This window comes from Micromonospora sp. HK10 (genome assembly GCF_000982955.1).
In the GTDB taxonomy this organism is placed as follows: Bacteria; Actinomycetota; Actinomycetes; order Mycobacteriales; family Micromonosporaceae; genus Micromonospora.
This window is the reverse complement of sequence record NZ_KQ058869.1, coordinates 24,128-74,872: the sequence shown is the minus strand read 5'-3', so window position 1 is coordinate 74,872 and position 50,745 is coordinate 24,128. Positions and strand designations below refer to the sequence as shown.

The window sequence follows — 50,745 nt, the reverse complement described above, 5'->3', positions numbered from 1 at the left end:
GTGCGCGGTCCGGGGTGCCGGCCGGGCGCGGCCGCTGGCGGCGTGCCGGGACGGCTGGTCGGGCCGGCGGCCGCCGGATGGGCGCCGGGACCGGCCGGCGCCCCAGGCAGCGGCGTGGACCGGCCCGGGGACGTGGCGGGCCCGGCGTCGGGCCCGGTCGCGCCGCCGCCCGGCAACCCGCCCAGCACCGGACCGAGCACGCTGCGGACCAGGTGGACGGTCACCGTGACCGGGGTCGGAGGCGGCCGCTCGGCGGCGTGCGCGGGGGTCGAGGTGGCCATCTCGTGACCGGCCCAGGCGGCGACGACCCCGCCGAGCAGGAGCCCCAGGCGCAGCGCGACCCGGGTCGGACCCCTGCTCCGTCGTGTCATTCCGGACCCCCTCCGGCCGTCCGCCGGCGACCGTACTCTACCGAAAGCGGCGTCCCGATCACAGAGCGCTCTGATCCGATTCGGCCGTGTCGTCGCGCGGACAGGCGTGAGCGATCCGGCGGTGGGGTACCAGCCGGGCCATGAGCACACCCACCGTCGACCGCCCGGCCACCGCCGCCCCCGCCCGTCCGGCCGGCGTCGTCGCGGTCGTGGCGCACCGGAAGAAGACGTTCGGCGGCGGCCTCGACGAGCTGCGGGCCAGCCTGGTCGCCGCCGGGGTCGGCACGCTCCTGTGGTACGAGGTGCCGAAGAGCCGCAAGGCCCCGAAGAAGGTGCGCAAGGCGCTCGACCGGGGCGCCGAGCTGATCCTGGTCTGGGGCGGCGACGGGATGGTGCAGCGCTGCGCCGACACGCTGGCCGGATCGGACGTGCCGATGGGCATCCTCCCGGCCGGCACCGCCAACCTCTTCGCCACCAACCTCGGCATCCCCGCCGACCTGCCCGAGGCGGTCCGGATCGCCCTGCACGGCCGGCGGCGCCGGCTGGACCTGGGCCGGCTCAACGGGGAGCACTTCGCGGTGATGGCTGGCGCCGGCTTCGACGGGGACCTGATCCGCGAGGCCGACCGCAAGCTCAAGGGCCGGCTCGGCCGGGTCGCGTACGTCTGGACCGGGCTGCGCCACGTCCGGGGCGAGTGCGTCCGGACCCGGATCCGGGTCGACGGCGCCGACTGGTTCGACGGCGAGGCGAGCTGCGTGCTCTTCGGCAACGTCGGCACGATCACCGGCGGCATCCCGGCGTTCGACGACGCCCGACCCGACGACGGGGCCCTCGAGATCGGGGTCTCCACCGCCAGCGGCGCCGTCGACTGGGCCCGCACGCTGAGCCGGATGGCCGCCGGCCGGTCCGACGAGTCGCCGTTCGTCCGGATCACCCGCGGCCGCAAGGTGACCGTCCGGTTCGCCGAACCCAAGACGTACGAGCTGGACGGCGGGGCGCGCACGACGGCCCGCCGGCTCAAGGTGAAGGCGGTGCCCGCCGCGCTCACCGTCTGCTGCCCCGAACCGGCCGGCTGACCCGCGGCGGTGCGCCCGGCGGCCGGACGGCAGGATGGCCGGCATGGACGAGCGGCTGCGCGACTACCTGACCGAGCTGGTCGCCCGGGGCCGGGCGGTGCTCGGCGACAACCTGGTCGGGGCGTACGCGGCCGGCTCGGTGGGGCTGGGCGCGTACCAGCCGGGGCGCAGCGACGTGGACGTGGCGCTGGTGGTCGCCGGCCCGGTGGACGCGGCGGCGAAGCGTGCCCTGGTCGACCGGTTGCGGCACGAGGCGCTGCCCTGCCCGGCGCGCGGCCTCGAGCTGGTCGGCTACCGGCGGGACGTGGCGGCCAGCGGCACCGCCGAGCCCGGCTTCGAGGTCGAGCTGAACACCGGCGCCACCATGCCGTTCCGGGCCACCTACGACCCGGCCGACCGGCCGGTGGCCGACGGGCGGTTCTGGTACGCCCTGGACCGCAGCATCCTGCGCCAGTCCGGCCTGGCCCTGCTCGGCCCGCCCGCCGCGGAGGTGTTCGCCGATCCCGATCCGGCCGCGCTGCGCCGGCTGATCCGCACCGCGCAGGACTGGTGGCTGGCCCTGCCCGCCCCGGACGGGCCGGCCCCGGGGAGCGAGGACGCGGTGCTGGGCGCCTGCCGGGCACTGGCCCGGGTCCGCTCCGGCACCTGGTTGTCGAAGGTGGACGCCGGCCGGTGGGTGATCGGGCAGGGCTGGCACGCCGACCTGGTGGCGCGGGCGATCGCGGCCCGGCACGGCGGGCCGCCGCCGACCGGCCGGGAGGCCCGCGCGTTCCAGCGTTGGGTCCGGGCGCAGGTCGCCGGCATGCATTGACGCCGGTCAGCATCAGACTGTAAACAAGGCGTACTGATTGATCGGGAGGTCATCATGCGTCGCTCCCTGGCCCTGGCCGCCGCACTCCTGCTCACCCTCGCCACCGCCGCCCCGGCCGCCGCCGCGCCACCGCCCGGCCCGGCCCCGACGGCCGCCACCCCGATCCAGGTCTACGGCGCCTGGCACTGCGGCAACGACTTCTGCACCTGGAGCACCCCGCGCAGCGTCGCGGAGTTCGACAGCCAGAACCACTGGATCATCGACCGGGGCGACGGCCGGCCCTCGGTCAACCTGGTGGTGCTGAGCTTCGTCAACCCGCTCGACCTGCTGCACCAGAGCACCGACGCGGCCACCCTCGACGGCGTGCCGCGCGGGATGACCCCCGAGATCGTGCAGTACTTCACCGCGCGCGGCGTGCGGGTGATGCTATCCATCGGCGGCATCACCTACACCGACGACTGGGACGCCGCCCTCGCCGAGAACGCCGCCCTGCTCGGCCAGCGGGCCGCCGCCGTGGCCACCCGGCTCGGCGTCGGCATCGAGATCGACTACGAGCAGAACACCGACCCGAACCTCGCCGGCCTGCAGGCCTTCATCGACGCCTACCGGGCGGTCCACCCGTACGACGCCACCGGCACCCGACCGCAGGCCCGGCTCACCATCGACGTGGCCGCCGGCGACCGCTGGCTGATCGCCCTCAACCGCAAGGCCACCGCCGACTGGCTGCGCACCGACAGCCCGGTCCTGGACTACGCCAACGCCATGGTGTCGGCGCGGCCCGCCTCGGCCAGCACCGCGCAGGCGAACTGGCAGGAGCACATCGACGGCAAAGCGCAGTTCAGCCCGCCGGTGCCGCCGCTGGCCCCGGCCAAGTTCACCGGCGGCATCTATCTCGCCTACGGCGGCAAGCCGCTGCCGGAATGCGTCGACTACGCCACCTCGGTGCAGAAGGCCGCCGCCCCGTACGTGCAGAGTGTCGCGCCGCACGGCGCGGGCACCAGCGCCGGCCTGCTCGGCTTCATGTTCTGGGCCGCCGAACGTCCCGCCACCCGGGGCATCGGCACGGTGCCGCCGAACACCTGCGAGAGGGGCGCCGGCGCCGGGGCGACCGCGCTGGCCGTCCCGGTCCCGATGCCGGCGCTGCGGCAGAGCTGACCGGCCACCGTCGCCGGCCCGCGGCGGGCTCCGAGGGAGCGGATGACGCGCCTGCCCAGGGGGTCCCGCCGGGCTGGTGTCCGCACTACGGGAGGTTCCCGAGCAGGGCGACTATGGGCCGGTGTCGCGGGGCAAGGTGTCGGCGTGGAAGAGGTACGCGATCAGATGGGATCCGTGCCCGGGCCGGGTCGCGCGCAGCCGGCGGCGGTGCGCGTCGCGGTGGTCGCGGAGCCGGGACTGCTGCGGACCGCCGTGGTGGCGGTGCTGGCCGCCACGGCGGACTTCGAGGTGGTCGGCCAGACCGAGCCGGGTGGGAACGTGCCGGAGCTGCTGGCCGCCTGCCGTCCGGCACTGCTGCTGGTGGACCTCGACGCGGTGGACGACCCGGCCGTGGTCAGCGGCCCGGATGTCGACGGTTGCGCCGTCGTCGTGCTGACCGCCCGCCGGACCGCCCGAGCGCTGCGCCGGGCTCTCGGCGCGCGGGTGCGCGGGGTGGTCGCCACGGACGTGCCGCCGGAGGAACTGGTCGAGCTGTTGCGGACGATCGCCGGCGGGCAGCGGATGATCGATCCGCTGACGGCACTGGCCGCCCTCGACGCGGCGGTGAACCCGCTGAGCGAGCGGGAGCGCGAGGTGGCCGCGGCGGCGGCGAAGGGGCTGCCGACCGGGGAGATCGCCAAGTTGCTCCACCTCGCTCCGGGTACGGTGCGCAACCACGTGTCCAGCCTGTTGCGCAAGACCGGCGCGCGGAACCGCTGGGAGGCCGTCGAGCGGGCCCGGGAGGCGTGCTGGATCTGACGACACGCAGGACAGGGGTGTCGCGCAGCGGTCATCTTCGATTAGGTTCGTGACGGTCCGTCATCAGACGCCGACGTCTGGTCAGAATCGGGGGGGTCGTGTCTGGGAGTCGCCATGATACGAACGCTGCTCGCGCTCAAGGGTCGACTGGTCCGGGAGGCCCTCGCCCAGCTGCTGGCCGCCGAGGGCGACATCGACATCATCGGTGGGGCGGCCACCGCTCACGCGTTGCGGGACGCGCTGCGGGATGACCGCCCGGACGTCGCGGTCGTCGACGCCGACCTGGTGCCCCTGCACCAGTTGGCCCGGATCACCGCCGCCCGACCCGCCGGCGGCGGCCGGCTGCTGATCCTGGTCGAGCAGCGCCGCGCCGCCCGGGTCGGTCCGGTGCTCGCCGAGCACGGACGCCGGGTCGGTTTCCTCAGCCGCGACGTGCCGCCACAGCGGATCGCCGAGGGCGTACGGCTGCTCGCCGACGGGCAGTTGGTGCTCGACCCGGAGCTGGTGGTCGCGGCGCTGGAGGTCGCCGAAAGCCCGCTGACCCATCGCGAGCGGGACGTGCTCGACGTGGCGGCCGAGGGGCATCCCGTGCGCGAGATCGCCGAGAAGCTGGCGGTCTCGCCGGGCACGGTGCGCAACCACCTGTCCCGGATCATGGCGAAGTGCGGCGCGCGGACCCGGTTGGAAGCGGTGCGGATCGCCCGCGAGTCGGGCTGGATCTGACCGGCTCCGCCCCGCCCGCCCAGTAGCCGACGAGCTCGCGGTACGCCGCCGAACGGGCCAGCAGCCCGGAATGGCTGTCGAGCAGCGCGCGGTGGCCGTCCAGCAGCAGCACCCGGCGGGCGCGCAGCGCGGAGCTGACCCGGTGCGCGATCACCACGAGGGTGCCGGCACGCTCGGCGAACGCGGTCTCCAGCCGCGCCTCGGTGGCCGGGTCGAGGTGACAGGTGGCCTCGTCGAGGATCACCAGGGCGGCCGGCGAGAGCCAGGCGCGCAGCAGGGCCAGCTGCTGACGCTCCCCGGCGGACAGACCGGCCGGCCGCAGCGTCGCGCCTAGCCCGCCGAGCCGGTCCACCAGTTCGGACAGACCCAGCCGGGCCGCCGCCCTCACGATCTCCGGGTCCGCCACGTCGGGCCGCAGATAGCGCAGGTTGTCCCGGACGCTGCCGGTGAAGACGTAGGCCTCCTGCGGGATCAGCACCCGGTGCCGGGCCAGCTCGGCGGGCACCGCCTCGGCCACCGGCAGCCCGGCCACCTCGACCGTGCCGGACTGCGGGCGCAGCACCCCGGCGATCAACGCGGCCAGGGTCGATTTGCCGATCCCGCTGGCGCCCACCACCACCAGGTGGTCGCCGTCGGGCACGTCGAGGTCGAAGCCGTCGAGCACCGGGTCGGCGTGCGGCCCGTACCGGAAGGTCACGCCCCGCAGGCACAGCGCGGCCCGGCCCGGTCGCCCGGCCCGCCTCGCCCGGGCCGGGGCGGCGGCCGGTACGCAGCTGCCCAGCAACCGGTCCAGCGTGACGGTGAACCGCAGCCCGCCGGCGGCCACCCCCTGGACGAGGGTGTGCAGGGCCGGCTGCACGCCGCGGACGACGTAGACCAGGGCGCCCAGCACCGCGCCCGGCCCGAGGCCCTGCCGGACCAGCCAGGGGGTCGCCAGCAGCACCACCGGCACCGGCAGCCAGCCGCCGACGGCCAGGCTCAACCCACGGGTGACGGCCATCGTGGCCAGTCGCCGCTCCACCCGGGCCTGAGCGTCCACCTGCCGGCCCAACCATCGGGTCACCTGGTCGCCGGTGCCGCCGGCCGCGACGTCGCGGTGGCCGGTGATCGCGGTGACCGCGGCCCGGGTGAGGCGTTCGTCGGTGTGCACGTACTCCCGTTGGCGGGCGATCATCGCCGGCACGGCCAGCGCGAACAGGCCGAGACCGGCCAGCACCGGCACGGCGACGAGCAGGGCGACCGGGGCGGCGAGGGAGCACAGCCCGACGATCGCGGCGCAGGCGGCGAAGAGGAAGCCGCGGACCACCGTGAGCAGCCCGGCCCAGGTGTCCCGGACGATCTCCACCTGGTGGGTCAGGCGGCCCACCGCGGCGTCGTCGACCCGGCCGTCGGCCGCGCCGGCCAGCGCGCCGGCCACCACCCGGCGCAGCAGGTCGTCGCGGAACGGCTCGACCACGTCGCCGAGGCAGGCGTACGCCCGGTTGGTGCCGACCGCGCCGACCAGCACGGCGGCGCCGAGCAGGCCCAGCCAAAGCAGCCCGACCGTCGGGCGGCCGGCCAGGAAGCCGGCGTCCACGGCCCGCGCGGTCAGCAGTCCGGTCAGCGCCGCGGGCAGCGCCTCGGCCGCGGACCAGGCCGCCAGCCGCGCCAGCCCTGCCCGCCGCTCCCACAGCGTGGCCCGCAGCAGCGCAGCGACCGTGGTCACGACCGGAACACCGCCCGGTAGCCGGGGTCGTCCCAGAGCACGGCGTGCGGTCCGACCGCGCGGATCCGCCCGCCGGCCACCCAGGCCACCACGTCGGCCCGGGCCGCCGTGCCGATCCGATGGCTCACCACCACCCGGGTACGCCCGTCCGACCGGTCGGTCAGCGCCCGGCTGACCCGGTACTCGGTCACGGTGTCCAGGCTGGACGTCGCGTCGTCGAGGACGAGCAGCCGCTCGGCCCGCAGCGCCCGGGCCAGGCCGAGTCGCTGCCGCTCCCCGCCCGACATGGCGACCTCGGTCAACGGCGTGCCGTACCGGTCGGGCAGCCGCTCGACGAAGTCGTCGATGGCCGCGGCCCGGGCCAGCGGCACGGGGTCGGCTCCGCCGCCCACCGCCGCCCCCACCGTCTCGCCGACCAGCACCGGCCGTTCGAATCCGTAGCCGACCGCCGCGTGCAGCGCTGCCGCGGTCAGCTCGGGCAGCGGGACACCGTCCAGGAGCACCTGCCCGGCGTCCGGGTCACGCAGCCGGCCGGCGACGGCGGCGAGCAGCGACTTGCCGGCGCCGGACGGGCCGACCACGGCGAGCAGGGCGCCGCCGGGCACCCGCAGGTCCACCCCGTCGAGCAGCGTCCGGCCGTCGTCGGCCAGCACGCTCACCCCGCGCAGCTCCAGGCAGCCGGGACCGGGCGGCAGGGTGCGGTCGCCGTAGCGGCGGGCCGGTTCGGTGAGCACCTCGGCGGCGCGGCGGCAGCCGGCGCGCACCCGGACGGCCTTGTTGAGGGCGCTCACCACGGTGCCCAGGCCCGCGCCGAGCGCGGCGTACTGGAGAGCGGCCAGCAGGTCTCCCGGCGTCAGCCGTCCGGCGGCCAGGGAGAGGCCGCCGACCGCGGCGACCGCCAGTTGCAGCATCGGGCTGAGCACCGCGCCCCGGGTCGCCGCCCCGGCCAGCACGGTCCACGTGCGGGTGCCGTGGTGCCGCAGCTCACCGACCGGGGTCAGGACCCGGTCGACCTCCTGCGAGATGGTGCCGGCGGCGGCGATGGTCCGGGCGCCGGCTAGCGCCTCGACCAGCAGCCCGGCAAGGTGCCCCTGAGCCCGCTGGTAGCCGGCGACCGCCGCGGACGCGTCGGCGACGAACCCGCGCAGCAGCACGCCGAGCAGCACCAACCCGACCACGAAGGTCGCGCCGAGCCACGGATCGATCATGGTGAGGGCCACCAGGCTGCCCACCGGGGGCAGCAGCACGGTGCCCGCCAGGACGATGGTCGGGGCCGCCTGCCCGGCGTCGGCCACCTGGCCGACCAGTCGACCGACCAGGTCGCCCACCGGGTGGCGGGCCGCGGCCCGGGGATCGAGGGCGAGGATGTGGCGGGTCAGCGTGTGGCGTAGGTCGGCGACGGACCGGGCGCTCGCCGCGCCGGTGCCGTAGTCCCGCACCGCGCCGGCGCAGACCAGCAGGACGACCAGTCCACCAACGGCGGCCAGCCAACGGGTGGCGGACTCCCCGGCGGTGGTGCCGACGGCGGCGTCGACCGCCCGGCCCAGCGCCGCGGGCAGCGCCAGTTCGGCCGCCGCCACGGCCACGGTGGCCACGGCCAGCATCGGGGTCCACCAGCCGGCGGACCCGACGGCCCGCCAGAGGAGCCGGTCGGCCGGGGTCATCGCACCTCCACGCAGGGCGCGGTCCCGGACCGGCGCGAGCCGGCCCGGGACCAGGCGAACCGAGGTCAGTTGCAGGTGGTGATGCTCAGCGAGCTGTCGCCGCAGAGCAGCAGGCTGGCCTGGCTGCCCCCGCCGTTGCGCTCGATGGCCGGCAGTTCCATGCCCTGGAGGTCGAGCAGTGCCATGATGTTCCCCTTTTCTCTCGTGTCGACTGCTGGTCGGATCTGGTGGCGCGGCCATCCGGTCGATGGCCACCGGGTCAGTTGCAGGTGGTGATGCTCAGCGAGCTGTCGCCGCAGAGCAGCAGGCTCGCCTGGCTGCCCCCGCCGTGGCGCTCGGCAACCGGCAGCTCCATCCCCTGGAGGTCGAGCAGGGCCATGTCGTTCACCTCCTTCCGTACGCGTCGGGTCGGATCGCCCCGGAGTGACCCCCGGGGAGCTGGGTGGGCCGGTCAACCGCCGGCCGGTGGGGTCGGCCCGGCCGGCGTGGCGCCGGGCAGGGGCGACAGGAACGGCAGGCCGGTGCCCGCCGGCTGGGTGCTCGCGACGGCATGCAGCACGCCGGCGGTGCCGGTGGCCAGGTCCATGGAGAGCCGCAGCAACTGGTCACCGGGGAAGGCGATCACCCCCCGGAACGGCAGCGCGTGCCAGCTGAGCAGCCGAGCCTGCCGGCGCGCCGCCTCGACCTCGTCTCGTGCCGCCAGATAGGTCACCATGCCGGCGCGGCCGGCGTAGAGCCCGGACTGGGCGTAGAACGGGAAGTCGGCGCAGCGGCGGATCGCCTCGGCCGCGGCACGCAGGTCCTCGTCGTCGCGGTGGCGCAGGTACTGGTCGAGCGCCAGGCCGATGCCCACGCTGCCCTCGCCGAGGTAGGGCATGGTCCGCCAGCCCTCGTTGACCTCCAGGTGGCCGGCGTCGCGCCGGACGCACCGGCGCAGGTCCTGCCGCAGCGCGGTCGCCGCGTGCTCGAGCAGACTCGGGTCCTGGTCGAGCTCGTACATCCGCAGCAGCATCAGCGCCACGCCCGCACCGCCCCGGAACAGCCCCGCGTACGGGTGCCGGCCGCCGCTGATCTCGGCCACCGACTCGACGTCGCCGAGCCGGCCGACGACGAGGTCGACCGCCCGCCGCGCCGCGTCGGCGTACCGCCCGTCGCCGGTGCGGCCGGCGAAGTGGGCCAGGTTGAGCGCGACGCCGGACAGCCCGCTCATCAGGTCGTCGCCGAGTTCGGTCCACGGCTCGTCGAGGCAGCGGTCCAGCAGCCGTACCGCCTCGGTGCGGTGCCCGAGCAGGTCCAGTACGTACGCGACGCCGTGCAGCCCGTCGTAGAAGCCGAGCCGGCTGCCGGAGGCCGGTTCCCGTACCCGGTCGAGCAACCACTGCTCGTGTCGGGGGTCGGTGCCGGCGCCGCTGGCGTGCAGTGCCCAGAGCACCCCGGCCGCGCCGTGGGCCAGGTTGAGCCCGCCGTCGGCCCCGGCGAACTGCCGGATGTCGCCGGGGAAGAGGCGGTCGTCGCGGTGCGGGGTGGCGCTCGCGGTGATCGCGGTGGCCAGCCGGTCGCGCAGCGCCGGCCAGTCGTCCGGGTCGATCCTCGGCCGGTCCGGGCAGCGGTCGACGGCCCGGGCTTCCGTTCCGGTCCGGGTCTCGGTCCCGGCCGGGGTCCCGACCTCGGTCGCGGTCCGGCCGAGGATCACGGCGACCGCCTCGTCGAGCAGGTCCGGGGGCACCGGGAAGTGCTCCGCCACCACCTCGGCGAGGTGGGCCGCCTTCTCCGGCGCCAGCCGCAGCATCGCGGTCAGCGGCAGGAAGAGGGCCAGCCGCAGGCACGCCAGGGCGTACCGGTCCACCTCGAAGCCGGTCCGGTCGCGGGGCGCGGCGAATGCCTGGTTGCGCAGCGCCGGCCGGGTGGCCGCCGCGGCGGGGGTCGCCACCTCGAAGTCGATCAGCGTGACGTCCCCGTCGTCGCCGACCATGATGTTGAACATGTGCAGGTCGCCGTAGACCACGCCGTGGGCATGGATCGCCTCGACCGCCTCGGCGACCTGCCGGTGCACCTCGAGGGCCCACCGGGTGTACGCGTCCGGGTCGGCGTCGAGGTGGACCAGCGGGTAGCGCTCCACCACGAGTTGGTTCAGCGGGCGGCCCGCGACGAACGCCAGCGCCAGGAACTCGTGCCCACCGAAGCTGAACTCGTCGTGCACCCGCACCAGGTGCGGCACGTCGGCGAGCCGGCGCAGCGTCTCGGCCTCCCGGCGCAGGCGGGTGACCGCGTCCGCGCCGGTGGCGTCCAGCCCGGCGTGCGGGCGGGCCTCCTTCAGCACCACCCGGTCCCCGGTGCGGGTGTCCCGGGCCTCGTAGAGGCCGCCGCCGTTGGAGAAGTGGATGACCTTGTCGATCCGGTAGGGCAGGTCGGTGGTGGTGGCGGCGTTCCGGGCGGCCAGGTGGGGGGCGAGGAAGTCCGGGAGGGTCACCCAGTCGGGCACGTGGAAGACGGGGTCGCGTCGGTCGGGCACCAGGGTGCCGGTGGCGTCCTCGATCGCCGGCACGACCTGGCCCTCCGGGGAGAGGCAGTACCGGGCGGCGAACCCGCCGTAGCGCAGGTAGACCGGGCCGTCGCCGTAGCGGAGGTCGCTCAGGATGTACGGTCCGGTCTCCCCGTCGAGCAGCGCGGCGAGCTCCTTGGCGGTCAGCTCCAGCTCCGCGTCGTCGCGGGGGTAGACGGTGATGAACTTGCCGCTGGCCGCCCGGCGGGCGTACTTGCTGTTGCGCATGAGCAGCATCCGCGGGCCGCGCAGGTGCTTGAACGGGATGCCGCGGGGCTGGCAGTAGTCCATCACCCGGGCCAGCACCCGCTCCGCGTTGTCCAACCGGGCCGACACGTGGATCTTCCACCCCTGGGGCGGGAGGGAGCCGCCGATCGGCGCGTGGATCAGCCAGTCATCCTTGCTCTCGCGCTCCCAACCGGGCGCCGGCCGGCGGTCCGTCAGGTAGCCGGGGGCCTCGGCGGCGGAGCTGGCGAGCGAGTCGTAGAACAGCGGATCGACCGCGCAGTACGAGTCGTACCGTTCGTCCATGTCGTCTGCCTCCACCGGCTGATCGGGTGAGGTCAATCCTGCGGACGGCGGAGGACGGAGCAAAGTGTGATCGGTCATGACCGGTGTGTGATGTTCGCACCCCGAATTCGTGACAATGGCGGAGTTTAAAATCGCGAACGCCGTATCAGCAGTGCGCCGGGGTCCGTCCTGGACACGCGAAGACCCGCACCGGCGCGGGGCTGGTGCGGGTCTCGCGGGCCGGCCGATCGCCGGCGGTGGACTCAGTAGACGGTCACGCCGTACGCGCTGGCCGCCTCGGTGACCGGCTGGAAGAACGTGGTGCCGCCGCGCTTGCAGTCACCGCTGCCGCCCGAGGTGATGCCGAGCGCCTTGGTGCCGTCGTAGAGCGCCCCACCGGAGTCGCCGGGCTCGGCGCAGACAGTGGTCTGGATCATGCCCTTGACGGTGCCGCTGCCCTGGTAGCGGACGGTCACGTTGAGCGCGGTCACGGTGCCGCTGTGGGTGCCCGTGGTGGAGCCGGTCCGCTTGACCGCCTCACCCACGAACGCGTTGGCGGCGGTGTAGCCGCCGGGGTGGCTCAGGCCGGCGTTGTCGTAGCGGACCAGGGCGTAGTCGTTGCCCGGGAAGCTGGAGCCGACGGTCGGGCCGATCAGCGTGGACTGGCTGGAGTTGGTGTACCAGGTGTTGGCGACGTTGCCGCAGTGCCCGGCGGTGAGGAAGTAGTACACCCCACCCTTGACCACGTTGAAGCCGAGCGAGCAGCGGTAGCCGCCGCCGTAGATGGCGTTCCCGGCGGAGAGCAGCGGGCGGAACGTGCCCCGGGCCCGGTCCACCCGGATCGCGCCGGACGCGGCGCCGGCGCTCTTCTTGAGCCTGGCCAGCTCGGCGGCGGAGACGCTCTCGTCGGCGGTCACCACCACCCGGTTGGCGGCGGCGTCCACCCGCCAGGCGAGGCCGTCGACACCGGAGGCCGCGACGGCGGCGTCGACCTGGGCGAGCTGGCCGGCGGTGTAGCTGGGCGCGGCCGAGGCCGGCCCGGTGAAGGCGCCGGCGGCCACCAGGCCGACGGTCGCGGCGAGCAGGGAGGTCAGTCGGCTTCGGCGGATACTCACGGTCTTCTCCTCGGACGGTGAAGGCCGCCGGTTGCGTCGGCGTCCATGCCGGGTCGCCGGGATCCGTTCGGGGTGTGACCTCGGCGAACGCTGTGCGGCGAGTATCCACCCGGGTCGATGCCGGGACAAGGGGCGAACGGCGTGTCGGCCGGGCGCTGACTAGGGTGGCAGCGGGGGAGGTGCGGCGACATGGTGGAGCTGAGCGGGCCGGCCCGGGCCGGACTGGAGGCGGCGGTGCCGGGCGGGGTGGCGACCCGGGCCGCGGACCGGCTGCGGCTGGCCCACGACGCCTCGCACTACCTGCTGCACCCGAGCGCGGTGGTCACCCCCGCCGACGCCGGGCAGGTGGCCGCGCTGCTGCGGCACAGCCACCGCACCGGCACCCCGCTGACCTTCCGCTCCGGCGGCACCAGCCTCAGCGGGCAGGCCGTCACCGACCAGCTCCTGGTCGACACCCGCCGGCACTTCCGCGACCTCGAGGTGCTCGACGAGGGCCGGCGCGTACGGGTGCAGCCGGGAGTGGTGCTGCGGCAGGTCAACGCCCGGCTCGCCCGGTACGGCCGCCGGCTCGGCCCGGACCCGGCCAGCGAGTCCGCCTGCACGGTCGGCGGCGTGGTGGCCAACAACTCCAGCGGGATGACCTGCGGCACCGAGTTCAACACCTACCGCACCCTGGAGTCGGTGCTGCTGGTGCTGCCCAGCGGCACCCTGCTGGACACCGGCGCCCCGGACGCCGACGACCGGCTGCGCGCCACCGAGCCGCAGCTGCACGCCGGGCTGCTGCGGCTGCGCGACCGGGTCCGCGGCAACCCGGACTCGGTGCGCCGGATCCGCGCCCAGTACGCCATGAAGAACACCATGGGGTACGGGGTGAACGCCTTCCTCGACCACGACACCCCCGCCGACCTGCTCACCCGCCTCGTGGTGGGCAGCGAGGGCACCCTCGCCTTCGTGGCGGCGGCGACGTTGCGTACCGTGCCGGTGCACCGGCACGCCGCGACCGGACTGCTGGTCTTCGACACCCTGGGCGCGGCGATGGCCGCGATGCCGGCCCTGGTGGCCGCCGGGCCGGCGGCGATCGAGCTGCTCGACGCCGCGGCACTGCGGGTCGCGCAGACCGATCCGAAGGCCGACGCCGCGCTGCGCGGCCTGGCGGTGCGCGAGCACGCCGCGCTGCTGGTCGAGTGGCAGGAGTCCGACCCGGAGGCGCTCGCCGCGCGGGTGGCGGCGGCCCGGCCGGTGCTGGCCGACCTGCCGCTGACCACGCCGGCCCGGCTCAGCGGGGAACCGGCCGCGCGAGCCGCGCTATGGCACATCCGCAAGGGTTTGTACGCCGCCGTGGCCGGTGCCCGGCCGTCCGGCACCACCGCGCTGCTGGAGGACATCGCCGTCCCGGTGGGCGCGCTCGCCGACACCTGCGCGGCGCTCGCCGACCTGTTCGCCCGGCACCGGTACGAGCAGAGCGTCATCTTCGGCCACGCCAAGGACGGCAACCTGCACTTCATGCTCAACGAGCGGTTCTCCCACGGCGCGGCGCCGGCCCGGTACGCCGACTTCACCGAGGAGATGGTCGACCTGGTGCTCGGCCACGGCGGCACGCTCAAGGCCGAGCACGGCACCGGCCGGGTGATGGCCCCGTACGTCCGGCGCCAGTTCGGCGACGAGCTCTATGCCGTGATGCGCGACCTCAAGGCCCTCTGCGATCCGGCCGGCGTGCTCAACCCGGGCGTGCTGCTCAGCGACGACCCGGAGATCCACATGCGGCACCTGAAGACCGTGCCGACCGTGGAGGAGGAGGTGGACCGCTGCGTCGAGTGTGGCTACTGCGAGCCGGTCTGCCCCAGCCGCGATCTCACCACCACGCCCCGGCAGCGGATCGTGCTGCGCCGGGAGATCGCCGCCGCCCGCGCCGACGGCGACCTGGCCCTGGCCCGTGAGCTGGAGCGGGCGTACGACTACGACGCGGTGCAGACCTGCGCGGTCGACGGGATGTGCGCCACCGCCTGCCCGGTGCTGATCAACACCGGTGACCTGGTGAAGCGGCTGCGTGCCGAGGCCAACGGCGCGCTGACGCAGGCCGGCTGGCGGGGCGCGGCCCGGCGCTGGGGCGCGGCGACCCGGGGCATGGCCCGCGGCCTCGACCTGGCCGGCGCGCTGCCTCCCGCGCTGCCCGAGACGGCGACCCGGGTCGCCCGCGCGGTGCTCGGCGCGGACCGGGTGCCGCAGTGGCGCCGCGACCTGCCGGGCGGCGGCGCGGCCCGGCGTCCGCACCTGGTCGACGACCCGGACGCGGTGTTCGTGCCGTCCTGCCTGGGCACGCTCTTCGGGCCCGCCGAGGGCGGCTCCGGGGTGGCGGCCGCGTTGCTGACCCTCGCCGAGCGGGCCGGGGTGCGGTTGCTCGTGCCGGCCGGCATCGCCGCCACCTGTTGCGGCACCCCCTGGTCGTCCAAGGGCCTCACCGCCGGCTACCGGGCCGTCCAGGACCGGGTCGCGCCGGCGCTGCGGGCGGCCAGCCGGGACGGGGCGCTGCCCCTGGTCAGCGACGCCGCCTCGTGCACCGAGGGGTTCGCCCGGCTGCTGGCCGACGCCGGCGACCTGCGGGTGGTCGATGCCGTCGGGTACGCCGCCACCGACCTGCTGCCCCGACTCACGGTCCGCCGCCGGCTGGGTTCGCTCGCCCTGCACCCGACCTGCTCGTCCACCCGCCTCGGGCTGGACGAGGCGCTGCTCGCCGTGGCCGGGGCGATCGCCGACGAGGTGGTGGTGCCGGACGGTTGGCAGTGCTGCGGCTTCGCCGGCGACCGGGGCCTGCTGCACCCGGAGCTGACCGCCTCGGCCACCCGGGCGGAGGCCACCGCCGTCGCCGGACGCCCCTTCGACGGGTACGCCTCGGTGAACCGCACCTGCGAGATCGGCCTGGCCCGGGCCACCGGGCAGCCGTACCGGCACCTGCTGGAGCTGCTGGCCGACGCGACCGCCTGACGGGCGGCGCCGGCGGGTAGCATTCGCCGGCGTGTGGCGTAGCTGGTGGTTCGCGGGTCTGCTGGTGGCGTGCGGCCTGTTCGTCGCGGCCGCCCAGGACGATCGGCGGGTCGGCGTCGTCGAGCTGCTCGTCTTCCTGGCACTGGCCGTGCTGCTGTCGCCGCTGGTGTTCCCCCGCTCGCTGACCGCCGCGCAGGCGCAGGAACGCAGCGCCCGGGACGGTCGGCCGGTCGTCTACTGGCGGCCCGGCTGCCGGTACTGTCTGCGCCTGCGCCGCCGGCTCGGCCGCCGGGCCGGCCAGGTGTACTGGGTGAACATCTGGCGCGATCCGGCCGGGGCGGCGGCGGTCCGGGCCGTCACGGGCGGGGACGAGACGGTGCCGACGGTGGTCGCCCGCGGCGAGGCCGTGGTGAATCCGGAGCCGGCCTGGCTGCTGGGCCGGCTCACCCCCTGACGCACCCGGCGTCCGCCACCGGTCCGGTGGGCCGCGCGGCCGGGCCGGGTCCCGGGACGTTGGGCCCTGCCGCCCCGGCCGCACCTCGGGTTCGATGAACTCGACGGTTCGGGGGCGTGGACGCTGGAGGTCGCGATGAGAAGCTGGCCGTACTCGGACGACGACCTGCGCCGGATGTACGCGGGCGGGCGGGCCGACGCCACCGCGCGGCGCTTCGCGCGGGTGTGGGCGGTGGTGCTCGGCGCCGGGCTGCTGCCCCGGCGCTGGGTGACGCTCGAGGTCCCTGGTCGCCGCACCGGGCGGCGGACCCGCTTCCCGCTGGGGATGGCCGACTGGCAGGGGGAGTGGTATCTGGTCCCGATGCTGGGCGGGGACTGCAACTGGGTCCGCAACGTCCGGGCGGCCGGGGGCCGTGCCACGATCCGGCACGGCCGGGCCCGGGCCTGCCGGCTGGTCGAGGTCCCCGTCGCGGAGCGGGCGCCGATCCTCAAGCGCTACCTGCAGAAGGTGCCCGGGGCGCGACCGCACATGCCCGTCGATCGGCACGCGCCGCTGGCCGAGTTCGCCGCGATCGCACCGCGCTACCCCGCCTTCCGGGTGGTCCTCGATCCGGGGGCCGGCGCGCCGGCCCGTCGCGGGGGAGCCGCCTGACGGGGGTACGGGCAGTACGCACGCGGATCGGTCAGGGGCCGGGCAGACAAGCGGCGTTCCGCGAAGGCTGGTTCGCCTGCTCGAGCCCGCGCAGCGAAATCCTGTAGCGGGGTCTCCCGGCGGTCGAGGAGGATCCTCGTCATGGCGGATCCCGGGCAGACACCGGACGGCACCCCACCCGCTCCGTCCGGCAGGTCCCGGCCGACAGCACTCGTCACGGGGGTCGGTCGCACCATCGGCATCGGCGCCGGCATCGCAAGCGAGTTGGCGGCCTCGGGCTGGGATATCGCCTTCACCTTCTGGACCGGGTACGACGAGCGCATGAACTGGGGCGTCGAAGCCGGGGCCACCGACACCATCGCGCAGGCACTCACCGCGCGCGGCGCAGCCGTCGCCGCCATAGAAGCGGACCTCACCGACCCCACGGCGCCCGCTGCGGTCTATGACGAGGCGGAGCGCCAACTCGGCCCGGTCACCGCCCTGGTGATGTGCCACTGCGAGTCGGTCGACTCCGGGCTACTGGACACCACCGTCGAGAGCTTCGACCGGCACTTCGCCGTCAACGCACGGGCGACCTGGTTGCTGATCCGCGAGCACGGGCGACGCTTCCGCGGGCGGCCCGGCGACGGTCGCATCATCGCCCTCACCAGCGATCACACGGTGGGAAATCTGCCGTACGGCGCGAGCAAGGGCGCACTCGACCGCATCACCCTGGCCGCGGCCCACGAGTTGGCCCACCTCGGCATCAGCTCGAACGTCATCAATCCCGGCCCGGTGGACACCGGGTGGATGACAGCGGCGGGACGAGCCGACTGCATTCGGCAGACACCACTCGGCCGCCTCGGCACCCCACAGGACACCGCGAATCTGGTCAGCTTCCTGTGTTCGCCGCAAGGCCAGTGGATCAACGGCCAACTGCTGTTCAGCAACGGCGGATTTTCCTGACCGGCGCCAGGGGACCGCTCCACACCGCACGATGACGTCCGCAACTGCCGAACAGCGGATGCCCGGACGCGGGTCTACGGCGCATGCACGACAGGCTGCTCTCCGCCCCACATCTCCACCACGGCTCCACCGACTCCCTCGTGGATGAGGCTCAAGACGACGGAGACAACCTCGGCCGGAGGTATCAGCGGGCGAGATGCGGCACGTTCGTCGGCACTCATGCGCTCCCATTGGGCCTGGGCTCGGCTCAGCCCGATCCGGTCCGGCGCGACGCACATCATCCGGACCGCGTGGCTACGTTCCAAGCTGGCCAGACTGGCGGTGAAGCGAATCAGACCAGCCTTCGCGGCCCCGTACTCCGGCGAACCGTAGGACTCGAAGCCGATGCCGCCGCTGGAGGCCATGTTGACAATCGCGCCACCACCTTGTTCCCGCATGGGGTCCAGAACGAGCTGGCTGAGCAGCATCGGTGCGGTGAGGTTCAGGTTGATCGTCCCAGCCCATCGCCGGCGCCGGTGCCTCCGACTCCCGCGTCCGGTCCAGGGCACTCCCGTCATGAGCCAGTGCGGGCGGGGACCGTCGGGATGGCGGCCGAGACCTCGGTAATCAGGTCGTGGACCTCGTCGCCCCAGTGCGAGGCGATGACCAGGTCCCGGGCGGGGTCGATCCAGAGCAGGTGACGGCCGCCATTGCCGCGGGCGCATCGTCCGCTGGCCGGCGCGCCGGGCTGTACCCGCTGCGAGTCGTTGTGCCACCAGAGGTAGCCGTAGTCGGGGTTCAGGTCGCAGGGACTCCAGGCGCGGTCGATCCACTCGTCGCTGAGCAGCCGCCGGCCCTGCCACTCGCCCCGGCACCGGTACAGCTCACCGAGCAGAGCCAGATCCCGCGCGGAGATCCACAGACCGCCGCCCCAGTGTGCCCCGCCGCTGACGACCGGCGTGGGCATCCCGTCGATGTCGATGACCGAGTCGGTGTAGCCGTGCCAGGACCAGGACGAGGAGGCGCCGAGTGGTTCGAGCACGTCCTCGCGGAGCACGTCGGGCAGCGGTCGGCCGAACAGCACCGTCAGGGCAAGGCAGAGCAGATTCACCCGTACGTCGTTGTAGGCCCACCCGGTGCCGGGCGCTCCTTCGCGCTCGAAGCCCTCCCGGCGGCTCTGCGCGTCCACCTCCGTCGGCTTCCCCCACAGCTCACCGTTCCATCCGCTGGTCTGCTGCAACAGGTGCTGCCAGGTGATGCCCTCGATGGCGAGGCGATCGACGAGCGGATGCCGGATCGTCGCCGACACCAGCGCGTCCGGGGCGAGCAGTCCTCGGTCGAAGGCCAACCCCGCTACGGTGGCGACGACGCTCTTGGTGCCGCTGAACAGCATCTCCGGGATCTCCGCGTCGCCCCATTCGGCGACCACCCGACCTCGGTGCCGCACCACACCGCTCGCGCCGGTGCCCGCCAGCAGGGGACCGGTCACCTCCCGATGCGACTCATCCGCCACCTGCTGGGACAGGTAGGCCGCCATGTCCCCGATGCCGGAGGTCGCCCGCTGGGCCTGCCGTCGGACAGCTTCCCGGATTGCCGTCAGCTCGCGGGTTGGTTCGCGGCTGTCGCCTCCGCTCCCGGAGCCGGGCGGTAGAACCTGACCGGAGGAGTCCTCGTTGACGCTCACGCTCCGACCCTAGGGCTGGCGACCTCATCGTGTGCTCTCGCCGACTGCGATGTGGATCACGCGACCTGGCACAAGGTGACGGCGATCTATTTCGCCGGGGACTTGGGCAGGTCCCACAGTTGGGAGATGTAGTCCTGAAGCTGGCCGGCCAGAAAGTTCATGCAGGGCGCGTTCCCGAACCAGTCTTCCTCGGCCAGCATCTGGAGCATCCTTTCGAGGGTGACGGTGTGCCAGCCGAGAGCCGGCAGCTCGCTGAACTTGTATTCCCGCTCCTCGCTGAGGAGTACGGTGCACGTCGGGTCCGTCAACGCCAGTTCCTGCAATTGCTCAAATATCCGCAACGCCGCCTGGTACCGAAGGATGAGCCTCAGTTCGGTGTCCTTCTGCGCTTCGCGGGCGATCGCTCGCCGACCCTTCACGACGATCGTTTCGACGTCCCGAGGGACCTGAACGTTCTTAATCCCCGGGTTCAGGAAACTACCCGAATCGTTCTCTCCGAGATCGCGAAGATATCCGGAGATCATTAGCAACAGGTTGAGGGCGGCGACGGATGGGCGGTATCGCACCGGCTGCATGTGCGTCTCCCAACGAAGAAGGATCGAGACGGCCACCTGACAATTTCACAGCAGGTCCTACACCGATCGGCAGTGGCGGATAGCTGACAAGATTTGGTCAGGTGGGCAAGATCCAAGAACGGGCGTATCGGCAAGGTGATTGCGGAACGAATCCCCGAGCCGGCTACAGAAACGCCGCAACACGACAAGGTCAGACGCACACATCTGCTGCGGTTAGTGAGCCGCGATCATGCCGATAGCCCACTGTCTAGACGGGGGCGAGGGGCGTGTGGGGGAGGTCGGGAAGGATCACCGTGATCGGTTGGCCCGGCACGACCTCGCCGCCGCGTTCGACGACCGCCATCACGCCGGCCTTGCGGATGACCGGCGTGGTCGCGCACTCCGGCGACGCGGTGGACGGCGCCGGCTGGTCGGTCGGCGTCCCGTCCGCGCGGGACAGCACCACCTTGAGCAGCCCGGGCCGAAAGGCGTTGATCTGCGCGCAGGGGTTGCGCAGGCCGGTCAGTCGCACGGCTGGACCGCCGAAGTCGAGCAGCGTCCCGGTCGGCAGCCCCAGCAGGTCGAGGTCGGCGGTGAGGACGTTCTCCCCGAGATCACCCGGCGCCAGTTCATAGCCCATGGCCCGGGCGTCGTTGAAGACCTCGGCGTGGATGAGGTGGACCTGGCGCAGGTTGGGCTGGTTCGGGTCACGGCGCACCCGCGACCGATGCTGGACCAGGGTCCCGGCGTGGGCGTCGCCGAGCACGCCGAGCCCGGCCACGAGGGTGATCGACGTGGCCGGCACCTTGCTGAACCGATGGGTCTCGTCCCGGCAGACGGCGACGACGCGGGGGGTCGGCATACGGTCATCCTCTCGCGTCGCCCGCGGGAGAGGCCAGCGACGAACTCGTTCGGCCAGCGCGCGGCGCAGCCCGGCCGCAGCGGTGTGCAGGTGGCCCTGGGCATCACCAGCGGCCAGCGGCATCCGAACTCGATCAAGCTGCGCAACCGAAGCATAGGAGGCGGGCGGCACCGTGCCCAGCGACATCCGCACGACGTGTGGATGTGCCGCGCGGTCGTGGCGGCAGCTGAGTGGCATCACCCCTCTTGCGGATGGCATCACAGTGATGCCATCATGGCGTCATGGAACTTCGTACCTACGTCGACGCGATCCGCCAGCAGCTCGCGGTGGCCGCCGCGGCCGGCGGTGACGACGCCCGGGACCTGGCCGAACGGCTCACCGCGCCGCTGGAGTCCGCGGTCCGGCTCGCCCTGCTGGACGCGCTCTCCGAGGCGGCCACGGAGATCACCCGTGATCTCGCGCCCGGCTCGGTCGACCTGCGGCTGCGGGACCGGGAGCCCAGCTTCGTGGTGACGCCACCGCCGACCGAGCAGTGGACCGACGAGACGGAGGCGGCACCACCGAGCCCGGCGCCACCGCCCCCCGCCGACGGCGAGGACGAGGCGACCGTGCGGATCAGCCTGCGCCTGCCGGAGAACCTCAAGGCGCGCGTCGAGCACGCCGCCGCCCGCGCCGGCGTCTCGATCAACACCTGGCTGATCCGCGCCGCGACCGCCGCCGTCGACACCGACAACCAGCCTCACCGCCCCGACACCCCGCGCCGATCCGGCCCCGCCACCGGCGGCCAGCGCTTCACCGGCTGGGTGCGCTAACCCCACCGACCTCCCGAAAGGGGACAACAATGCCATCCTTCGACACCCCCACCCCGATCTCCGCAACGGTCGAACTCGTCGCCGGCGAGGTACGGATCACCGCCGCTGCGCGAACCGACACCGTCGTGCGGGTCCGCCCCGCCGACAGCGCCGCCGAGCGGGACGTGCGCGCCGCCGAACAGACCCGGGTCGAGTACGCGTCCGGCCGGCTCGTGATCCGCGGCCCCAAGCAGCCCGGCTTCGGCGTCTTCGGCAAGACCGGCTCCGTCGAGGTGACCATCGAGCTGCCCGCCGGCTCCGGCGTGGACGGCAAGCTGGGCGTCGGTGCCGTCACCTGTTCCGGCCCGCTGGCCGACTGCCGGCTCAAGACCGGCGCCGGCGACCTGCAGGTCGAGGACGCCGCCAGCCTCACCCTGCACACCGGCTTCGGTGCCGCCATCGCGGAGAAGGTGACCGGCGACGCCGAGGTCACCACCGGTTCCGGCAAGCTCAGCCTGCGCGCCGTCGGCGGGCACGCCGTGCTGAAGAACGGCAACGGCGAGACGTGGATCGGCGAGGCGGGTGGCGAGCTGCGGATCAACGCCGCGAACGGCGACGTCGCCGCCGAGCACGCCGCCGCCTCCGTCGCGGCCACCACCGCCAACGGCAGCATCCGCATCGGCGAGCTGGTGCGCGGCCACGCGAGCCTGCGCACCGCGGCGGGCCGCATCCAGCTCGGCATCCGGCGCGGCACCGCGGCCCGGCTCGACCTGCACACCCAGTTCGGCAAGGTGCGCAACGACCTGGATGCCGCCGCCGGACCCGCCGAAAACGACGAGCAGGCCGAGGTGCGGGCCCGCACCGCGTTCGGCGACATCCTGATCCACCGCTCCTGACCTCGCCCGGTCGATGACCGGTCGGGTGCGTCGCGCCCGGCTCCGGGCACCCGACGTCGGGTACCGGAGCCGGGCGTTCGCGGCGGTCAGGTGTCGCGCGCCACCAGGCCGCCCATCCGGACCGCGGTGAAGACGGCGGCGGCCAACGCGACGTCGGAGAGCAGCATGAGGCCGATCGCGTAGGAGCCCTGCGACCCGTAGACCCAGCCCATCACCAGCGGCGGGACGAATCCGCCGAGGCCACCGGCGGCGCCCACCAGGCCGGTGACGGCACCCACCTGGTCGGCCGGGGCGACCTTGCCGACCAGCGCGAACACCGCACCGCTGGCCGCGCCGAGCAGGACCGCCATGCCGAGCAGCGCGACCGTCGCCACCGGCACCAGGGTGGGCTGGAACGCCTGGACCACCGCGAACGCGGCGACCCCGCCGAAGCACCACACCAGCACCGGCACCGGGTGCAGCCGGTCGGAGAGCCAACCACCCAGCGGCCGGGCGGCCACCGCGAGGACCACGAAGCCGGCGGTACGCAACGCGCCGTCGGCGGCGTCGAGACCGTAGGCGGTGCGCAGGTAGGCGGGCAGGTACACGCTGAACGCCACGAAACCGCCGAAGCCCACCGCGTACAGGAAACAGAGCTGCCAGGTGACGGTCAGCCGGCCGACCGCGCTGAGGCGCCGCCAGGCCGACCCGGTCGGGCGGGCCCGCTCCGGCGCGTCGCGCAGCAGCAGGAACGACAGCACCGCGTAACCCGCGAGGATCGCCGCGACGAGCAGGAACGGCGCCCGCTGGCCGTAGGCGTCGGCGAGCCGGACGGTGGTGAAGTTGGCGATCGCGGTGCCGCCCATGCCGACGCCGAACACGCCGATGGCGAAGCCCCGCCGGGCCGGCGGGTACCAGCCGGACACCAGGGGCACGCCGACGGCGAAGGCGGTGCCGCCGATGCCGAGGAAGAAGCCGGTGATGATCAGCGCGGGGTAGCTGGAGACCACGCTCAAGGTCAGCACCGGCCCGATGGTGGCGACCGTGACCAGCGGGAACACCACGCGCGCCCCGTACCGGTCGGTGAGCGCGCCGACCGGGATGCGCCCCAGCGAGCCGACCACCACCGGCACGGCCACCAGCAGGGACTGGGCGGCGAAGCTGAGGTCGAGGCGCTCCTTGATGCCCGGGCCGAGCGGGCCCAGCAGGGCCCACGCCCAGAAGTTGACCAGGAAGCCGAGCGTGGCCAGGACGAGTTGAAGCGTCGCTGTCGAGCTGCCCGGCCTGGCCGCGCCGGCGCGGGCCTCGACGGGGGCAGGCGTGGTGTCGGGTGCCTGGCTGTCACGGGCGATACTCATCGCTGCTCTCCGTGGGTCGTGGTGGTGGTCAGCGGCGGGAACGACCGCGATCGCCGCGGGGGGCGGGCAGCCGGGGCGGGCCCTCCCAGCCGGGCCGGGTCGGCCGCAGCCCGGGCCGGTCGTCCCGGCTGCGGTAGACGACGTACGGGCGGGTGGCGTAGCCGACCGGGGCGCTGAACGCGTGCACGAGCCGGGTGAACGGCCAGAACGCGAAGAGCGCGAAGGCGGCCAGGACGTGGATCTGGAAGCCGACCGGCACGCCGGCCATGACCTCCGGGTCGGGGCTGAGGTAGAACAGCGACCGGAACCAGGGGGACACCGTCTCCCGGTAGTCGTAGCCGTCGCCGACCACGTTGGCCCGCACCGTGGCCAGCAGCCCCAGCACGATGACCCCGGCGAGCACCACGTACATCGCCTTGTCGTTGCGGGTGGTGGCGGCGAAGACCGGGCCGGTGAGGCGCCGGCGGGCGATCAGGATGGCCAGTCCGATCAGCGTGCAGAGCCCGGCCACCGTGCCGATGAACACGGCCATCAGGTGGTACGTGTGCTCGGTGACGCCGACCGCCTCGGTCCAGGACTTCGGCACCAGCAGGCCGCCGACGTGGCCGACCAGCACCATCAGCACGCCGAAGTGGAACAGCGGGCTGCCCCAGCGCAGGATGCTGCTCTCGTAGAGCTGGGACGAGCGGGTCGTCCAGCCGAACTTGTCGTACCGGTGCCGCCAGATCAGGCCGCCGACCAGCACGGCCAGGGCCAGGTACGGGTACACGACCCAGAGCAGGATGTTCATCGACGGCCTCCCGAGGTGTCCACGAGCCCGAACGGTTCCAGGCCGACCTGCTCCGCCGGTGGTCCGGTGCGGGCCAGCCGGGCCGCGGCGGCCAGGTCGGCGGGCTGGGCCGGCGGCAGCATCTCGCGTACCGCGGCCACCGCGTGCCGGTAGGCCGACCGCTCCCGGCCCAGCGCCTCGACCAGCAGGTCGAGGCCGACCCGGTGGTCCCGGAGCAGCCGCCACCCGCCGTCGTCGGCGGCGGCCAGGTCGAGCACCGCCGGCAGGAAGTCGGGCAGCTCGCCGTCGACGACGGCCAGCCCGGCCCGCCGGTACGCGCCGGAGAAGCCGACCAGGGCCTCCCCGCGACGGCGGGTGTCGCCGCAGGTGTAGTACGTCAGGTGCAGGCAGCAGCGGCGGCGGAAGTCGAACAGCTCGACGTACCCGGCCCGCAGCTCGCCGGCGGGGTGCGCCGACCGGTGGGCGACCACCTCGTGCAGCGGCCCGGCCACCGGGGCCGGTACGCCGTCGAGGGCGGCGCGCACGGTGGGCAGCGCGGCGAGCACCTCGTCGTCGGGGTAGCGCAGCAGCAGGGACGCCGCGCGGGCGGCCACCTGCCGCCAGGTCGGCTGGCTCACCGGTCACCTCCGTCGGTGGGCTCGGACTCGGGGCGGCGGGGCGGGAAGAGCCCTCGGGGGGTGCCCTTGCCGTCCCAGTTGAGCAGGTTGACCCGGCGCGGCTCGTCGCCCGGGTCGGTGAAGTTGTCGGCGGTCTGCCGGTTGCGCAGCATGTGGAAGGTCTCGACCTGCACCGGCACCGGCGTGCCGGAGGACTCCCCGAACGGCCCCTGGCCGTACGGGCCGCCACCGCCCATGCCGGGGCCGCCCTCGTAGTCGAGGCTGCACTCGGTGGCGACCTTCTCCAGCCGGTGGGCGTCCTCGGCGTGCGCGGCGGGGATGACGTAGCGCTGCTCGTACTTGGCGATGGCGAGCAGCCGGTACATCTCGTCCATCTCCGCGCCGGTCATCCCGACGGCCGCCGCGATGGACTCGTCGCGCGTCTCGCCCAGGTTGACCCGGCGCTGGTAGGCGCGCATCGCGGCGAGCCGGTTCAACACCGCGCGCACCGGCTCGGGGTCGCCGGCGGTGAACAGCTCGGCGAGGTACTCCACCGGGATGCGCAGCGCGTCGATGGCGCCGAAGAGGTTGCCGGCCTGCTCCGCGTCGTGGCCGGTGTCGCGGAGCACGTCGGCCACCGGCGACAGCGGCGGGATGTACCAGACCATCGGCATGGTCCGGTACTCCGGGTGCAGCGGCAGTGCCACCTCGTACCGCATGATCAGGTCCCAGACCGGCGAGCGCTGGGCCGCGTCGATCCAGTCGTCGGGGATGCCGGCCTCCCGGGCGGCGGCGACCACCCCGGGGTCGTGCGGGTCGAGGAAGACCGACCGCTGGGCGTCGTAGAGACCGTGCTCGTCCTCGACCGCGGCGGCCGCGGCGACCCGGTCGGCGTCGTAGAGCATCAGCCCCAGGTAGCGCAGCCGGCCGACGCAGGTCTCCGAGCAGATGGTCGGCTGGCCGATCTCGATGCGCGGGAAGCAGAAGGTGCACTTCTCCGCCTTGCCGGTGCGGTGGTTGAAGTACACCTTCTTGTACGGGCAGCCGGTGACGCACATCCGCCAGCCCCGGCAGCGGTCCTGGTCGACCAGGACGATGCCGTCCTCGGCCCGCTTGTAGATCGCGCCGGAGGGGCAGGAGGCGGCGCAGGACGGGTTGAGGCAGTGCTCGCAGATGCGCGGCAGGAAGAACATGAACGTCTTCTCGAACTCCTGCTTCACCTGGTCGGACACCTTGGCCAGCACCGGGTCGCCGGCGGCGATCTCGTTGCCGCCGGCCAGCGAGTCGTCCCAGTTGGCGCTCCAGGAGATCTTCGTGTCCTTGCCGGTGAGCAGGGACTTCGGCCGGGCCACCGGGGTGTCGTCGCCGGCCGGGGCGGTGAGCAGGTGCTCGTAGTCGTAGGTCCAGGGCTCGTAGTAGTCCTGCATGGACGGCAGCTTCGGGTTGGCGAAGATGCTGAACAGCTTCTTCACCCGGCCGCCGGCGCGGGGCTTCAGCCGGCCGGCACGGGTCCGCGTCCAGCCGCCCTGCCACCGCTGCTGGTCCTCGTAGGTGCGCGGGTAGCCCTGCCCGGGCCGGGTCTCCACGTTGTTGAACCAGACGTACTCGACGCCGGACCGGTTCGTCCACGCCTGCTTGCAGGTGACCGAGCAGGTGTGGCAGCCGATGCACTTGTCGAGGTTCATCACCATCGCCATCTGCGCCATGACCCGCATCAGTACTGCACCTCCTGGGAACGGCGGCGGATCACGGTGACCTCGTCGCGCTGGTTGCCGGTCGGACCGAGGTAGTTGAAGGCGAAGGAGAGCTGGGCGTACCCGCCGATCAGGTGGGTGGGCTTGACCAGCAGCCGGGTCAGCGAGTTGTGGATGCCGCCGCGCCGGCCGTTGATCTCCGCCTTCGGCACGTCGATCACCCGCTCCTGGGCGTGGTACATGTAGACGGTGCCCTCGGGCATCTTGTGCGTCACCACGGCCCGGCACACCACCACGCCGTTGCGGTTGACCGCCTCGATCCAGTCGTTGTCCCGTACGCCGATCTTCGCGGCGTCGGCCTCGCTCATCCACATCGTCGGCCCGCCGCGGGACAGCGTCAGCATGATCAGGTTGTCCTGGTACTCGGAGTGGATGGACCACTTCGAGTGCGGGGTGAGGTACCGGACGGTGATCTCCAACTCCCCGTTGGCGCCCAACCGGGGCTCGCCGAAGAGCTTGTGCATGTCCAGCGGCGGCCGGAAGATCGGCAACCCCTCGCCGGCCTCGTGCATCCAGTCGTGGTCGAGGAAGAAGTGCTGCCGGCCGGTGAGCGTGTGCCACGGCTTGAGCCGCTCGGTGTTGATGGTGAACGGCGAGTACCGCCGCCCACCGTGCTCGCTGCCCGACCACTCCGGACTGGTGATCACCGGCACCGGTCGGGACTGGGTGTCGGCGAAGGTGATCTGCTTGCCCTCGTGCTCGGCGGCCAGGTCCGCCAGGCGTACCCCGGTGCGCTTCTCCACGTCGTGGAAGCCGGCGGTGGCCACCCGGCCGTTGGTGGTGCCGGACAGGGCGAGGATCGCCTCGCAGGCGTGCACGTCGGTGGCCAGCGACGGCCGGCCGTCCGCCACGCCGCCGCGCACCTCACCGTTCTTGTGCCGCAGGTAGTCCACCTCGGGACGGACGTCCACCGCCACCCCCTTGCCGGTGGTGCCGAGGGAGTCCATCAGCGGCCCGAGGGCGGCCATCTGGTCGGCCACCGCGCCGTAGTCCCGTTCGACCACGATCAGTTTCGGCATGGTGCGGCCCGGCACCGGCGTCTCCCCGGTGACCGCCCAGTCGCGCACCCGGCCGTGCGGGGTCGCCATCGCGTCCGGGGTGTCGTGCAGCAGCGGGGCCGCGACCAGGTCCTTGCGTACGCCCAGGTGCGTCGCCGCCAGCGCGGAGAACGCCTTGGCGATGCCGTGGAACGCCTGGAAGTCGGTGCGGGTCTGCCACGGCGGGTTGATCGCCGGGGTGAACGCGTGCACGAACGGGTGCATGTCGGTGCTGCTCAGGTCGTGCTTCTCGTACCAGGTGGCGGCCGGCAGCACGATGTCGGAGAAGAGCGTCGTGGAGGTCATCCGGAAGTCCAGCGACAGCAGCAGGTCCAGCTTGCCCTCGGGCGCCTGGTCGCGCCAGGTCACGTCCTTCGGGCGCAACTCGGCGGGCGCCTCCGTCGCGCGCAGGTTGGCGTCGGTGCCGAGCAGGTGGCGCAGGAAGTACTCGTTGCCCTTGGCCGACGAGCCGAGCAGGTTGGCCCGCCACACGGTGAGCACCCGGGGCCAGTTCTCCGGCGCGTCCGGGTCGGTGCAGGCGAACCGGACCGCGCCCGCGCCGACCTGCTCGGCGACCCAGCCGCCCGGGTCGTCGGGCCGGGCCGCGAGGGCCTCGTCGGCCAGGTCCAGGGGACTGCGGTCGAAGGTGGGCGCCGACGGCATCCAGCCCGACCGGGCGGACTGGGCCAGCAGGTCCATGGTGTGCTTTCCGGCGAACGCGCCGGTGCCGGTCGGCGAGGCCACCACGTCCGCGGAGTAGGTGTCGTAGCGCCACTGGTCGGTGTGCACGTACCAGAACGCGGTGCCGATCATCTGCCGGGGCGGGCGCACCCAGTCCAGCCCGAACGCGAGCTGCTGCCAGCCGGTCACCGGCCGGCACTTCTCCTGCCCGACGTAGTGCGCCCAGCCGCCCCCGTTGACGCCCTGGCAGCCGGTGAGCGTGACCAGCGCCAGGATCGCCCGGTACGTGGCGTCGGAGTGGAACCAGTGGTTGGTGCCGGCGCCGAGCAGGATCATCGACCGGCCGCCGGAGCGTTCGGCGTTGTCGGCGAACTCCCGGGCCACCCGGGCCACCTGCGCCGCCGGAACCCCGGTGATCGGCTCCTGCCACGCCGGCGTGTACGGCGCCGCGACGTCGTCGTAGCCGGCCGGCCACTGCCCGGGCAGCCCGTCGCGGGCCACCCCGTACTGGGCCAGCAGCAGGTCGAACACGCTGGTCACAAGCTGGCCGGCCACCGTCCGGGTCGGCACGCCCCGGCGCAGCACCTGCGGGGTGTCGGTGTCGAACCGGGGCAGCTCCACCTCCACCGGCTCGCCGGCGCCGAGGCAGGTCAGGGCCGGCTCCAGGTCGCCGAGGTCGAGGTTCCACTGGCCCGGCTGCTCGCCCCAGCGGTGCCCGAGGCTGCCGCGCGGCACGGCCGGCGCGCCGGTCGCCGAGTCCCAGAGCACCGTCTTGAACGCCGACTCCGTGCCGGTCTCGCCGAGGTCCGCGGCGGTGAGGAACTTGCCCGGCCGGTACGCGCCGTCGGCGCCCGGCTCCAGGGTGACCAGGAACGGCAGGTCCGTGAAGCGGCGTACGTAGTCCACGAACCGCGGGGTGCGCCGGTCGACGAAGAACTCCTTGAGGATCACGTGCCCCATGGCCATGGCGAGCGCCCCGTCCGTGCCGGGCTGGGCGGGCAGCCACTCGTCGGCGAACTTGACGTTGTCGGCGAAGTCGGGGCTGACCACCACCACCTTCTGGCCCCGGTAGCGCGCCTCGGCCATCCAGTGCGCGTCCGGCGTACGGGTCACCGGGACGTTGGAGCCCCACATGACGAAGTACGAGGCGTCCCACCAGTCCCCGGACTCGGGCACGTCGGTCTGGTCACCGAACACCTGCGGGGAGGCCACCGGCAGGTCCGCGTACCAGTCGTAGAAGGAGAGCATCGAGCCGCCCAGCAGCGACAGGAAGCGCGCACCGACGGCGTGCGACACCATCGACATCGCCGGGATGGGGGAGAACCCGGCGATCCGGTCCGGGCCGTGCGCCGCGATGGTGTGCACGTGGGCCGCGGCGATCATCTCCTGCGCCTCGTCCCAGCCGATCCGCACCAGGCCGCCCTTGCCGCGCGCCTGCTGGTAGCGGCGGCGGCGCTCCGGGTCGGCCTGGATGTCGGCCCAGGCCGCGACCGGGTCACCGAGCCGCCGCTTCGCCTCCCGGTACAGCTCCACCAGCACGCCGCGGGCGTACGGGTAGCGGACCCGGGTGGGGGAGTAGGTGTACCAGGAGAAGGCGGCGCCCCGGGGGCAGCCGCGCGGCTCGTACTCCGGCCGGTCCGGCCCGACGCTCGGATAGTCGGTCTGCTGCTGCTCCCAGGTGATGATGCCGTCCTTGACGTACACCTTCCAGGAGCACGAGCCGGTGCAGTTGACCCCGTGCGTGGAGCGCACCACCTTGTCGTAGGACCAGCGGTCGCGGTAGAAGGCGTCCGCCTCCCGCCCGCCGATCTGGTGCAGCGTCCGGCCGTCGGTGGAGACCTCGGCGCGGCGGACCAGTCCGCCGACCGCCAACAGCGCCCGTCCCGCACTCTCGGTCGCTCGCGACATACGCCTCATTCCTTCGCTAGCTTCTGCCGTAACGACCCAGGCTGGTGGCAGTTGCGAGGGGACGCAACCGGGGCGGGCCGTCGCCGCCATCCTGCGAGAACTCATCGCCCTGGAACCGGGCCGAAAGTCCCGAGATCATCGGCGGCGGCGGGCGGGCGCGTCGTCCGGCACCCGCCCGGTGGCCGGGCCCCTCGCCGTGCGGGGGCCCGGCCACCGGTTCAGTCGAGCAGTCCGGTCACCGTTCCGGCGGCCACCGTGCGGCCGCCCTCCCGGACCGCGAAGCCGAGCTCGACGTCCATCGCGATCGGCCGGCCCAGCTCCACCGTCAGCTCGACGGTGTCGCCCGGCCGGACCAGCGGCACGTCACCGAGGTCCACCGTCCCGACCACGTCCGTGGTGCGGAAGTAGAACTGCGGCCGGTAGTTGGCGAAGAACGGGGTGTGCCGCCCGCCCTCGGCCGTGGTCAGCGCCGAGAGCCGGGCCTGGAACCGCCGGTGCGGGGTGACGCTGCCCGGCCGCGCCACCACCTGACCCCGCTGCACCTGGTCGCGCCGGACCCCGCGCAGCAGCACGGCGGCGTTGTCGCCGGCCTCGGCCGTCGCCAGCGCCTTGCCGAAGGTCTCCAGCCCGGTCGCCACGGTGGACAACGTCGGACCGAGACCGACGACCTCGACCGGGTCGCCGACCCGCAGGGTGCCCCGCTCGATCGCGCCGGTCACCACGGTGCCCCGACCGGAGATCGTCAGCACGTTCTCGATCGGCATCAGGAACGGCTCGGCGAGCGCGCGCGGCGGCACCGGGACGTACCGGTCGACGGCGTCGAGCAGCTCCACGACGGACGACACCCAGCGCGGGTCGCCCTCGAGGGCGCGCAGCGCCGACACCCGGACCACCGGCACCTCGTCGCCGGGGAACCCGTAGTCGGACACCAGCTCCCGGACCTCGAGCTCGACCAGGTCGAGCAGCTCCGGGTCGTCGACGGCGTCGGCCTTGTTCATCGCCACCACCAGGTACGGCACCCCGACCCGCCGGGCGAGCAGCACGTGCTCGCGGGTCTGCGGCATCGCCCCGTCGAGCGCGGAGACGACCAGGATCGCGCCGTCGACCTGCGCCGCCCCCGTGATCATGTTCTTCACGAAGTCGGCGTGCCCGGGCATGTCCACGTGGGCGTAGTGCCGGGTCGCGGTCTCGTACTCGACGTGGGCGATGTTGATGGTGATGCCCCGGGCCACCTCCTCCGGCGCCCGGTCGATGCCGTCGAAGGACACGAACCGGTTGACGGCGGGGTCGCGCTCGGCGAGGACCTTGGTGATGGCGGCCGTCAGGGTCGTCTTGCCGTGGTCGACGTGACCCATCGTGCCGATGTTGAGGTGCGGCTTCGCGCGCACGAACTGGCTCTTGGCCATGAGAGAACTCCACAGTGGAGAGAAGCTGGCGGACGACGAACGCGGGCGGGTGCCACCCCGCGGGAAACCGCGCCAGAACCGCGCGTCACGGCGTGCCGAATCTGGGCAGCGCCGGAGCATCCGGGCCACCCTCCTCCATGGTTCTGCCGCGGCGGGAGGAGGGTCAGCCTCGGGTATCAGCCAGCCACGCGCACACGCCGGCGGGGCCCGGCAGGGGGAGACCTGCGGGCCGCACGGAGCCGACGGTGCCGAACATGGCGATCACGCTAGCCCGCAACGCCCGGCCGGTCGACCGATATTCCCTGGGGCGACGGCGAGGGACGTACGTGATCGCGAAGTGCAACGTGCGTGCGCCGAACGAGTGGGGCAGCGTGACCGCGATGACATCGCCGGGAGCCCCGGCACCGGCTCGACCCGCCGGAGCCGGGGGCACGGCACCGGTCAGGCGACCGCCTGCCGCACCAGCTCGGCGACCTTCTTCTCCACCTCCGGGCTCCACTGCCGCAGCGCGTACGCCACCGGCCACAGGTCGCCGTCGTCGAGGTTGGCCGCGTCCTGGAAGCCCAGCGTCGAGTACCGGTAGTTGAACTTGCCCGCGTTCTGGAAGAAGAGGACGATCTTGCCGGCCGCGTTCGCGTACGCGGGCATCCCGTACCAGGTCTTCGGCGACAGCTGCGGCGCGTTGGCGGTCACCGTGACGTGCACCCGCTCGGCGAGCGCCCGGTCCTCCGGCGCCATCTTCGCGATCCCGTCCAGCAGCGCCTGCAACTCGTCGGCCTTCTTGCCGCCCTTCTTGCCCTCGGCGCGCAGCTCGGCGGCGCGCTCCTTCATCGCCGCCCGCTCCTCGGGGCTGAAGCCGTCGGACCCGTTCGTGGACTTCGCTGCGGACATGCTCAGCCTGCCTTTCCCTGTTGACGGTTCGGCGCTCCCGCCGATCACCTGGGGAAAGGCTAGGCGGCCCGAAAGGCCTGCGGCTTCTCGATTCCTGATCAGGTCGTGGGACCGGCGCCCGGGGAGCCGGCTCAACCGGCCGGACGTCACGTCCGCCGCCGAGGCGGCCTCAGTAGAGCAGGTAGGGCTTGCGCTGCCGGGTGAAGGCGGCCAGCTCGTCGGCCCAGGCGCCGACCACGTCGTCCACGTCGGCCCCGGCGTCGATCTGGGTGCGCAGGCGCGGCGACCCGGTGAGCTTGTCGATCCAGTACGGGCGAGCCGGGTCCCAGGAGTCGCTGCGCCAGGCGAACGCCGGATATCTGCGCGCCTCCACGAGCATCGCCACCGCGGTGCGGATCGGGTCGTAGGCCGCCCGGTCGACCACCTTGACCTCCACGCCGGCACAGAGCTTGTTCAACAGCTCCGGCTTCTGCCCGGCCGAGGTCGGCGAGAAGTACGCCTCACGGAACTCGACACCGGGCAGGTCGCGGGCGTTGAGGCGGTCGCCCCAGTGGTGGTCGAAGTCGGTGGCCAGCCCGCCGATCAGCTCGAACGGCCGGCAGGTGCCCCGGCCCTCGGTGATCGACGCGACGCCCTCGAAGAGGCCCGTGCCGGGGTAGACCAGGGCGGTGTCCGGGGTGGGCATGTTCGGGCTGGGCATCACCCACGGCACGTCGGTGTCGGCGGCGAGGCGGTCCCGCTTCCAGTGCTCGCAGACCACCACGTGCAGGTCGACCGGTCGCCCGGCCTCCTCCGGCAGGAACGTGCCGTTGAAGAAGCGGGCCAGCTCCCCGACGGTCATGCCGTGCTGCTGCACGATCTCCTTGAGGCCGACCCCGGAGGTGTACGGGGCGGTCATCATCGGCCCGTACGCCCGGCCGCCGATCGGGTTCGGGCGGTCCAGCACGACGTACCGGAGGCCGACCCGTGCCGCGGCGACCATCGAGGTGTACATGGTCCAGATGTAGGTGTAGAAGCGGACACCGACGTCCTGGATGTCGAAGACGACGGTGTCCACGCCCGCCTCGGTGAACATGCTCTCCCAGCGGGCCTGCGAGGCGCCGTACGCGTCGTAGACCGGGATGCCGGTGCGCGCGTCGACGCCGGTGCCCTCGCTGCCGCCGGCCTGGGCCGAGCCGCGGAAGCCGTGCTCCGGGCCGAACGCCGCGGCCAGCCGGACCCGGCCCGAGCCGTGCATCAGGTCGACGAGGTGGCGGTAGGCCCCGTCGACGCCGGTCGGGTTCGACACGACGCCGACCCGCTGGTCGGCGAGCACCGCGAAGTCGCCGGCCACCAGCCGGTCCAGCCCGGTACGGACCCGGCGCACACCGGGGCTGGCCGCCGCGGGCGCCAGGGCCGCACCGACCCCGAACGCGCCCGCGCCGGCGCCGAGTGCTCCGGTGCCCACCGCGCCGGCGAGGAAGTTCCTACGCTGCATGGGGTTGCCTCCTACCAGCTCAGGCCGGGGCCATCGGGACGTGGCTGAAACTTAGCTACATATAAATGAGGCGTCAAGAAGCTTAGCTACAGCCGAGGGGCGGCGGCGGCCGCAGCGGGCCGGCGCAGGACAGCTCATCGGCCGGAATGCGGGCGCGATCGACCGTGGTGCAGCCGATCGAGGTCCGGCCACGGGTGCCGGCGGGCATCCGGCGCTGGCCGGCAACGCGGCCGCGAGCGGGGCCGGAAACGACAACGGCAGGGAGATCGCGCTCCCTGCCCACTTGAACATATATCGCACCGGTGGGCTTGCCGCAAGGCCCCGGTCCTGCCGCAGAATCGTCGGTCTGGCCGCGGCGCGGCCGAAAAGATGGGGTTCGACGGGACCGCCCGACGCCGGTGGTCCCGCCGGTCGCCGCGCCGCGCGGTACGCCCTACCCGGAGGAATCGCAGTGATCGAGCAGTACGTGTTGGGCTTCCACGAGGTCGGCGCGGAGCACGTCGCCGTCGTGGGCGGCAAGGGCGCGAACCTGGCGGCGCTGTCGCGGATCGACGGCGTCGCGGTGCCGTCCGGCTTCTGCGTGACCACCGCGGCCTTCCGCCGGATGATGGCCGAGGTGCCCGGGATCGACGACCGGCTCCGGGCGTTGTCCCGGCTGGAATCCGGTGACCGGGAAGGCCTCGGCACGCTCGGCGCGGAGATCCGCCGGAGCATCGAGGAGACGCCCGTGCCGGGGCCGCTAGCGGCGTCGATCACCGGGGCCGTGGCCCGGTTCGGCGAGCGGGCCGGCTACGCCGTCCGCTCCAGCGCCACGGCGGAGGACCTGCCCGCGGCCTCCTTCGCCGGCCAGCACGACACCTACCTGAACGTCGTCGGGCCGGCGGCGATCCTGGCGCACGTCAGCCGGTGCTGGGCCGCCCTGTTCACCGAGCGGGCGGTGGCCTACCGCCAGCGCAACGGCATCGACCACCGGACCGTCGCGATGGCCGTGGTCGTCCAGGAGATGCTCGCGCCGCAGGTGTCCGGGGTGCTGTTCACGGCCGACCCCGCCACCTCCAACCGGCGGCTCGCCGCCGTCGAGGCGGCCCCCGGCCTCGGCGAGGCGCTGGTCTCCGGGCGGGTCACCCCGGACGCCTACCGGGTGCGCGACGGGGTGATCGTGGACCGGACGATCGCCGCCAAGCGGCTCGCCAGCCGGGCCCGGCCCGGCGGTGGGACGGCGGAGCACGCGATCGACCCGGCGCGACAGGAAGAACCGGCGCTGACGGATGCGCAGGTCCTGCGCCTGGTCGAGCTGGGCCGGCGGATCGAGGCGCACTTCGGCCAGCCGCAGGACCTCGAATGGTGTCTGGTCGACGGCGACGTCCATGTCGTGCAGAGCCGGCCCATCACGACGCTGTTCCCCGTGCCCGAGCGCGCCGACCGGGAGAACCACGTCTACCTCTCCGTCGGTCATCAGCAGATGATGACCGACGCCATGAAGCCGTTGGGGCTGTCCATGTGGCAGCTGACCGCGCTCGCCCCGATGCACGCCGCCGGTGGGCGGCTGTTCGTCGACGCCACCCCGCACCTGAGCACACCGTCCGGGCGGGAGAGCCTGCTGGCGCTGGTGGACCGGTCCGATCCGTTGACCAGGGATGCGCTGGAGACCGTGCTCGGCCGCGGCGACTTCCTCCCCTCGCTGCCGGACCAGGCGCCGGCCGGGCCGCCGGTCGGTGCTCCGCCCGCGACGATCGAGACCGACCCGGCCATCGTCACCGAGCTGATCGCCCGCAGCGAGGCGGCCGTCGCCACCCTGGCGCGCGAGCTGCGGGCCACCGCCGGACCGGCCCGGTTCGACGTCCTCCTGACGGCCTTCGAGGAACACAAGCGGGACCTGCGCGACCCCCTGAGCATGCAGGCGATCGGGGCGGGAATGCAGGCCACCTGGTGGCTCAACGACCAGCTGAGGGAGTGGCTGGGGGAGAAGAACGCCGCCGACACGCTCACGCTCTCCGCCCCGCACAACATCACCTCGGAGATGGGGCTCGCGCTGCTCGACGTCGCCGACGTCGTCCGTCCGCATCCCGAGGTGGTGGCCTACCTGCGGGACGTCGAGGACGACGACTTCCTCGACGGGCTGGCCGAACTCCCCGGCGGGCCGGAAGCGCGGGACGCCATCCGGGCCTACCTCGACCGGTACGGCATGCGGTGCGCCGGCGAGATCGACATCACCCGGCCGCGGTGGAGCGAACGCCCGAGCACGCTGCTGCCGGCGATCCTGGACAACGTCCGCAACTTCGAACCGGGCGCCGGCCGGCGGCGCTTCGCGCAGGGGCGCGAGGCGGCGGCGGAGAAGGAACGGGAGATCCTGGCGCGCCTGCGCGCCCTGCCGGACGGGGAGGCCAAGGCCGCGGAGACCAAGCGCATGATCGACCGGGTCCGGACCTTCGTCGGCTACCGCGAGTACCCGAAGTACGCCATCGTCAGCCGCTACTTCCGCTACAAGCAGGCCCTGCTGGAGGAGGCCGAGGAGCTCGTGCGCGCCGGTGTGCTCCGCGACCGGGAGGACTGCTTCTACCTCACCTTCCAGGAGTTCCACGAGGCCGTGCGGACGCACCGGGTCGACGATGACCTCATCCGGCGGCGCCGGGACGAGTTCCGGTCGTACCAGTCGCTCACCCCGCCCCGGGTGCTCACCTCCGACGGTGAGGGCATCGACGGGGCGTACCGGCGCGACGACGTGCCGCCGGGGGCGCTGGTCGGCATCCCGGTCTCCGCCGGCACCGTCGAGGGGCGGGCCCGGATCGTCCGGGGCATGGCCGACGCCGACCTGGAACCCGGGGACATCCTGGTGACCGCCCACACCGACCCGAGCTGGTCACCGCTGTTCGTCGCGGTCGCGGGGCTGGTGACGGAGGTGGGCGGGCTCATGACGCACGGCGCGGTGATCGCCCGGGAGTACGGCCTGCCGGCCGTCGTCGCGGTCCCGCATGCCACCGCCCGGATCCGGGACGGGCAGCGGATCCGGGTGCACGGCACCGACGGCTGGGTCGAGCTGCTGTCCTGACGCGTACTCCCGTCCGCCCGCGCGCCTCACCGCCGGCCCCGGGCAGTCGGGGCCGGCGGAGCCACCGGTCACCGGTGCCGGACGGTGCGGGCCGCGGTATCCGGGCGTGCGGGCTTCCCGGCCGGACCGGCCGCCGGTCAGCGGCTCCGGGTCAGCTCCGCGATGATCTCGGCCGCCGGTGCCGCCCGGGCGGCCCGCCAGCCGGTGCCGGCCCACAGGTGCAGCCGGTCGGCGTCACCGGCCCGGGCGGCCGCCGCGCGCAGCGGCCGGGTCAGGTGGTGCACCGCCGGGTAGCCCAGCGGCGCGTCCACCTCGTACCGCTCGATGAAGCTGTTGCGCAGGCCGCGGGCCGGCCGCCCGGTGAACGCTCGGGTGACCACCGTCCGGTCCCGGCCGGGGTCGGCCAGCGCGTCGCGGTGGGTGCGGGTGGTGCCGCTCTCGACGGCGCGCAGCAGCAGCGTGCCGACCAGCACGCCGGTCGCGCCGGCGGCGAGCGCGGCCCGCACGTCCGCCGCGCCGCCGACCCCGCCGGCGCCCAGCACGGGCAGCCCGGTCCGGGCCGCGACCAGGCCGACCAGCTCGGGCAGCGGGCGCAGCGGGGGCGGCTCCGCGGGGGTGAAGGTGCCGAGATGGCCGCCGGCCAGCCCGCTCTGCGCGATCAGCCCGTCCACGCCCAGCTCCGCGGCGGCGGCGGCCTCCGCCGGGTCGGTGACCGTGACCAGCACCCGGCTGCCGGCCCGGCGCAGCCGCCCGAGCACGGCCGGGGAGGGCAGGCCGAAGGTGAAGCTGACCACCGGCACCGGCTCGCGGACCAGCAGCTCCAGCTTCGCGGCCCAGTGGTCGTCGTCCTCGGTGCGGGAGGCGGCCGCGAGGTCCAGCCCGTAGGGCGCGCCCTCGGCGGCGATCCGGGCCGCGTACCGGCGGAACGGTGCCTCGGCGACCGGCACCGGCGTGGGCACGAAGACGTTCACGCCGAACGGGTGGCCGGTGGCCCGGGCCGCCGCGATCTCCGCCGCGAGCGCCTCCGGCGTCCGGTAACCGGCGGCGAGGAACGCGAACGCGCCGGCGGAGCCGACCGCGGCGACCAGCTCGCTGGTCGTCGGTCCGCCCGCCATCGGCGCCGCCACCACCGGCAGCTCCACCCCGAGCAGGTCGCGTGTCCCGTCCACCGCACCAGTCTGCCCGCCCGCCGCCCGCCGCGCCCCACCGACCGGTCCGGCCGGAGGGCCGGCCCGGGCGCGCAGGCTCCCGCGGCACCGCCGATCTCCGGCGCGGCCGCGCCGCGCGGTCTACCGTTCAGGAGGGGCGGGGTGCCGCCGACGGCGGGTGGGTGGGGGTGAGCAGCGATGTCCGCAGCCGGGCCGGTGGCGCGTCCGCTGGCCGGTCGGGTCGCCGTGGTCACCGGCGCGGCCCGGGGCATCGGCCGGGCGGCCGCGGTGGCCCTCGCCGGCGCCGGGGCCGACGTGGCCGGCGTCGACATTGCCGGGCCGGTCAGCCCGATCCTCGACTTCCCGCCGGCCACCCCCGAGGACCTGGCCGAGACCGGGCGGCTGGTCGCCGCCACCGGCGTACGGTGGTCCGCGCACGTCGCCGACCAGCGCGACATCGCGGCGCTACGGGCGGTGGCCGAGGCGGTGCAACGGGACCACGGCGGGGTCGACGTGCTGCACGCCAACGCCGGCATCCAGGCGTTCCGGCCGTTGCTGGAGATGACCGACCCGGACTGGCACGACCAGATCGACGTCAACCTGACCGGCACCGCCAACGTGCTGCGTGTCTTCGCCCCGCTGCTGGTCAGCCGGGGCGGCGGGCGGATCATCGTCACCTCCTCCACGCAGGGGCAGCACGGCACCACGAACGGGTCGGCGTACTCGGCGTCGAAGTGGGGGCTGATCGGGCTGGTCAAGTCCGCCGCGCTCGAGCTGGGCGGGCACGGGATCACGGTGAACGCGGTGATCCCCGGGCTGGTCGACACCGCGCTCACCCGCCACCAGGACCGGTACGCCCAGGCGATCGTCGAGGGTGGCCGGACGCCCTCGGGCGACCTCGCCACCGACGAGCGCACCGCGATCGAGCTGCAACGGGCGAAGACCCCGCTCGGGGTGCCCTGGGTCCAGCCGGAGGACGTGGCCCCGCTGGTGGTGTTCCTCGCCTCGGATCAGGCGCGGATGGTCAGCGGCACCGCGTTCGCCGCGACCGGGGGCGACAGCGCCCACGTCACCGCCTGACGGGCGGCCGGGCGGGCCTGGCGATCATCGTCGGCCGGGACTAGGTTGCCCGACATGGCGTCCAGCTACCGGATCCGCCCCCTCGACGAAGCCACCTGGCCGGCCTTCGCCGCTCTGGTCGAGCGGAACAACGGGGTGTTCGGCGGCTGCTGGTGCATGGGATTCCATCCGGAGGGCGTGGGCAAGGGGACCACGGCGGCGCTGAACCGCGACCGCAAGCTGGCCCGGGTGCGGGCCGGCACCACGCACGCCGCCCTGGTCTTCGACGGCGACACCTGCCTGGGCTGGTGCCAGTTCGGCAGCCCGGCGGAGCTGCCGCGGATCAAGAGCCGCGCCGCCTACGAGAAGGGCCTGACCACCCCGCCCGACTGGCGGATCGCCTGCTGTTACGTCGGCAAGGGGCACCGGCGTCAGGGGGTGGCCGGCGCCGCGCTCGCCGGCGCGCTGGACCTGATCGCCGACCTGGGCGGGGGAACCGTGGAGGGATATCCCGAGGACGCCGGGTCGGTGCCGGCCGGGTTCCTCTTCCACGGGGCGTTGTCGACCTACGAACGGCTCGGCTTCAGCCGGGACCGCAGGATCGGCAAGCACCGCTGGGTGGTGACCCGCCGTGTGCCGGAGCGGACCGGCGACCCGGGCGGCGGCACCGGCCCGGCGTGAACCGGCCGGCCCGGGTCCGCCGGGCGGCAGCCACGGCACCGCACCGCACCGCCCGGGACCCGGCGAGTACCCGCCGCCGCGGCGGGTAACCGGGCCGGACCGGCGCCGGACCGGCGCCGGAAGAGGGGGTGCGCGGGTGGCACGCTCGTTCGTGAACTGGTCCGGCAGTCTCTCCTTCACGCCGGCCGAGTACGCCGAGCCCGCCGACGAGGACGCGGTGCGGGCGCTGGTGCGCCGGGCCCGGGAGAGCGGGGTGACGATCCGGCCGGTCGGTTCGGGCCACTCGTCCAGCCCGCTGGTACGCACCGACGGGATCCTGGTCAGCCTCGACCGGCTCGCCGGCGTGGTGTGCGCGGACGGGCGCGCCACCGCCGGTGCCGGCACCAAGCTCAACGCGCTGGGCGAAGGGCTCTACGACGCCGGCCTGGCCATGGACAACCTCGGCGACGTCGACTACCAGTCGATCGCCGGGGCGACCGCCACCGGCACCCACGGCACCGGGCTCGGCTTCGGCAGCCTGAGCACCCAGGTCACCGGCGTACGCCTGGTCACCGGGACCGGGGAGGTGGTGGAGATCGCCGCGGACCGCAACCCGGAGCTGCTGCCGGCCGCCCGGCTCTCCCTGGGCGCCCTCGGCGTGGTCACCCGGATGACCCTCGACGTGCAACCCCGCTACCAGCTGCACCGGCGGTCGTGGTGCGCGGACCTGGACTGGACCCTGGACCACCTGGCCGAACTCCAGCACACCAACCGCAACATGGACTTCTACTGGTATCCGCGCAGCGACCAGACCCAGATCCGGGTGCTGAACCGGGTCGACACCGCGGCGGAGCGGCAGGTCTGGCCGGCGGAGGGCCGGGCCCGGGAGAACCGGGTCGGGCCGACCCACCGCACCATTCCCCGGCACCGCGACCTGCGCTTCGAGGAGATCGAGTACATGCTGCCGTCCGAGGCGTTCCCGGCCTGTTTCGCCGAGCTCCGCCGCCGGGTGCGGGAGCGGCACCGGCGGATCGTCGGCTGGCGGGTGCTGGTGCGGACCGTCGCCCCGGACGACATCTGGCTCAGCAACGCCTACGGCCGGCCCACCACCACCATCGCCTGCCTGCAGAACACCTCGCTGCCCTACGAGGAGTACTTCCGGGACATGGAGGCGGTCTTCCGGCAGTACGGGGGCCGGCCGCACTGGGGCAAGAAGCACTGGCTCACCGGCCGCGAGCTGCGCCCGCTCTATCCCCGCTGGGACGACTTCCAGGCCGTCCGGCGGCGCCTGGACCCGGACGGGGTCTTCCTCACCCCGTACCTGGCACGGCTGCTGGAGCAGCCGTGAGCCAGGACGTCGGCGCGCACGTCTGGGTGCTGCCCGGCGGGCACGTGCCCTTCCCGGCGCACGGGCCGGAGCCCGCGTTCACCGGCTTCGACCAGCTCTGCGTGCTCAACGCCACGGACCGGGACGCCGAGCTGCGTCTCGACGTCTACTACGAGGACGCCGAGCCGGTGGGCCCGTACCGGCTGCGGGTCGGCGCGCGGCGGATCCGGCACGTGCGGATCAACGACCTCGTGGACCCCGAGGCGGTCCGGCTGGACCGGCCGTACGGCTGCGTGCTGCGCTCCCCGGTGCCGGTGGTGGTGCAGTTCCTGCGTCAGGACACCCGGTTGCCGGGCGTGGTCGCGTTGACCGGCACCATGGCGTACCCGGCCTGAGGTTCGACCGCGCACGGGGGCGGGTACCCGCGCCCATGCGGGCAGGCAGCGTGGGCGAGCGGGTACGCGGGACCGGCCGGGACACCTACCGGCGGCTGCGGACGTACCTCATCGTGGCCGTGCAGGCGGGTTTGGCCGCCGCCCTGGCCTGGGTGGCCGCCGCCCACCTCTTCGGCAACCCCGAGCCGACCTTCGCGCCGGCCGCGGCGGTCGGTGTCATCGCCGCCTCGCTGGGCAGCCGGGCCCGCCGCACCGTCGAACTGATCGTCGGGGTGGTCATCGGCATCACGGTGGGTGACCTGTTGATCGTCGCGGTCGGCACCGGGCCCTGGCAGACCGGCGTGATCGTCTTCCTGGCGGTCGCGGCCGCGGTGCTGGTCCGGGGCCCCGGCGCGCTGGTGACCCAGGCCGGCGGTACGGCCGTGCTGGTCGCCACGCTCACCCCCACCGCGCCCGACCTGGAGCTGCCCCGGACGCTGAACGCGCTGGTCGGCGGGGTGGTCGGCCTGCTCGTGGTGCTGGTCCTGGCCCCGCTCAACCCGCTGCGCACGGTCCGCCGGGTGGCAGGCCCGGCCCTGGATCTGTTCGCCCGGGAGATGGGTGCCGCCGCGCAGGCCCTGGCGCGCGGCGACACCCGGGCCGCCGAGGAGGTGCTGGACCGGATGCGTGCCGCCCAGCCGCAGCTGAACCGGCTCGGCGAGGCCCTCGGTGCCGCCGAGGAGGTGGTCCGGTTCTCCCCGGTCCGCTGGCGGCGGCGGCGCAGGCTGGCCGGATACCGGCGCGGCGCGGACCACATGAACCGGGCGTTCCGCAACTGCCGGGCGCTGGTCCGCCGGATCGGCGCCGCCCTGCGCGACGGGGAACGGGTGCCGGCCGACCTGCCAGCGGCGGTGGCGCACTTCGGCGAGGCGGTCCGGTTGCTGCAGGAGGCGTTCCTGGATGCCCGCGAGCCGGTGGCGGCCCGGGAGCGGGTGCTCGGCGCGGTTCGCGAGGCGGGTGCGGCGTGCCGGCAGGACCTGGGCTTCTCCGGCACCGTCGTCGTCTCGCAGTTGCGTACCGCCGCCAACGACCTGCTGCGGGCCACCGGCGTGCCGCCCGCGCAGGCGCGGCGGCTGGTCCGGCGGGCCGCGACCGCGCAGGCCTGAACGAAGATCACGGTTCGGTCTCGAACCCGGGTCGTACCGCGACGGCCCGTGATGCGCGGGCCAGTCTCCCGGGCCCGCGCGACGGTGGCTCACCGTGATCTTGGCAGCTCCGGCGTCGCTCCCCGGACGGGCAGCGCGTGGTGGCCGGGACGCTGCGTGAGGAGCCCGCTCCGCCGCCACCTCCGCACGGGACAACGGGGATCGAGCGTCGCTTGTAGTGTCCCCCTCTCAGTCCATCACGGGGGGACTGCCGGAGCCGCATGTCGCGAGCTGGACCAGGTCCAGTCTCGGTCACCACCCGTGGGCCGGCAGGTCCACGTCCTCCGGCCGGACCGCCGTGCGCCCGGGCTGGTCCGGTTCCCTCCGTGAGGACATGTGGTGGACATCAGGTTGAACAGCAAGGCGGACCGGCGACAACGGCCGGTAGGGCGACGCGGCACCGGGCGCTCGCTGGCCGGGCTCGTGCTGCGCGGCGGTCTCGTCGGCGCCCTCGTCGGCGGCGTGCTGGCGGGTGCGCCCGCGCCCGCGGCACCCCGGCCGGCACACCTGCCCGCGCAGGTGGACAAGCTCGACCGGGACGGCGGGCCGGTGCGCACGAAGGCGTGGGCCTGGACGCCGCAGCGGCAGGTCCCGGCACCCGCGCCGGTCTGGCCGGCGGCCGGTTCGACCAGCGTTGGCCTGCCCGTCGGCGCGGCGAAGGCCCGGGCGGTCCGGGCCGGCCGGCTCCCCGTCTCGGTGGCCCGCGCCGCCGGACCCGCCGGTGACCGGCTGTCCACCGTGCGGGTCGCCCTGCTGGACCGGGCGGCGACGCCGAAGGCCTGGCAGGACGGCCTGCTGCTGCGGGTGAGCGGGGAGCACGAGAGCGCGGCCGCCGGGACGGCCCAGCTGTCGGTGGACTACCGCGACTTCCGGTACGCCCACGGCGGGGACTGGGCGTCCCGACTGCGGCTCTGGCGGCTGCCCGACTGCGCGTTGACCAGCCCGGGCGCGGACGGCTGTGCCGCGACGCCGCTGCCCTCGCGCAACAACACCCGCAACGGCGTCGTCACCGCCGACGTACCGGTGCGCGCCACCGGTTCGACCGCGGCCACCAGCGCGCTGAGCGGCACGCTGGTCGCGCTGGCCGCCGGCCCTTCCGGGTCCGCCGGCGACTTCACCGCCACCTCGCTGGCGCCCTCGGCAACCTGGTCTTCGGGCGGGCCGGCCGGTGACTTCACCTGGTCGTACCCGATGGGAACGCCGCCCGCGGTCGCCGGCCCGGCGCCGACGATCGAGCTCTCCTACTCCTCCGGCCGGGTGGACGGCCGCTCGGAGGCGACCAACAACCAGCCGTCCTGGCTGGGGGAGGGCTTCGAGTACGCGCCGGGATTCATCGAGCGGCGGTACGTCAACTGCGTGGACGACATGGCCGGCGGGGCCAACAACACCACCAAGACCGGCGACCTGTGCTGGCGTTCCGACAACGCCACGCTCTCGCTCAACGGGACCGGCTCGGAGCTGGTCTACGAGTCCGGCAAGGGCTGGCACGCCCGGGACGAGGACGCCTCCCGGATCGAGAAGCTCACCGGCGCCGGCAACGGCGACAACAACGGCGAGTACTGGAAGGTCACCGGCGCGGACGGCACCCAGTACTTCTTCGGCCTGCACAGCCTGCCCGGCCAGACGGCGACCACGAACTCGGCCTGGACCGTGCCGGTCGCCGGGAACCACTCCGGCGAACCTTGCCACCAGACCTCCTTCGGCTCCTCCTTCTGTGACCAGGTGTGGCGCTGGAACCTCGACTACGTCGTCGATGTCCACGGCAACACCATGTCCTACTGGTACGGCAAGGAGAACAACAAGTACGCGCAGAACCGGACCGACAGCGACGCCACCTCCTACGTGCGCGGGGGCCAGCTCGCCCGGATCGACTACGGCACCTGGGACCGGGGATCGGCCGACCGGTCCGTCACGCCGGTGTCCCAGGTCCTGTTCACCACCGCGGACCGCTGCGTGACCTCGTCCTGCGGCACCCACAACGCCACGAACTGGCCCGACACGCCCTGGGACCAGGAGTGCACCGGGACCAGTTGCGCCGGGAAGTACTCGCCCACCTTCTGGTCGACCCGCCGGCTGGCGAAGGTCACCACCCGCGTCTGGGACACCACCCGGGCCACCCCGGCCTGGCAGGACGTCGACTCCTGGACCTTCGGGCACTCGTTCCCGCCCACCGGGGACGGCGCCGACCACGCCGGGCTCTGGCTGGACCGGATCGTGCACGCCGGCCTGGTCGGGACCGCGATCACCCTGCCGCCGGTCACCTTCACCCCGGTCTCCCTGCCGAACCGGGTGCTGACCGACAACAACACCTCGAACAACTGGCAGCGGCTGGACCAGATCGTCACCGAGACCGGCGCCAAGATCGACATCGACTGGGACCTGCCGGAGTGCTCGTCGAGCAACCTGCCCTCCGCCGCTCACACCAACACCATGCGCTGCTACCCCGTGCGGGTGCCCGACCCGGACGACCCGACGGGCAAGGCGCTGATGACCGAGTGGTGGCACAAGCACCGGATCAAGTCGGTCTCCGAGTCGGACCTGCCGACCTGGCAGACCGGGCACCCGGCGCCCAACAAGTACACCTACTACGAGTACGTCGGCGCGCCGGCCTGGCACTACGCCGACGACGACGGACTCACCAAGACCGATCGCAAGACCTGGGACCAGTTCCGCGGCTACGCCGCGGTGCAGACCCGGGTGGGGGATCCGGGCGACCAGACCCTCACCGAGACCCGCTACCTGCGCGGCATGCACGGTGACCGGCTCGCCCCCTCCGGCGGCACCCGCAGCGTGACCGTCCCGGCCTCGCTCGGCACCGAGACGGTGTACGACGAGGACCAGTTCGCCGGCATGGTGCGCGAGGAGATCGTCTACAACGGCGACACCGCGAAGCCGGTCTCCAAGACCGTCTCCGTGCCCTGGCTGTCCGCGCCGACCGCGACCCGCACGATCAACGGCGACACCGTGACGGCCCGCTTCACCGGGACGCGGGTCAGCTACGCCGCCCAGGCCCTCGGCGTGGACGGCGCGCGCGGGTGGCGCACCTCGCGGACCGAGAACTGGTTCTCCGACACCTACGGCACGGTCGACCGCACCCAGGAGGACGGCGACACGGGGCGCAACGGCGACGAGAAGTGCGCCACGGTCACCTACCATCGCGCCACCGGCGCCAACCTGGTCAAGGCCGTCAAGCGGAGCACCATGACGGCGCTGCCCTGCGGCACCGCGCCGACGAGCACCGATGATGTCATCGCCGACACGCGCTACTACTACGACGGCGCCACGAGCGTCGACACGGCTCCCGTCGACGGGGCGGTGACCCGGACCGAGAGCCTCAAGGACTGGTCCGCGGCCGGCGGCACGACCTGGCAGACCACCAAGCAGAGCACCTTCGACGCCTTCGGTCGCCAGCTCACCACCACCGACGTCAAGGGCAACACCACGACGACGGCGTACACCCCGGCCAGCGGCGGCCCGGTCACCGCGGAGCAGACCACCGGTCCCGCGCCGTACAACTGGGTGAGCACCAAGCAGCGGGAGCCGTACCGCGGCAACGTGACCCGGACGACGGACCTGAACGGCCGGGTCACCGACGTGGCCTACGACGCGCTGGGCCGGACCTGGCGGGTGTGGAACGCCGGCTGGCCGTACGCCGGCCACGAGTCGAGCCCGTCGGCCGAGTACACCTACACCTTCGCGCCCAACCGGGACGCCTACCCGTACACCACCACCAGGACGCTGCATGCCGGCGGCGCCTACCGGGTCAGCTACCAGATCCTCGACTCGCTGATGCGCGAACGGCAGACCCAGACGGCCGGGGTGGGCGGCGGCATCGTGGTGACCGACACCATCTACGACAAGCTGGGCCGGGGTGCCACCACCTACGGGGCGCACGCCGAGCCCGGTACCCCGTCCGGAATCCTCTGGTGGGAGCCGGAATGGTCGGTGCCGACGGTGAACAAGACCGTTTTCGACCGCGCCAACCGGCCGACGGCGCAGATCGTCTTCGGCACCGACGGGGTCACCAACCTGATCGAGAAGTGGCGGACGACCACCAGCTACGAGGGTGACCTGACCAAGGTCACGCCCCCGGCGGGTGGCACTCCGACGACGACGGTGACCGACCTCAAGGGCCGTACCGTCGAGCTGCGTCAGCACACCACCGCCAGCGGGGTCAACGGCGCCTACCAGTCCACCCGGTACACCTACAACCCGAAGGACAAGCTGACCCGGGTCACCGATCACCTCGGCGACACCTGGTCGTACGTGTTCGACGTCAAGGGCCGGGTCACCCGCATCTCGGATCCGGACAAGGGCACCTCGCAGAGCCAGTACAACGACTACGACGAGCTCGAGAAGACCACGGACGCGCGGGGCGAGGTGATCTGGTACAGCTACGATCCGCTGGGCCGCAAGACGGAGCTCCGCGACGACTCGGCGACCGGCGCGCTGCGGGCCGCGTGGAAGTACGACAAGCTCTACTCCGGGTCGAGCGCCGGCGCGAAGGGCCAGCTCACCGAGGCGTGGCGCTACGACCACCCGAACGCGGTCGCCACCATCTACAAGTGGCGGGTCAGCGGCTTCAACAGCCGCTACCAGCCCACCGGGGTGGACTACGTGATCCCGGACGGGGAGGGCGCCGGCCTGGCCGGCACCTGGTCCTACGGGTACGGCTACTCGCCCTACGACGGCAGCCCCACCTCGGTCACCTACCCGGCCGGTGGCGGGCTCAGCACGGAAACCGTCAGCACCGACCACGACCCGGTGACCGGTCTGCCGACGTCGTTGGCGACGAACGCCGTCAGCGTGGCGAGCTACGTGACCGGCCAGCAGTACACCGCGTACGGCGAACCGACGATCACCACGCGCAAGACGGCCGGCGGGGCGTACGTGGAGGACGCCACGTACTACGACCTCACCACCCGTCGGGTGACCCGCACCTCGGTCAAGCCGGAGACGGCGAGCGGGACGGTGTCGGACCGCAACTACAGCTACGACGACACCGGCAACATCACCTCCATCGCCGACCGGCCCGAGGTCGGCTCCGCCGACACCCAGTGCTTCCAGTACGACGCGCTGCGCCGGCTGACCAGCGGGTGGACGCCGAAGGCGGGGGTCGCGTGCGGCACCGGGCCGTCGGTCGCCAACCTGGGCGGCCCGGCGCCGTACTGGTTGGACTGGACGATCGACGCGATCGGCAACCGCCGCGAGGAGGTGAACCACACCGGCAGCGGGGACGTCACCCGCACGTACGGCGTCCCGACCGCGGGCGCCGACGCCGTGCGCCCGCACGCCGTCGACCAGGTGACCGTCGCGGGCGTCACCCAGAAGTACGGCTACGACGCCGCGGGGAACATGGTGTGCCGGCCGACCGGGACGGGCGCCAACGACTGCGCGACCGGCGCCGGATCGCAGCGGCTCAGCTGGGACGCCGAGGGCCGGCTCGCGACCGTCACCGTGGCCGCCGGCCTGCTGGAGTCGGTCATCTACGACACCGACGGGGCCCGGCTGCTGCGCCGGGACGCGACCGGCACCACGTTGTACCTGCCGGGGCAGGACATCCGCCGCAACACCAGCTCCGTGGTCAGCGGGACGCGGTACTACACCTTCGCCGGCCGGACCGTCGCCTCCCGCACCGCGGCCGGGCTCACCTGGCTCTACACCGACCACCAGGGGACCCAGCACACCGCGGTCAACAGCGCCTCGCAGGCGGTGACGCTCCGTCGTCAGCTGCCCTACGGTGGCTCCCGCGGCAGCACCCCGGCGTGGCCCACCACCCGTGGGTTCGTCGGCGGGGACACCGACCCGGTCGGGCTGACCCACCTCGGCGCCCGCGAGTACGACCCGGCGCTGGGGCGGTTCATCTCGGTCGATCCGATCCAGGACCTGGCCGACCCGCAGCAGTGGAACAGCTACGCCTACGCCAACAACAACCCCACCACGCTGTCGGACCCCAGCGGGCAGAAGTGGGAGGAGGAGACCACCGCCGCGTACAACGAGCGGCTGCTGCGGCACTACGCCAAACAGCGGGAGAAGGCCAAGGCGCCGACCGTAAAGAACCCCCGGCTCCGGGGCTACCTGGACGGGATCTACAACCGGGACCGGTCGCAGAGCTGGCAGGGCGACGGCAAGCTCGGGACGGCGGTGCGGATCGAGATCTCGTCGGGCCAGGTCGTGGGCTCCAAGGGCTGGCACTACAAGAAGGCCGCCGACACGTTCAAGGGACTCACCGACCTGCTGGAGGATGACCGCAACGCGCAGCGCAAGGGCAAGCCACCGCTGCTGAGCCCGCGCGAGCGGCAGATCGCGCTGGACGAGGCCAGGGAGCTGTGGTCGTCGCTGCAGACCAAGGACACGAGTGGAAAGTTCATGGCCAACGTGACCTCCACGGCGCAGGGGCGGGAGATGCTCGCGGGCGCGAAGAAGAACATCGAGCAGGGTGCGAAGGCGTACTCGGTGCGGGAGATCACCGGGACCAAGTTCACCATCGAGAAGCGGAACGGGATGGTCACCAGGATCACTCCGGACGGTGGTCCGAAGTTGGGCGGCGTCGCCAGCATGCTGAGCGTGCTGGGTGATCTGGTCCTGATCTACGAGGTCGGCAAGGCGTTCGCGTCGGACAACCCGGGCGCCGCGCTGAACGAGATCCTCTGCGGCTTTGGTTCCCCGGCGTGCAGTCCGTACCTGGGCGGCACGGACAGCGGTTACCAGTACTACCGCGGTGACGACGGCGAGGTGCTGGTGATCCCGCCGGCCTGACCCGCGCCATCGCGCACCGCCTCGGGCCGTCACCGGTAGAGTTCGCCTCTTCCGGTGACGGCCGGAGGTTCCTTCCCTGTCGGACACAGCCTCGCCTGGAGATGGTGGATGTCGGCTCAGCCGTGGACGTTCGGCCCGGTGGGCGACCTCGCGTGGCGACACTTCCCGGAAGCCCGGGAGCAGATCGCCGACCTGGTCTGCACCGAGTTGCAGCGCGCGATCGACGCCGACCGGACGCCGCAGCCGGTGGACCAGTTCGAGTACGCGGTGCACGCGGTCGGTCCGCTGGTCCGGGAGTTGGGCCTGGTCGACCTCGACCGCGACCTGGTGCGGCGGTTCGGCCTGTTCTGCCGGGACCTGCTCGGCTACACCGGTCCCGACGCGTACGACGTGTCCTACGTGCTCGGCATGTACGTGCTCGACGGCTTGGACGGCGCCCCCGTCGTCCGGGCCATCCGGCAGGTCGACCCGGGTCTGATCGACCTGGTGCGGGCCCGCTATCCCGGGATGTGGGTCGAGGAGTGAGGGCCCCGCGACCGCACCCCCCGGGCCGACCCGCGCCGGCGTGCCGGCCGCGTCGGCCACGGTTAGGCTCGGTGGATGCACCGCTCCCGGCTGTACGCGCTGATCGTCGACGCGCCGCAGGACGCCGCCGCCCGGGCCGCCGACTTCTGGTCCGCGGCGTTCGGCGCGCCCACCGAGGTCGACCCGGCCGAACCTGAGTTCACCGGCCTGCGCGACGTGGTCCCGGGGCTGGTCACCGCGGTGCAGGCGGTGGACGACGCCGCCCGTTACCACCTGGACATCGAGACCGACGACGTGGCCGCCGAGGTGGACCGGCTCGGCCGGCTCGGCGCCACCCCGGTCTCCCGCTGGCTGGACTGTCACGTGCTGCGCGCCCCGGGCGGGCACCTGCTCTGCGTCATCCCGGTGGCCAGCGACCCGGAGCTGTTCGCGGCCACCGCGCGCCGCTGGGACTGACCGCCGGTGGGCGCCCCGGCCGCGGTCACCGCGGCCGG

Annotated in this window: 39 protein-coding genes and 1 pseudogene; 20 read left to right on the top strand and 20 right to left on the bottom strand. The window is 73.7% G+C overall.

What is annotated here, in order from left to right; genetic code table 11:
* Positions 1-371: pseudogene (locus LQ51_RS24290) on the bottom strand (hypothetical protein); the annotation flags it as partial.
* 140 nt (positions 372-511) lie between these two features.
* Between LQ51_RS24290 and LQ51_RS24285 the strand changes: the two are divergent.
* From LQ51_RS24285 to LQ51_RS24265, 5 genes are all read left to right on the top strand, one after another.
* Positions 512-1,447: a diacylglycerol/lipid kinase family protein gene (locus LQ51_RS24285; RefSeq protein WP_046569455.1), complete on the top strand. Its 936-nt coding sequence runs from the start codon at positions 512-514 to the stop codon at positions 1,445-1,447.
* Between the two features lie 43 nt (positions 1,448-1,490).
* Complete coding sequence (locus tag LQ51_RS24280; RefSeq protein ID WP_046569482.1) at positions 1,491-2,258, top strand: aminoglycoside adenylyltransferase domain-containing protein; 768 nt, start codon at positions 1,491-1,493, stop codon at positions 2,256-2,258.
* Positions 2,259-2,312: 54 nt separating this feature from the next.
* Positions 2,313-3,413 carry a hypothetical protein gene (locus LQ51_RS24275; RefSeq protein WP_231605862.1) on the top strand — a complete coding sequence of 367 codons (1,101 nt, stop codon included), beginning with the start codon at positions 2,313-2,315 and terminating at the stop codon, positions 3,411-3,413.
* Between the two features lie 144 nt (positions 3,414-3,557).
* A complete protein-coding gene (locus LQ51_RS24270; RefSeq protein ID WP_156313211.1) occupies positions 3,558-4,211 on the top strand; it encodes a response regulator transcription factor in 654 nt (217 codons plus the stop codon).
* Positions 4,212-4,325: 114 nt separating this feature from the next.
* Positions 4,326-4,934, top strand: a complete 609-nt coding sequence (locus LQ51_RS24265; RefSeq protein WP_046569451.1) for a response regulator transcription factor — start codon at positions 4,326-4,328, stop codon at positions 4,932-4,934.
* Here the strand turns inward: LQ51_RS24265 and LQ51_RS24260 are convergent.
* The 6 genes from LQ51_RS24260 to LQ51_RS24235 form a co-directional block, all read right to left on the bottom strand.
* A complete protein-coding gene (locus tag LQ51_RS24260) occupies positions 4,864-6,639 on the bottom strand; it encodes an ATP-binding cassette domain-containing protein (RefSeq protein WP_156313210.1) in 1,776 nt (591 codons plus the stop codon). The genes LQ51_RS24265 and LQ51_RS24260 overlap by 71 nt on opposite strands.
* On the bottom strand, positions 6,636-8,303 hold the full coding sequence (locus LQ51_RS24255) for an ABC transporter ATP-binding protein (protein WP_046569450.1): 1,668 nt from the start codon (positions 8,301-8,303) through the stop codon (positions 6,636-6,638). Before LQ51_RS24255 ends, LQ51_RS24260 begins: the two co-directional genes overlap by 4 nt.
* Before the next feature lie 65 nt (positions 8,304-8,368).
* Positions 8,369-8,488, bottom strand: a complete 120-nt coding sequence (locus LQ51_RS24250; RefSeq protein WP_046569449.1) for a SapB/AmfS family lanthipeptide — start codon at positions 8,486-8,488, stop codon at positions 8,369-8,371.
* 74 nt (positions 8,489-8,562) lie between these two features.
* Entirely contained in the window at positions 8,563-8,682 is a 120-nt protein-coding gene (locus tag LQ51_RS24245) for a SapB/AmfS family lanthipeptide (protein WP_046569477.1), read from the bottom strand.
* A gap of 72 nt (positions 8,683-8,754) precedes the next feature.
* On the bottom strand, positions 8,755-11,376 hold the full coding sequence (lanKC, locus tag LQ51_RS24240) for a class III lanthionine synthetase LanKC (RefSeq protein WP_046569448.1): 2,622 nt from the start codon (positions 11,374-11,376) through the stop codon (positions 8,755-8,757).
* Between the two features lie 242 nt (positions 11,377-11,618).
* Positions 11,619-12,470 (bottom strand): S1 family peptidase, encoded by an 852-nt coding sequence (locus LQ51_RS24235; protein WP_046569447.1) that lies wholly within the window; start codon positions 12,468-12,470, stop codon positions 11,619-11,621.
* Between the two features lie 189 nt (positions 12,471-12,659).
* Between LQ51_RS24235 and LQ51_RS24230 the strand changes: the two genes are divergently transcribed.
* From LQ51_RS24230 to LQ51_RS24215, 4 genes are all read left to right on the top strand, one after another.
* Positions 12,660-15,452, top strand: a complete 2,793-nt coding sequence (locus LQ51_RS24230; protein WP_046569446.1) for an FAD-binding and (Fe-S)-binding domain-containing protein — start codon at positions 12,660-12,662, stop codon at positions 15,450-15,452.
* Positions 15,453-15,483: 31 nt separating this feature from the next.
* Positions 15,484-15,906: a glutaredoxin domain-containing protein gene (locus tag LQ51_RS24225; protein WP_046569445.1), complete on the top strand. Its 423-nt coding sequence runs from the start codon at positions 15,484-15,486 to the stop codon at positions 15,904-15,906.
* A 135-nt stretch (positions 15,907-16,041) separates the two neighbouring features.
* Positions 16,042-16,557 (top strand): nitroreductase/quinone reductase family protein, encoded by a 516-nt coding sequence (locus LQ51_RS24220; protein WP_231605861.1) that lies wholly within the window; start codon positions 16,042-16,044, stop codon positions 16,555-16,557.
* A 141-nt stretch (positions 16,558-16,698) separates the two neighbouring features.
* Positions 16,699-17,502: an SDR family oxidoreductase gene (locus LQ51_RS24215; RefSeq protein WP_046569443.1), complete on the top strand. Its 804-nt coding sequence runs from the start codon at positions 16,699-16,701 to the stop codon at positions 17,500-17,502.
* A gap of 74 nt (positions 17,503-17,576) precedes the next feature.
* Here the strand turns inward: LQ51_RS24215 and LQ51_RS31490 are convergent, their stop codons facing one another.
* From LQ51_RS31490 to LQ51_RS24195, 4 genes are all read right to left on the bottom strand, one after another.
* Complete coding sequence (locus LQ51_RS31490; RefSeq protein ID WP_082159616.1) at positions 17,577-18,059, bottom strand: SDR family oxidoreductase; 483 nt, start codon at positions 18,057-18,059, stop codon at positions 17,577-17,579.
* Positions 18,056-19,165 carry a serine hydrolase domain-containing protein gene (locus LQ51_RS24205; RefSeq protein ID WP_197087895.1) on the bottom strand — a complete coding sequence of 370 codons (1,110 nt, stop codon included), beginning with the start codon at positions 19,163-19,165 and terminating at the stop codon, positions 18,056-18,058. The genes LQ51_RS31490 and LQ51_RS24205 overlap by 4 nt, the downstream gene beginning before the upstream one ends.
* An 86-nt stretch (positions 19,166-19,251) precedes the next feature.
* Positions 19,252-19,776, bottom strand: coding sequence for a hypothetical protein (locus tag LQ51_RS24200; RefSeq protein ID WP_046569440.1), 525 nt, complete (start codon positions 19,774-19,776; stop codon positions 19,252-19,254).
* A gap of 211 nt (positions 19,777-19,987) precedes the next feature.
* Positions 19,988-20,581: an MOSC domain-containing protein gene (locus tag LQ51_RS24195; RefSeq protein WP_046569438.1), complete on the bottom strand. Its 594-nt coding sequence runs from the start codon at positions 20,579-20,581 to the stop codon at positions 19,988-19,990.
* Between the two features lie 281 nt (positions 20,582-20,862).
* Here LQ51_RS24195 and LQ51_RS24190 point away from each other — a divergent pair, with 281 nt between their 5' ends.
* Entirely contained in the window at positions 20,863-21,393 is a 531-nt protein-coding gene (locus LQ51_RS24190; protein ID WP_046569436.1) for a ribbon-helix-helix protein, CopG family, read from the top strand.
* Between the two features lie 29 nt (positions 21,394-21,422).
* Positions 21,423-22,268: a DUF4097 family beta strand repeat-containing protein gene (locus LQ51_RS24185; protein ID WP_046569435.1), complete on the top strand. Its 846-nt coding sequence runs from the start codon at positions 21,423-21,425 to the stop codon at positions 22,266-22,268.
* An 86-nt stretch (positions 22,269-22,354) separates the two neighbouring features.
* Here the strand turns inward: LQ51_RS24185 and LQ51_RS24180 are convergent, their stop codons facing one another.
* The 8 genes from LQ51_RS24180 to LQ51_RS24145 all read right to left on the bottom strand — a co-directional run bounded on the left by LQ51_RS24180 (position 22,355) and on the right by LQ51_RS24145 (position 34,145).
* Positions 22,355-23,605, bottom strand: a complete 1,251-nt coding sequence (locus LQ51_RS24180) for an MFS transporter (RefSeq protein ID WP_046569433.1) — start codon at positions 23,603-23,605, stop codon at positions 22,355-22,357.
* Positions 23,606-23,633: 28 nt separating this feature from the next.
* On the bottom strand, positions 23,634-24,395 hold the full coding sequence (gene narI, locus LQ51_RS24175; RefSeq protein ID WP_046569431.1) for a respiratory nitrate reductase subunit gamma: 762 nt from the start codon (positions 24,393-24,395) through the stop codon (positions 23,634-23,636).
* On the bottom strand, positions 24,392-25,012 hold the full coding sequence (narJ, locus tag LQ51_RS24170) for a nitrate reductase molybdenum cofactor assembly chaperone (protein ID WP_046569428.1): 621 nt from the start codon (positions 25,010-25,012) through the stop codon (positions 24,392-24,394). The genes narI and narJ overlap by 4 nt, the downstream gene beginning before the upstream one ends.
* The gene (narH, locus tag LQ51_RS24165; protein ID WP_046569426.1) at positions 25,009-26,706 is read right to left on the bottom strand and encodes a nitrate reductase subunit beta; all 1,698 of its coding nucleotides are present in this window, start codon (positions 26,704-26,706) and stop codon (positions 25,009-25,011) included. Before narH ends, narJ begins: the two co-directional genes overlap by 4 nt.
* Complete coding sequence (locus LQ51_RS24160; protein ID WP_046569424.1) at positions 26,706-30,371, bottom strand: nitrate reductase subunit alpha; 3,666 nt, start codon at positions 30,369-30,371, stop codon at positions 26,706-26,708. Before LQ51_RS24160 ends, narH begins: the two co-directional genes overlap by 1 nt.
* 218 nt (positions 30,372-30,589) lie before the next feature.
* Positions 30,590-31,777 carry an elongation factor Tu gene (gene tuf, locus LQ51_RS24155; RefSeq protein ID WP_046569422.1) on the bottom strand — a complete coding sequence of 396 codons (1,188 nt, stop codon included), beginning with the start codon at positions 31,775-31,777 and terminating at the stop codon, positions 30,590-30,592.
* A gap of 441 nt (positions 31,778-32,218) precedes the next feature.
* Positions 32,219-32,668 carry an iron chaperone gene (locus LQ51_RS24150; protein ID WP_046569420.1) on the bottom strand — a complete coding sequence of 150 codons (450 nt, stop codon included), beginning with the start codon at positions 32,666-32,668 and terminating at the stop codon, positions 32,219-32,221.
* Positions 32,669-32,837: 169 nt separating this feature from the next.
* Positions 32,838-34,145 carry an exo-beta-N-acetylmuramidase NamZ family protein gene (locus LQ51_RS24145; protein WP_046569417.1) on the bottom strand — a complete coding sequence of 436 codons (1,308 nt, stop codon included), beginning with the start codon at positions 34,143-34,145 and terminating at the stop codon, positions 32,838-32,840.
* A gap of 451 nt (positions 34,146-34,596) precedes the next feature.
* Here LQ51_RS24145 and rph point away from each other — a divergent pair, with 451 nt between their 5' ends.
* Positions 34,597-37,194, top strand: a complete 2,598-nt coding sequence (rph, locus tag LQ51_RS24140; protein ID WP_046569416.1) for a rifamycin-inactivating phosphotransferase — start codon at positions 34,597-34,599, stop codon at positions 37,192-37,194.
* Positions 37,195-37,331: 137 nt separating this feature from the next.
* Here the strand turns inward: rph and LQ51_RS24135 are convergent, their stop codons facing one another.
* Complete coding sequence (locus LQ51_RS24135) at positions 37,332-38,363, bottom strand: nitronate monooxygenase (RefSeq protein ID WP_082159615.1); 1,032 nt, start codon at positions 38,361-38,363, stop codon at positions 37,332-37,334.
* A gap of 177 nt (positions 38,364-38,540) precedes the next feature.
* Here LQ51_RS24135 and LQ51_RS24130 point away from each other — a divergent pair, with 177 nt between their 5' ends.
* From LQ51_RS24130 to LQ51_RS24095, 8 genes are all read left to right on the top strand, one after another.
* Entirely contained in the window at positions 38,541-39,422 is an 882-nt protein-coding gene (locus LQ51_RS24130; protein WP_231605860.1) for an SDR family NAD(P)-dependent oxidoreductase, read from the top strand.
* Positions 39,423-39,476: 54 nt separating this feature from the next.
* A complete protein-coding gene (locus LQ51_RS24125; protein WP_046569415.1) occupies positions 39,477-40,082 on the top strand; it encodes a GNAT family N-acetyltransferase in 606 nt (201 codons plus the stop codon).
* 136 nt (positions 40,083-40,218) lie between these two features.
* Positions 40,219-41,409: a D-arabinono-1,4-lactone oxidase gene (locus LQ51_RS24120; RefSeq protein WP_046569471.1), complete on the top strand. Its 1,191-nt coding sequence runs from the start codon at positions 40,219-40,221 to the stop codon at positions 41,407-41,409.
* A complete protein-coding gene (locus LQ51_RS24115) occupies positions 41,406-41,783 on the top strand; it encodes a sensory rhodopsin transducer (protein WP_046569414.1) in 378 nt (125 codons plus the stop codon). The genes LQ51_RS24120 and LQ51_RS24115 overlap by 4 nt, the downstream gene beginning before the upstream one ends.
* 35 nt (positions 41,784-41,818) lie before the next feature.
* Positions 41,819-42,928 carry an FUSC family protein gene (locus LQ51_RS24110; protein WP_046569413.1) on the top strand — a complete coding sequence of 370 codons (1,110 nt, stop codon included), beginning with the start codon at positions 41,819-41,821 and terminating at the stop codon, positions 42,926-42,928.
* Positions 42,929-43,393: 465 nt separating this feature from the next.
* Entirely contained in the window at positions 43,394-49,726 is a 6,333-nt protein-coding gene (locus tag LQ51_RS24105; protein WP_369799889.1) for an RHS repeat-associated core domain-containing protein, read from the top strand.
* A 108-nt stretch (positions 49,727-49,834) separates the two neighbouring features.
* Positions 49,835-50,251 (top strand): hypothetical protein, encoded by a 417-nt coding sequence (locus LQ51_RS24100; protein ID WP_046569412.1) that lies wholly within the window; start codon positions 49,835-49,837, stop codon positions 50,249-50,251.
* Positions 50,252-50,326: 75 nt separating this feature from the next.
* Complete coding sequence (locus LQ51_RS24095) at positions 50,327-50,707, top strand: VOC family protein (protein ID WP_046569410.1); 381 nt, start codon at positions 50,327-50,329, stop codon at positions 50,705-50,707.
* Positions 50,708-50,745 lie beyond the last annotated feature (38 nt).

Excerpts from the sequence above, each read along its gene's own strand:
- LQ51_RS24285 (WP_046569455.1), top strand. The coding sequence starts at position 512 with ATGAGCACACCCACCGTCGACCGCCCGGCCACCGCCGCCCCCGCCCGT.
- LQ51_RS24280 (WP_046569482.1), top strand. The coding sequence starts at position 1,491 with ATGGACGAGCGGCTGCGCGACTACCTGACCGAGCTGGTCGCCCGGGGC.
- LQ51_RS24275 (WP_231605862.1), top strand. The coding sequence starts at position 2,313 with ATGCGTCGCTCCCTGGCCCTGGCCGCCGCACTCCTGCTCACCCTCGCC.
- LQ51_RS24265 (WP_046569451.1), top strand. The coding sequence starts at position 4,326 with ATGATACGAACGCTGCTCGCGCTCAAGGGTCGACTGGTCCGGGAGGCC.
- LQ51_RS24255 (WP_046569450.1), bottom strand. The coding sequence starts at position 8,303 with ATGACCCCGGCCGACCGGCTCCTCTGGCGGGCCGTCGGGTCCGCCGGC.
- LQ51_RS24250 (WP_046569449.1), bottom strand. The coding sequence starts at position 8,488 with ATGGCACTGCTCGACCTCCAGGGCATGGAACTGCCGGCCATCGAGCGC.
- LQ51_RS24245 (WP_046569477.1), bottom strand. The coding sequence starts at position 8,682 with ATGGCCCTGCTCGACCTCCAGGGGATGGAGCTGCCGGTTGCCGAGCGC.
- lanKC (WP_046569448.1), bottom strand. The coding sequence starts at position 11,376 with ATGGACGAACGGTACGACTCGTACTGCGCGGTCGATCCGCTGTTCTAC.
- LQ51_RS24230 (WP_046569446.1), top strand. The coding sequence starts at position 12,660 with ATGGTGGAGCTGAGCGGGCCGGCCCGGGCCGGACTGGAGGCGGCGGTG.
- LQ51_RS24220 (WP_231605861.1), top strand. The coding sequence starts at position 16,042 with ATGAGAAGCTGGCCGTACTCGGACGACGACCTGCGCCGGATGTACGCG.
- LQ51_RS24215 (WP_046569443.1), top strand. The coding sequence starts at position 16,699 with ATGGCGGATCCCGGGCAGACACCGGACGGCACCCCACCCGCTCCGTCC.
- LQ51_RS31490 (WP_082159616.1), bottom strand. The coding sequence starts at position 18,059 with ATGACGGGAGTGCCCTGGACCGGACGCGGGAGTCGGAGGCACCGGCGC.
- LQ51_RS24195 (WP_046569438.1), bottom strand. The coding sequence starts at position 20,581 with ATGCCGACCCCCCGCGTCGTCGCCGTCTGCCGGGACGAGACCCATCGG.
- LQ51_RS24190 (WP_046569436.1), top strand. The coding sequence starts at position 20,863 with ATGGAACTTCGTACCTACGTCGACGCGATCCGCCAGCAGCTCGCGGTG.
- LQ51_RS24185 (WP_046569435.1), top strand. The coding sequence starts at position 21,423 with ATGCCATCCTTCGACACCCCCACCCCGATCTCCGCAACGGTCGAACTC.
- LQ51_RS24180 (WP_046569433.1), bottom strand. The coding sequence starts at position 23,605 with ATGAGTATCGCCCGTGACAGCCAGGCACCCGACACCACGCCTGCCCCC.
- narI (WP_046569431.1), bottom strand. The coding sequence starts at position 24,395 with ATGAACATCCTGCTCTGGGTCGTGTACCCGTACCTGGCCCTGGCCGTG.
- narH (WP_046569426.1), bottom strand. The coding sequence starts at position 26,706 with ATGCGGGTCATGGCGCAGATGGCGATGGTGATGAACCTCGACAAGTGC.
- LQ51_RS24160 (WP_046569424.1), bottom strand. The coding sequence starts at position 30,371 with ATGTCGCGAGCGACCGAGAGTGCGGGACGGGCGCTGTTGGCGGTCGGC.
- tuf (WP_046569422.1), bottom strand. The coding sequence starts at position 31,777 with ATGGCCAAGAGCCAGTTCGTGCGCGCGAAGCCGCACCTCAACATCGGC.
- LQ51_RS24150 (WP_046569420.1), bottom strand. The coding sequence starts at position 32,668 with ATGTCCGCAGCGAAGTCCACGAACGGGTCCGACGGCTTCAGCCCCGAG.
- LQ51_RS24145 (WP_046569417.1), bottom strand. The coding sequence starts at position 34,145 with ATGCAGCGTAGGAACTTCCTCGCCGGCGCGGTGGGCACCGGAGCACTC.
- LQ51_RS24130 (WP_231605860.1), top strand. The coding sequence starts at position 38,541 with ATGTCCGCAGCCGGGCCGGTGGCGCGTCCGCTGGCCGGTCGGGTCGCC.
- LQ51_RS24125 (WP_046569415.1), top strand. The coding sequence starts at position 39,477 with ATGGCGTCCAGCTACCGGATCCGCCCCCTCGACGAAGCCACCTGGCCG.
- LQ51_RS24110 (WP_046569413.1), top strand. The coding sequence starts at position 41,819 with ATGCGGGCAGGCAGCGTGGGCGAGCGGGTACGCGGGACCGGCCGGGAC.
- LQ51_RS24100 (WP_046569412.1), top strand. The coding sequence starts at position 49,835 with ATGTCGGCTCAGCCGTGGACGTTCGGCCCGGTGGGCGACCTCGCGTGG.
- LQ51_RS24095 (WP_046569410.1), top strand. The coding sequence starts at position 50,327 with ATGCACCGCTCCCGGCTGTACGCGCTGATCGTCGACGCGCCGCAGGAC.